Origin of the sequence: Streptomyces sp. N35 (assembly GCF_016464295.1) — a bacterium.
Taxonomy (GTDB): Bacteria; Actinomycetota; Actinomycetes; order Streptomycetales; family Streptomycetaceae; genus Streptomyces.
The window spans coordinates 49,357-101,858 of record NZ_JAEIMH010000026.1 but is presented as its reverse complement, the minus strand read 5'-3'; the positions used below and the strand labels follow the sequence as shown (position 1 = coordinate 101,858).

Annotated in this window: 45 protein-coding genes, 1 tRNA gene and 1 pseudogene; 19 read left to right on the top strand and 28 right to left on the bottom strand. The window is 70.3% G+C overall.

Annotation, left to right across the window (positions count from 1 at the left end; genetic code table 11):
* Positions 1-91: 91 nt before the first annotated feature.
* From topA to JAO81_RS16780, 3 genes are all read right to left on the bottom strand, one after another.
* Positions 92-2,929 (bottom strand): type I DNA topoisomerase, encoded by a 2,838-nt coding sequence (topA, locus tag JAO81_RS16790; protein ID WP_199548658.1) that lies wholly within the window; start codon positions 2,927-2,929, stop codon positions 92-94.
* A 317-nt stretch (positions 2,930-3,246) separates the two neighbouring features.
* Positions 3,247-3,444 (bottom strand): hypothetical protein, encoded by a 198-nt coding sequence (locus JAO81_RS16785; RefSeq protein WP_199548657.1) that lies wholly within the window; start codon positions 3,442-3,444, stop codon positions 3,247-3,249.
* Between the two features lie 264 nt (positions 3,445-3,708).
* Positions 3,709-5,160 carry an MFS transporter gene (locus tag JAO81_RS16780; RefSeq protein WP_199548656.1) on the bottom strand — a complete coding sequence of 484 codons (1,452 nt, stop codon included), beginning with the start codon at positions 5,158-5,160 and terminating at the stop codon, positions 3,709-3,711.
* Between the two features lie 154 nt (positions 5,161-5,314).
* Here JAO81_RS16780 and JAO81_RS16775 point away from each other — a divergent pair, with 154 nt between their 5' ends.
* The gene (locus JAO81_RS16775; RefSeq protein ID WP_199548655.1) at positions 5,315-5,764 is read left to right on the top strand and encodes a MarR family winged helix-turn-helix transcriptional regulator; all 450 of its coding nucleotides are present in this window, start codon (positions 5,315-5,317) and stop codon (positions 5,762-5,764) included.
* 42 nt (positions 5,765-5,806) lie between these two features.
* Here the strand turns inward: JAO81_RS16775 and JAO81_RS16770 are convergent, their stop codons facing one another.
* The 5 genes from JAO81_RS16770 to bldG all read right to left on the bottom strand — a co-directional run bounded on the left by JAO81_RS16770 (position 5,807) and on the right by bldG (position 11,900).
* Complete coding sequence (locus JAO81_RS16770) at positions 5,807-7,321, bottom strand: methyltransferase (RefSeq protein WP_199548654.1); 1,515 nt, start codon at positions 7,319-7,321, stop codon at positions 5,807-5,809.
* 135 nt (positions 7,322-7,456) lie between these two features.
* Positions 7,457-8,032, bottom strand: coding sequence for a small secreted protein (locus JAO81_RS16765; protein ID WP_307813425.1), 576 nt, complete (start codon positions 8,030-8,032; stop codon positions 7,457-7,459).
* 197 nt (positions 8,033-8,229) lie between these two features.
* Complete coding sequence (locus JAO81_RS16760) at positions 8,230-10,632, bottom strand: sodium-translocating pyrophosphatase (protein ID WP_199548652.1); 2,403 nt, start codon at positions 10,630-10,632, stop codon at positions 8,230-8,232.
* A gap of 379 nt (positions 10,633-11,011) precedes the next feature.
* Positions 11,012-11,449, bottom strand: a complete 438-nt coding sequence (locus JAO81_RS16755; RefSeq protein WP_199548651.1) for an ATP-binding protein — start codon at positions 11,447-11,449, stop codon at positions 11,012-11,014.
* Between the two features lie 109 nt (positions 11,450-11,558).
* Positions 11,559-11,900 (bottom strand): anti-sigma factor antagonist BldG, encoded by a 342-nt coding sequence (bldG, locus tag JAO81_RS16750; RefSeq protein ID WP_003975386.1) that lies wholly within the window; start codon positions 11,898-11,900, stop codon positions 11,559-11,561.
* A gap of 79 nt (positions 11,901-11,979) precedes the next feature.
* On the opposite strand from bldG, the gene JAO81_RS16745 reads away from it, so the two are divergent.
* The gene (locus JAO81_RS16745; protein ID WP_199548650.1) at positions 11,980-14,457 is read left to right on the top strand and encodes a DEAD/DEAH box helicase; all 2,478 of its coding nucleotides are present in this window, start codon (positions 11,980-11,982) and stop codon (positions 14,455-14,457) included.
* Between the two features lie 497 nt (positions 14,458-14,954).
* On the opposite strand, the gene JAO81_RS42515 is transcribed toward JAO81_RS16745, so the two are convergent.
* The 7 genes and pseudogenes from JAO81_RS42515 to ssd form a co-directional block, all read right to left on the bottom strand.
* The gene (locus JAO81_RS42515) at positions 14,955-15,338 is read right to left on the bottom strand and encodes an Rv3654c family TadE-like protein (protein ID WP_307813427.1); all 384 of its coding nucleotides are present in this window, start codon (positions 15,336-15,338) and stop codon (positions 14,955-14,957) included.
* Between the two features lie 479 nt (positions 15,339-15,817).
* Complete coding sequence (locus tag JAO81_RS16735; protein ID WP_307813424.1) at positions 15,818-16,273, bottom strand: TadE family type IV pilus minor pilin; 456 nt, start codon at positions 16,271-16,273, stop codon at positions 15,818-15,820.
* A 282-nt stretch (positions 16,274-16,555) separates the two neighbouring features.
* The gene (locus tag JAO81_RS16730; protein ID WP_199548670.1) at positions 16,556-16,714 is read right to left on the bottom strand and encodes a DUF4244 domain-containing protein; all 159 of its coding nucleotides are present in this window, start codon (positions 16,712-16,714) and stop codon (positions 16,556-16,558) included.
* Between the two features lie 293 nt (positions 16,715-17,007).
* A complete protein-coding gene (locus JAO81_RS16725) occupies positions 17,008-17,787 on the bottom strand; it encodes a type II secretion system F family protein (protein ID WP_199548647.1) in 780 nt (259 codons plus the stop codon).
* Between the two features lie 161 nt (positions 17,788-17,948).
* Positions 17,949-18,797, bottom strand: a pseudogene (locus tag JAO81_RS16720) (type II secretion system F family protein); the annotation flags it as partial.
* 17 nt (positions 18,798-18,814) lie between these two features.
* Entirely contained in the window at positions 18,815-19,960 is a 1,146-nt protein-coding gene (locus JAO81_RS16715; RefSeq protein ID WP_199548646.1) for a TadA family conjugal transfer-associated ATPase, read from the bottom strand.
* On the bottom strand, positions 19,957-21,042 hold the full coding sequence (gene ssd, locus JAO81_RS16710) for a septum site-determining protein Ssd (RefSeq protein WP_199548645.1): 1,086 nt from the start codon (positions 21,040-21,042) through the stop codon (positions 19,957-19,959). Before ssd ends, JAO81_RS16715 begins: the two co-directional genes overlap by 4 nt.
* 574 nt (positions 21,043-21,616) lie before the next feature.
* Here ssd and JAO81_RS16705 point away from each other — a divergent pair.
* Positions 21,617-22,450, top strand: coding sequence for an HAD family phosphatase (locus tag JAO81_RS16705; protein WP_199548644.1), 834 nt, complete (start codon positions 21,617-21,619; stop codon positions 22,448-22,450).
* A gap of 509 nt (positions 22,451-22,959) precedes the next feature.
* On the opposite strand, the gene JAO81_RS16700 is transcribed toward JAO81_RS16705, so the two are convergent.
* The gene (locus JAO81_RS16700; protein WP_199548643.1) at positions 22,960-23,772 is read right to left on the bottom strand and encodes a Fic family protein; all 813 of its coding nucleotides are present in this window, start codon (positions 23,770-23,772) and stop codon (positions 22,960-22,962) included.
* Positions 23,773-23,873: 101 nt separating this feature from the next.
* Here JAO81_RS16700 and JAO81_RS16695 point away from each other — a divergent pair, with 101 nt between their 5' ends.
* Positions 23,874-24,857, top strand: a complete 984-nt coding sequence (locus tag JAO81_RS16695) for an ATP-binding protein (protein ID WP_199548642.1) — start codon at positions 23,874-23,876, stop codon at positions 24,855-24,857.
* Positions 24,858-24,901: 44 nt separating this feature from the next.
* Here JAO81_RS16695 and JAO81_RS16690 read toward each other — a convergent pair whose 3' ends face one another.
* A complete protein-coding gene (locus tag JAO81_RS16690; RefSeq protein ID WP_199548641.1) occupies positions 24,902-26,209 on the bottom strand; it encodes a hypothetical protein in 1,308 nt (435 codons plus the stop codon).
* Between the two features lie 301 nt (positions 26,210-26,510).
* Here JAO81_RS16690 and JAO81_RS16685 point away from each other — a divergent pair, with 301 nt between their 5' ends.
* From JAO81_RS16685 to JAO81_RS42510, 6 genes are all read left to right on the top strand, one after another.
* The gene (locus JAO81_RS16685) at positions 26,511-28,844 is read left to right on the top strand and encodes a SulP family inorganic anion transporter (protein WP_199548640.1); all 2,334 of its coding nucleotides are present in this window, start codon (positions 26,511-26,513) and stop codon (positions 28,842-28,844) included.
* Positions 28,845-29,052: 208 nt separating this feature from the next.
* Entirely contained in the window at positions 29,053-31,011 is a 1,959-nt protein-coding gene (gene acs / locus JAO81_RS16680) for an acetate--CoA ligase (protein WP_199548639.1), read from the top strand.
* Positions 31,012-31,238: 227 nt separating this feature from the next.
* Positions 31,239-32,660, top strand: coding sequence for a Na+/H+ antiporter NhaA (gene nhaA, locus JAO81_RS16675; protein WP_199548638.1), 1,422 nt, complete (start codon positions 31,239-31,241; stop codon positions 32,658-32,660).
* 42 nt (positions 32,661-32,702) lie between these two features.
* Positions 32,703-33,215, top strand: a complete 513-nt coding sequence (locus tag JAO81_RS16670) for a phage holin family protein (RefSeq protein WP_165333013.1) — start codon at positions 32,703-32,705, stop codon at positions 33,213-33,215.
* Positions 33,212-34,135 carry an alpha/beta fold hydrolase gene (locus JAO81_RS16665; RefSeq protein WP_199548637.1) on the top strand — a complete coding sequence of 308 codons (924 nt, stop codon included), beginning with the start codon at positions 33,212-33,214 and terminating at the stop codon, positions 34,133-34,135. Before JAO81_RS16670 ends, JAO81_RS16665 begins: the two co-directional genes overlap by 4 nt.
* Positions 34,136-34,241: 106 nt before the next feature.
* Positions 34,242-34,442, top strand: coding sequence for a hypothetical protein (locus JAO81_RS42510; RefSeq protein WP_233415464.1), 201 nt, complete (start codon positions 34,242-34,244; stop codon positions 34,440-34,442).
* A gap of 66 nt (positions 34,443-34,508) precedes the next feature.
* Here the strand turns inward: JAO81_RS42510 and JAO81_RS16660 are convergent, their stop codons facing one another.
* From JAO81_RS16660 to nth, 3 genes are all read right to left on the bottom strand, one after another.
* Entirely contained in the window at positions 34,509-35,705 is a 1,197-nt protein-coding gene (locus JAO81_RS16660; protein ID WP_199548636.1) for a MarP family serine protease, read from the bottom strand.
* A 204-nt stretch (positions 35,706-35,909) separates the two neighbouring features.
* Positions 35,910-36,551 (bottom strand): CoA pyrophosphatase, encoded by a 642-nt coding sequence (locus JAO81_RS16655; RefSeq protein WP_233415471.1) that lies wholly within the window; start codon positions 36,549-36,551, stop codon positions 35,910-35,912.
* 139 nt (positions 36,552-36,690) lie between these two features.
* Positions 36,691-37,518 (bottom strand): endonuclease III, encoded by an 828-nt coding sequence (gene nth / locus JAO81_RS16650; protein WP_199548634.1) that lies wholly within the window; start codon positions 37,516-37,518, stop codon positions 36,691-36,693.
* Between the two features lie 162 nt (positions 37,519-37,680).
* Between nth and JAO81_RS16645 the strand changes: the two genes are divergently transcribed.
* Positions 37,681-38,931, top strand: coding sequence for a sensor histidine kinase (locus JAO81_RS16645; RefSeq protein ID WP_374194305.1), 1,251 nt, complete (start codon positions 37,681-37,683; stop codon positions 38,929-38,931).
* A 363-nt stretch (positions 38,932-39,294) separates the two neighbouring features.
* Positions 39,295-39,969 (top strand): Crp/Fnr family transcriptional regulator, encoded by a 675-nt coding sequence (locus JAO81_RS16640; RefSeq protein WP_016642758.1) that lies wholly within the window; start codon positions 39,295-39,297, stop codon positions 39,967-39,969.
* 146 nt (positions 39,970-40,115) lie between these two features.
* Here the strand turns inward: JAO81_RS16640 and JAO81_RS16635 are convergent, their stop codons facing one another.
* The 5 genes from JAO81_RS16635 to JAO81_RS16615 form a co-directional block, all read right to left on the bottom strand.
* Positions 40,116-40,946 carry an MBL fold metallo-hydrolase gene (locus JAO81_RS16635; protein ID WP_199548633.1) on the bottom strand — a complete coding sequence of 277 codons (831 nt, stop codon included), beginning with the start codon at positions 40,944-40,946 and terminating at the stop codon, positions 40,116-40,118.
* Positions 40,943-41,815: an NUDIX domain-containing protein gene (locus JAO81_RS16630; protein WP_199548632.1), complete on the bottom strand. Its 873-nt coding sequence runs from the start codon at positions 41,813-41,815 to the stop codon at positions 40,943-40,945. The genes JAO81_RS16635 and JAO81_RS16630 overlap by 4 nt, the downstream gene beginning before the upstream one ends.
* Positions 41,816-41,930: 115 nt before the next feature.
* A complete protein-coding gene (locus JAO81_RS16625; RefSeq protein ID WP_199548631.1) occupies positions 41,931-42,704 on the bottom strand; it encodes an HAD family hydrolase in 774 nt (257 codons plus the stop codon).
* Between the two features lie 99 nt (positions 42,705-42,803).
* Complete coding sequence (locus tag JAO81_RS16620) at positions 42,804-43,274, bottom strand: RidA family protein (protein ID WP_199548630.1); 471 nt, start codon at positions 43,272-43,274, stop codon at positions 42,804-42,806.
* Positions 43,271-43,432, bottom strand: coding sequence for a DUF4177 domain-containing protein (locus JAO81_RS16615; protein WP_018386146.1), 162 nt, complete (start codon positions 43,430-43,432; stop codon positions 43,271-43,273). Before JAO81_RS16615 ends, JAO81_RS16620 begins: the two co-directional genes overlap by 4 nt.
* Positions 43,433-43,558: 126 nt before the next feature.
* Here JAO81_RS16615 and JAO81_RS16610 point away from each other — a divergent pair, with 126 nt between their 5' ends.
* Positions 43,559-44,527 (top strand): ArsA-related P-loop ATPase, encoded by a 969-nt coding sequence (locus JAO81_RS16610; protein WP_199548629.1) that lies wholly within the window; start codon positions 43,559-43,561, stop codon positions 44,525-44,527.
* A complete protein-coding gene (locus tag JAO81_RS16605; protein WP_199548628.1) occupies positions 44,524-45,846 on the top strand; it encodes an ArsA family ATPase in 1,323 nt (440 codons plus the stop codon). Before JAO81_RS16610 ends, JAO81_RS16605 begins: the two co-directional genes overlap by 4 nt.
* A gap of 46 nt (positions 45,847-45,892) precedes the next feature.
* Here JAO81_RS16605 and JAO81_RS16600 read toward each other — a convergent pair whose 3' ends face one another.
* The gene (locus JAO81_RS16600) at positions 45,893-46,237 is read right to left on the bottom strand and encodes a WhiB family transcriptional regulator (protein ID WP_187815053.1); all 345 of its coding nucleotides are present in this window, start codon (positions 46,235-46,237) and stop codon (positions 45,893-45,895) included.
* A 503-nt stretch (positions 46,238-46,740) separates the two neighbouring features.
* Between JAO81_RS16600 and JAO81_RS16595 the strand changes: the two genes are divergently transcribed.
* A complete protein-coding gene (locus JAO81_RS16595; protein WP_199548627.1) occupies positions 46,741-48,999 on the top strand; it encodes a transglycosylase domain-containing protein in 2,259 nt (752 codons plus the stop codon).
* A 94-nt stretch (positions 49,000-49,093) separates the two neighbouring features.
* On the opposite strand, the gene JAO81_RS16590 is transcribed toward JAO81_RS16595, so the two are convergent.
* A complete protein-coding gene (locus JAO81_RS16590) occupies positions 49,094-49,558 on the bottom strand; it encodes a GatB/YqeY domain-containing protein (protein WP_199548626.1) in 465 nt (154 codons plus the stop codon).
* Positions 49,559-49,668: 110 nt separating this feature from the next.
* Between JAO81_RS16590 and JAO81_RS16585 the strand changes: the two genes are divergently transcribed.
* The 4 genes from JAO81_RS16585 (at position 49,669) to JAO81_RS16570 (ending at position 52,062) form a co-directional block, all read left to right on the top strand.
* Positions 49,669-50,598: a metallophosphoesterase gene (locus JAO81_RS16585; RefSeq protein ID WP_199548625.1), complete on the top strand. Its 930-nt coding sequence runs from the start codon at positions 49,669-49,671 to the stop codon at positions 50,596-50,598.
* A 91-nt stretch (positions 50,599-50,689) separates the two neighbouring features.
* Complete coding sequence (locus JAO81_RS16580; RefSeq protein ID WP_199548624.1) at positions 50,690-51,424, top strand: Pr6Pr family membrane protein; 735 nt, start codon at positions 50,690-50,692, stop codon at positions 51,422-51,424.
* A gap of 47 nt (positions 51,425-51,471) precedes the next feature.
* Positions 51,472-51,545, top strand: a tRNA-Pro gene (locus tag JAO81_RS16575).
* 157 nt (positions 51,546-51,702) lie between these two features.
* A complete protein-coding gene (locus JAO81_RS16570) occupies positions 51,703-52,062 on the top strand; it encodes a hypothetical protein (protein ID WP_199548623.1) in 360 nt (119 codons plus the stop codon).
* 47 nt (positions 52,063-52,109) lie between these two features.
* Here the strand turns inward: JAO81_RS16570 and JAO81_RS16565 are convergent, their stop codons facing one another.
* Entirely contained in the window at positions 52,110-52,448 is a 339-nt protein-coding gene (locus JAO81_RS16565) for a MerR family transcriptional regulator (RefSeq protein WP_199548622.1), read from the bottom strand.
* Positions 52,449-52,502: the final 54 nt, after the last annotated feature.

Below are 52,502 nucleotides of genomic sequence, written 5' to 3'. Positions count from 1 at the left end.
GAGGCCCAGACCCCCGGTCCCCCCCCCCGACCAAGGGTCCCCCCCCCCACCGTGGTAGGGGAGGGGAGGGACCGCTGTCGCGTACCGGAACTCAGTCCTCGGCCGGAGCCGAAGCAGCGGCCTTCTTCGCCGCCGCGGCCGTCTTCTTCGCCGGGGCCTTCTTGGCGGCCGTCTTCTTCGTGGCGGAAGCCGCGGTCTTCTTGGCCGCGGTCTTCTTCGCGGCCGTCTTCTTCGCCGGAGCCTTCTTCGCCGCCTTCTTGGCGACCTTCTTCGCCGGCCCCTTCGCCCGCTTCTCGGCAAGGAGCTCGAACCCGCGCTCCGGCGTGATCTCCTCCACGGAGTCCGCCGCCCGCAGCGTCGCGTTCGTCTCGCCGTCCGTCACGTACGCACCGAAGCGCCCGTCCTTGACGACCACCGGCTTGCCCGACACCGGGTCCTCACCCAGCTCCTTGAGCGGCGGCTTCGCGGCGGCGCGTCCGCGCAGCTTCGGCTGGGCGTAGATCGCGAGCGCCTCGTCGAGCGTGATCGAGAAGAGCTGCTCCTCGTTCTCCAGGGACCTGGAGTCCGTGCCCTTCTTCAGATACGGGCCGTAGCGCCCGTTCTGCGCGGTGATCTCCACACCTTCGGCGTCCGCACCGACCACCCGCGGCAGCGACATCAGCGCGAGCGCGTCGTCGAGCGTCACGGTGTCTAGGGACATCGTCTTGAACAGCGAGGCCGTCCGCGGCTTCACCGCGTTCTTGCCGGTCTTGGGCGTGCCCTCGGGCAGGATCTCGGTGACGTACGGGCCGTAACGCCCGTCCTTCGCCACGATCTCGTGGCCGCTCACCGGGTCCGTACCGAGCGCGAAGTCACCGCTCGGCTTGGCGAGCAGTTCCTCGGCGAGCTCGACGGTCAGCTCGTCGGGCGCGAGGTCGTCGGGGACGTCCGCACGCTGGTGGCCCTCGGAGTCCTTCTCGCCGCGCTCCACGTACGGGCCGTAGCGCCCGACGCGCAGCTTGATGTCGTTGCCGACGGAGAAGGACGAGATCTCCCGGGCGTCGATCGCACCCAGGTCGGTCACGAGCTCCTTCAGACCACCGAGGTGGTCACCGTCACCGTTGCCCGCGTCCGAAGCCGCACCCGCCGCGTCGCCCTCACCGAAGTAGAAGCGCCGCAGCCACGGCACGGCCTGTGCCTCGCCGCGCGCGATCCGGTCGAGGTCGTCCTCCATCTTGGCCGTGAAGCTGTAGTCCACGAGCCGCCCGAAGTGCTTCTCGAGCAGGTTGACCACGGCGAAGCTCAGGAAGGACGGCACGAGGGCCGTGCCCTTCTTGAACACATAGCCGCGGTCGAGGATCGTGCCGATGATCGAGGCGTACGTCGACGGGCGGCCGATCTCGCGCTCTTCGAGCTCCTTGACCAGCGAGGCCTCGGTGTAGCGGGCCGGCGGCTTGGTCGCGTGGCCGTCCACGGACATGTCGTCGGCGGTCAGCGGGTCGCCCTGGGCCACCTGCGGAAGCCGGCGCTCACGGTCGTCGAGCTCGGCGTTCGGGTCGTCCGCGCCCTCCACGTACGCCTTCAGGAAGCCGTGGAAGGTGATCGTCTTGCCGGACGCGCTGAACTCGGCGTCGCGGCCGTCGGCCGCGGTGCCACCGATCTTGACGGTGACGGAGTTGCCGACCGCATCCTTCATCTGGGAGGCGACGGTGCGCTTCCAGATCAGCTCGTACAGGCGGAACTGGTCACCGGTCAGGCCGGTCTCGGCCGGGGTGCGGAAGCGGTCGCCCGAGGGACGGATCGCCTCGTGCGCCTCCTGCGCGTTCTTGACCTTGCCGGCGTACGTGCGCGGCTTGTCCGGCAGGTAGTCGGCGCCGTACAGCTGCGTGACCTGGGTACGGGCGGCCGTGATCGCCGTGTCGGACAGCGTCGTGGAGTCCGTACGCATATAGGTGATGAAGCCGTTCTCGTACAGCTTCTGCGCGACCTGCATCGTGGCCTTCGCACCGAAGCCCAGCTTGCGCGAGGCCTCCTGCTGAAGGGTCGTGGTGCGGAACGGCGCGTACGGCGAGCGGCGGTACGGCTTGGACTCGACCGAGCGGACCGAGAACTGGGCGTTCTCCAGGGCCGCGGCGAGCGCCCGGGCGTTCTGCTCGTCGAGGTGAAGGGTGTTGGCGCCCTTGATCTGGCCGAGCGAGTCGAAGTCACGGCCCTGCGCGACGCGCTTGCCGTCGACCGTGGTCAGCCGCGCGATCAGCTGCGCGGGGTCGGAGGCGTCGCCGGTGCGGCCCGTGCCGAAGGTGCCGGTCAGGTCCCAGTACTCGGCGGAGCGGAACGCGATGCGCTCGCGCTCACGCTCGACGACGAGCCGGGTCGCCACCGACTGCACACGGCCCGCCGAAAGCCGCGGCATGACCTTCTTCCACAGGACCGGCGAGACCTCGTAGCCGTAGAGGCGGTCGAGGATGCGGCGGGTCTCCTGGGCGTCGACCATCCGCTTGTTGAGGTCGCGGGGGCTGGCGACGGCCGCCTGGATCGCGGCCTTGGTGATCTCGTGGAACACCATGCGCTTGACCGGGACCTTGGGCTTCAGGACCTCGAGGAGGTGCCACGCGATGGCTTCGCCCTCGCGGTCCTCATCGGTGGCGAGGAAGAGCTCGTCGGAATCCTTCAGGAGGTCCTTGAGCTTCTTGACCTGGGCCTTCTTGTCGGCGTTGACGACATAGATCGGCTGGAAGTCGTTGTTCACATCCACACCGAGGCGGCGCACCTCGCCGGTGTACTTCTCCGGCACCTCGGCGGCGCCGTTCGGCAGGTCGCGGATGTGCCCGACGCTCGCCTCGACGACGTACCCCGGGCCGAGGTAGCCCTTGATGGTCTTCGCCTTGGCAGGGGACTCGACGATGACGAGTCGGCGGCCGCCCTGTGCGGCTTCGCTGGTCGGGGACAACGTGGCTCTTCTCTCCGGTCGACGCTCGGTGGCTGACACGTGCTGCGGTCCGTATGCCTTCATACGGCGTTGCCGCTGACATTCCCACGGCGCCGCCCTATGCGTTTATACGGTGACGCTGCGGAGTGTGACGGTACAGCCCGCCCCCGTGTCAAACGGGGAAAGCCCGCAGCAGCCACTCGAACGGTAACCCGACTCCCGCCCTTCCTGCCGCCCGGACTCCCGACCTGGCCTTTCCCGGGTACCGGAGCCTTCTCTCCCGGATTGGCCAGTTTCCTTCCCGTACGAGGACCGGCCGCGCATCCCCGAGGCGTGGCTCAGCCGCGCAGGAAGCACCACGCGCCGAGCGCCAGCGCACCGGCCGCGACAAGGGTGGTGAGCGTGGCCGACATCACCGGGCGTGCGCCCTCGGCGACGGGCCGGCCATGGGCGACGCGGGCCACGGTCCACGTCAGCAGGCCCGCTCCGAACAGCGCGAACACCGCGCCCGCGAAGATCGCCGGTCCACTCTCCATGGCTGCGTTCCTCCCCACCGTTTCCCCTTGGTGCGGCAGGCTGGCAGGCGTCGGCCACGTGCGGGCATCGTCCGCACGAACCCCGGGTGAACGCCCGGCGCGGCGTGGTGGATTCCGGGGCGGCGCGATGGATTCCGGCCTGACGGAGGCGGTTCGGGTCCGGCGGAGGCGGTTCGGGTCCGGCGGAGGCGGTTCGGGTCCGGCGAAAGCAGTTGCGGTCCGGCGAAGGCGGCTCCGTACGGCAAAGGCACGTCGGACTCGGGTTCAGGCGCGCGCCGGAGACTTCTCCGCCATGCCCTGCTCGTCCTGCGCACCCTCGCCGGCCGGGCGGATCGCGGGGATCGTGAGGGCCACGAGCGCGGACAGCAGGGCCACGGCGCAGCCGATCAGCAGGCCCACACGGAAGCCGTCCCCCGAGGCGAGGGTCCGGCCGCCGACGGTGATCGTCATCTGCGCGAGGACCACACCGGTCACGGCGGAGCCGATGGTGGTGCCGAGCGAGCGCATCAGCGCGTTGAACCCGTTGGCGGCCGCGGTCTCGGAGAGTGGCACGGCGCTCATGATCAGGGCGGGCATCGCCCCGTACGCGAGGGCCACCCCGCTGCTGACCACGATGCCGACGACCATCAGACCCCAGGCCGAACCCATCAGCGGCAGCGCGAGACCGTACCCCGCGAAAATCACCAACGCACCGCAGATCAGCGCGGACTTGGGTCCGCGGGCATTGATCAGCTTCCCGCCGAGCGGCGAGATCAGCATCATCATCACGCCGCCGGGCGCCAGATACAGACCGGCCGCCAGCATCGACTGCCCGAGCCCGTAGCCGGTGGCCTCGGGAAACTGCAGCAGCTGCGGCGCGATCAGCATGAACGAGTACATGCCGACGCCCACCAGGATCGAGGCCACGTTGGTGAGCAGGACGCGGGGCCGGGCCGTGGTGCGCAGGTCGATCAGCGGGTCACGGGTGCGCAGTTCCCACCAGCCCCAGGTGAGCAGCGCCACGACGGCGAGCGCGAACAGGCCGAGCGTGGTGCCCGAACTCCAGCCCCAGTCGGCCCCCTTGGAGACCGCGAGCAGCAGGGAGACCAGACCGACGGCGAGACCGAACGCCCCGGGGAGGTCGAAGCGCTGCCCCCGCGCACCGGCCGGCGCGTCCGGCACGACCACGTAGATCAGTACGCCGATGAGCAGGGCGAGCACGGCCGAACCCCAGAACAGCGCACGCCAGTCGGCGTACTGGGCGACGGCCGCGGCGATCGGCAGACCGATCGCGCCGCCGATCCCCATGGACGCGCTGACCAGCGCGATGGAGCCGCTGAGCTTCTCCGCCGGCACGACGTCGCGCAGCAGCGCGATCCCGAGCGGCACCATGCCCATCCCCATGCCCTGCAGTCCCCGGCCGACGACCATCGGCAGCACCGAGGACGACAGCGCGCACACCACCGAGCCCGCGATCAGCGGTACGGAGCAGACGAGGAGCATCCGGCGCTTGCCCACGAGGTCGCCGAGCCGGCCCGAGATCGGCACGCACACGGCGGCCACGAGCAGCGTCACCGTGACCACCCAGGCCGCGTTCGACGGGGTCGTGTCCAGGAGCTGGGGCATCTCCGCGATCAGCGGCGTGACCAGGGTCTGCATGACCGCCGCCACGGTTCCGGCGAGCGCGAGCGTGGCGACTATGCCGCCCGGCCGTGCGCTGGGCTGGGGGGTGTCCACGGGCGCTCCTCGGTGCGTTCTTCACTGCGACGCTGCGGCCTCGACGGCCCACGGATGGGTTCCCTGGGCAACGATGTGCATCGTACACATGATGTGCATGATGCACATCGATGCCCGGTGTGCGATACGGTCGCCCCCAGGAGGACGTACGTACATGGACAAGCCGTCGCATCTGGTCGAGTTCGAGCACATGGTGCTCGGGCGGCATCAGCTGAGCAGCGCCAAGCTGCGCAAGGAGCAGGGCCGCCTGGAGCGCAGCGCGTACGTCATGCTCAGCCGGATCCGGATCCAGGGGCCGATGTCGATCGGCGAGCTGAGCGAGGCGTTCCAGCTCGACGCCTCCACGGTCAACCGGCAGACCGCGCACGCCGTACGGGCCGGGCTGCTGCGGCGGATCCCGGACCCGGAGGGCGGGATGGCGCGCAAGTTCCAGCTCACCCCCGAGGGTGAGCTGGAGGTGGACGGCGAGCGCGACACCCGCGTGGGGGAGCTCGACCAGGTCTTCGAGGACTGGTCGGCGAACGACGTGGAGACCTTCGCGCGCTATCTGCAGCGGTTCAACACGAGCGTGGAGCGGCTCAGCGGCCAGCCCTGGCCGCGCTGAACCGCTCCCCCGCGGTCAGGCCGGCTTCAGGAACGCCTGCCCCTACGCCGGCTCCAGGAACCCCTGCTCCACGAGCATCCGGATCTGCGCCGGCGTACGGTCGCGCAGCAACACCGGGTCCTCGCCCACCAGTTGGGCGATCGCGTCCAGGATCCGGCCCGCGCTCATCGAGCCGTCACAGACCCCGGCGAAGCCCGCGCCGATGGTGTCGACCTTCGTGGCCCGGCGCATCCCGCGGTGCTGGCGCAGGACGACATGCTCGGGGTCCTCGGCGCCGGGCAGCCCGACCTGCTCCTGCACCACGCCTTCCGCCAGCCGGAAGTGCCCGGCGAGCAGCGCCGCGTCGTCATGTGCGCGCAGATGGTCGAGCCGCGCGAAGTGCGCCGCGACGACCTCGCCGAGCGGCTGCTCGACGGGGTGCGGCCACTCCTCGACGGTGATCGAGGGCTCCGCGGCGGCTGCGTTCTCGCCGTGCTTGCGCAGCGTGATCCACCCGAAGCCGACGGCCTTGGTCTTACGGGCCTCGAACTCGTCCAGCCACGCGTCATAGCGCGCCGCGTACGCGGCCGGATCGGCGCGGTGATCCCCGGCGTCGCGCAGCCACAGCTCCGCGTACTGCGTGATGTCCTGCACCTCGCGCTGCACGATCCACGCATCGCAGCCGCGCGGCACCCAGGAGCGCAGGCGCTCGGTCCAGTCCTCCCCCTCCACGTGCTGCCAGTTGGCGAGGAACTGCGCGTACCCGCCCTCGTTCAGCCGCTCCCCCGCCTCCTGGACGAGCGTGCGGCACAGATCGTCCCCGCCCATCCCGCCGTCGCGGTACGTCAGCCTCGCACCGGGCGAGATGACGAACGGCGGGTTGGAGACGATCAGGTCGTACGTCCCGTCCGCGACCGGTGCGAAGAGCGAGCCCTCGCGCAGGTCGGCCTCGGGGGCGTCCGAGAGCGCGAGCGTGAGCGCGGTGATGCGCAGCGCACGGGGGTTGAGGTCGGTGGCGGTGACCCGGGTGGCGTGCTGGGCGGCATGCAGCGCCTGGATTCCGGAGCCGGTGCCGAGGTCCAGCGCGCTGTCCACCGGGCGGCGCACGGTGATGCCGGCGAGCGTGGTGGACGCGCCGCCGACACCGAGCACGACCCCCTCGTCCTTGCTGCCGATCCCGCCCGCGCCGCCGACCGCGCACCCGAGGTCGGACACGATGAACCAGTCCTCGCCGTCGGGTCCGCCGTAGGGCCGTACGTCGACGGTGGCCCGCACCTGCGTGCCGTCGTCGGTCAACCAGCCCTGCGCGACGGCCTGTTCGAGGGGCAGCGCCTTCGCCACCCGGTCGTGCGGCAGGGCGTCCTGGAGCAGGAAGAGGCGTACGAGCGTCTCCAGGGCGCCGTCCCCGCGCGTCGCGCGCACCGCGGGCACGGTCTCGCTGCGGGCCAGCGCGGCGTACGCGGGGGCACCGAGCAGCTCGAGGAGGCCGTCGGCCGTGAAGTCGGCGGCGAGGAGCGCTGCGCGCAGCTGGGCTGCGCCCGCGCGGTCGGTCGAGGGCAAGGGCTTCGTCGTACTCACCCGTCCATTGTCCCCGCCGCGGCGGTGTGGCGCCGCACAGCGAAACGGCCCGGCACGCGTCGCGTACCGGGCCGCTTGCGTGCGGCATGCGTCAGCCGGAGCGCCTTCGCGCCGACCGGACGGGAAACCTTCGCGTCAGCTGGACGGGGAGGCCGACTCCACCTTGCAGTCGGGCTGCTTGGCGATGGCCTCGCCGACCTCGCCCTCCGTCAGGGACTCCAGCGCGTCCGCGCCCTCGTCCTGGATCTTGCCGAGCTCGTCCGCGATCGTCTTGAGGTCGTCGGAGAACTTCTTCACGCCCTCCGGCGAATCGTCCTTGGCGTCCATCTTGTCGCTCTGCTTCTTGAGGTCCTCGTACGCCTTCGAGGCCTTCTCGAGCTCCTTGACGGTGTCCGCCTGGATCTTCTTGCCGTCGTCGACCGGCGGCGGGCCCGCCTTCTCGAGCGCCGCGGCAATCGCGGTGTACGCGTCCGCGCTGGCCTGGAAGGAGGCCGAGTCGACCTTCTTGATCTCTTCCCGGTTGCCGTCCGCGGCCGTGGCGATGATGGCCTGCTGGGCCTTCACGCTCTTCTCGAGCTGCGGCTTGATCTGGCCGCACAGCGACTTGGCCCAGTTGTCGAGCTCCTTGTTGCCGTCGTCACTGCTGCATCCCGACAGCGCCATTACGAGTACCGCACCGCCGGACAGCGCGGCTGCGAGCTTCTTGTTCACCGGATTGGTCCCTTCCATGGCTCTCGGCCCCGGAACTTACACGCCAACCGGGCGGTATACCCGCGCCATGGGTCCCGTATATCCGCTATTGCAGCCATTTGCACCAAGGGAGATGAGAGTCACGGAAACAAAAAAGGGGCGGACGGCGCATCAAAGTGCGCCGCCCGCCCACCTGTTGAGCAGGTACGACCCGGAGGCTAGGAAACGACCGCCGGGTCGGCCGACTTGGCGACCCGGCCGGAGTTGTCTTCGTCACCCACGGCGATACCGCGCCGCTTGGAGATGTACACCGCCGTGACGATGACCAGGATCGCGGCCACCGCGATGCCCGCCCGGATGCCCGGACTGGCGTCGTCCCCGTAACTGAACTGGATGACCGCGGGCGCGATGAGCAGCGCGACGAGGTTCATCACCTTCAGGAGCGGGTTGATCGCCGGACCCGCGGTGTCCTTGAACGGGTCGCCCACGGTGTCGCCGATGACGGTGGCGGCATGGGCCTCGGAGCCCTTGCCGCCGTGGTGGCCGTCCTCGACGAGCTTCTTGGCGTTGTCCCACGCACCACCGGAGTTGGCGAGGAAGACCGCCATCAGGGTGCCGGTGCCGATCGCACCCGCGAGGAACGAGCCGAGAGCGCCGACCCCGAGCGTGAACCCGACCGCGATCGGGGTCAGCACGGCGAGCAGACCGGGCGTGGTGAGCTCGCGCAGGGCGTCCTTGGTGCAGATGTCGACGACCTTGCCGTACTCCGGCTCCTCCGAGTAGTCCATGATCCCGGGGTGCTCGCGGAACTGCCGCCGCACCTCGTAGACCACCGCGCCGGCCGAGCGCGACACCGCGTTGATCGCGAGCCCCGAGAAGAGGAACACGACCGCGGCGCCGAGGATCAGGCCCACCAGGTTGTTGGGCTGCGAGATGTCCATGACCAGGTTCATCGGAGCGCCGTCGCCGAGTTTCTCGCCGACGTCCGCGGCCGCGGTCGCGATGGCGTCGCGATACGAGCCGAAGAGCGCGGCCGCCGCGAGTACGGCGGTGGCGATGGCGATGCCCTTGGTGATGGCCTTGGTGGTGTTGCCCACCGCGTCCAGGTCGGTGAGGACCTGGGCGCCCGCGCCCTCGACGTCACCGGACATCTCGGCGATGCCCTGCGCGTTGTCGGAGACCGGACCGAAGGTGTCCATGGCCACGATCACGCCGACCGTGGTGAGCAGACCGGTACCGGCCAGAGCCACCGCGAACAGCGCGAGCATGATCGACGCACCGCCGAGCAGGAACGCCCCGTACACACCGAGCCCGATCAACAGCGCGGTGTAGACGGCCGATTCGAGCCCGATGGAGATACCGGCCAGGACGACGGTGGCCGGGCCGGTCAGCGAGGTCTTGCCGATGTCCTGGACGGGACGCCGGGTGGTCTCGGTGAAGTAGCCGGTCAGCTGCTGGATGAGTGCGGCCAGCAGGATGCCGATCGCGACCGCGACCACCGCGAGGATCCGCGGATCGCCGCTCTTGGCGCTGATCGCCGCGTCGGTGACGCCCTTCAACTCCGCGTACGTGGCGGGCAGATAGATGTAGACGGCCGCCGCCACCAGAGCGAGGGAGATCACCGCGGAGATGAAGAAGCCGCGGTTGATGGCCGACATCCCGCTGCGGTCGGTGCGCCGGGGCGCCACCGCGAAGATGCCGATCATCGCCGTGACCACACCGATCGCCGGAACGATCAGCGGGAAGGCCAGACCCGCGTCACCGAAGGCCGCCTTGCCGAGGATCAGCGCGGCGACCAGCGTCACGGCGTACGACTCGAAGAGGTCGGCCGCCATGCCGGCGCAGTCGCCGACGTTGTCACCCACGTTGTCCGCGATGGTCGCGGCGTTACGGGGGTCGTCCTCGGGGATGCCCTGCTCGACCTTGCCGACCAGGTCGGCACCGACGTCGGCGGCCTTGGTGAAGATGCCGCCGCCGACACGCATGAACATCGCGATCAGCGCGGCACCCAGGCCGAAGCCTTCGAGCACCTTGGGCGCGTCCGCCGCATAGACGAGAACCACACATGCTGCGCCGAGGAGTCCGAGCCCCACAGTGAACATGCCGACGACGCCGCCCGTACGGAAAGCGATCTTCATGGCCTTGTGCTTGACGGCCGTCAGATCCTTGGCCGGTTCGCCTTCCCCGGAGGTCGCCTCGCGGGCGGCCGCGGCCACACGCACATTGGCGCGTACGGCCAGCCACATGCCGATATAGCCCGTGGCGGCGGAGAAGAGCGCACCGATCAGGAAGAACACGGAACGGCCGGCGCGCTGATTCCAGTCGTCCGCGGGCAGCAGCATGAGCAGAAAGAAGACGATCACGGCGAAAAGACCGAGCGTCCGCAACTGCCGTGCCAGATAGGCGTTCGCGCCTTCCTGGATCGCCTTTGCGATCTTCTTCATGCTGTCGGTGCCCTCGCCGGCGGCGAGGACTTGGCGTACGAGTACGCCGGCTACGACGAGCGCGGCAAGCGCGACGATCCCGATGACCATGACGATCAGTCGGTTGTCGTCGGTCAGTACTGCGGCTGCGAAGGTTGTGGGTTGGTCAAACTGATGAGGGGTAGAAAGCCCCGCCATTCGTCCTCCTTGACGCCTGTGCTGAGCTCAAGATGTGGACGGATTGTAGGGAGCCGATCCTGATCAAAACAGTGCGCGACAAACGTAATTGGCCTTCACTTGCTCCTCAGCAAATGATCGCGTCACAGGATTGAGCTCGAAAGAGGTAATGGATCAAAAGCGTTGACTCTTGATCGTCGGGGCGGAAAAGAGATCGATGATGATCGGCGACGATCGGGAATTCGATCAACGGGGATCAAGGAATGGCTCGGGAATCGAGGCGGACCAGGTGGGGATCGGGGAGGGGATCGGGGAGGGGATCGGGCCCGGTATCCGCTCGGGACATGCTGAAGGGCCCTGCTCAGCAGGGCCCTTCAGGGTTCTACGGGGTCGGGTTCGCTCAGCCGAGCACCGGGGCCACGCTCACCGGCCAGCTCATCCTGATCTGACCGCCGGACTCGCCGGTGGTCACCTCGACGTCGTCGACGAGGCCGCTGATGACCGCGAGGCCCATCTCGTCCTCGTCGGCATCGGCGTCCGGATCCGCCGCGACCGCTTCCGGCGACGAGTCCTCGACCGTCACCGCGTGCGGTGCTTCGTCGCCCACCTCGATGGAGAACTGCTTCTCCTCCTCGATGAGCACCACCTTCACCGGCGCCGTGACCTCATGACTTTGATGCAGCCCCACGGCACGGGTGCAGGCCTCGCCGACCGCGAGGCGCACCTCGTCGAGCACGGCCTCGTCCACCCCGGCCCTGCGCGCGACCGCGGCCGCCACCAGACGGGCGGTCCTGACGTGCTCGGGCAGCGCGCTGAAGCGGAGTTCAACGGTGGCCATCAATCCCCCTCCGTTACGTTCTTCTCCGTGCTGTCGGGGGGCCGGGCCTGGGCGGCCCGGTGCCCCCGGCTCCCTCCGCACCGGGCCTGTGCGGCCCGGGATGCAGCCGTCAGTCGGTGGCCGCCACCGCCTCCTCGACCGAGGTGTGAATCGGGAACACCTTGGTCAGACCGGTGATACGGAAGATCTTCAGGATGCGCTCCTGGTTGCACACCAGGCGCAGCGAACCCTCATGGGCGCGCACTCGCTTCAGACCACCCACCAACACGCCGAGACCGGTGGAGTCGAGGAAGTCCACGCCCTCCATGTCGACGACAAGGTGGAAACTGCCGTCGTTCACCAGCTCGACCAGCTGCTCGCGCAGCTTGGGCGCGGTATACACATCGATTTCGCCACCGACCTCGACGACCGTACGATCGCCGACGGTACGGGTCGACAGGGACAGGTCCACGGATCCTCCAGCACCTTGCTATCGGGCAGTCGCCCCCTGGTCTCCTGGCTTGCAGGACTGGGGCGGAACGCCAGCCGCGATGGCATTCAATCACTTACGGGCGGGCGAGCACGACGCCTTGGGAGCATTGTCCGTCACGCCAGTGACACACTCGGTGCCGATGGCCACGAATCACCGCCCCGACCGGCGCAGCGACGACCGCCAGGATGCGCCCGCTACGGGGCCCTCCGGGCGGCCTTCTCCGCGCACGGTCCTCGACCGGCTCGCCTCGGGGGAGAGCCGGTCCGCGCGCCTCACTCATACGGAGCACTTGCCCCCGCGTGCGGGTCGCCATGCTCTTTGGCCGGACCGTATCCGGCCGGAAGTGATCGCCGCACTGAACTCGGCCGGAATCGATCACCCCTGGGCCCACCAGGCACTCGCCGCCGAACACGCTCTGGACGGCGAATCCGTGGTCGTCGCCACCGGTACGGCCTCGGGCAAGTCCCTGGCCTATCTGATGCCGGTCCTGTCCGCGCTCCTCGACGGCTCCGAGGCACCCAACGGCCGCGGCGCGACGGCTCTGTACCTCGCCCCGACGAAGGCACTCGCGGCCGACCAGTGCCGCGCGGTCAAGGAACTGGCCGCTCCCCTCGGCCACGCCGTCCGGCCCGCGGTCTACGACGGGGACACCCCCGTCGAGGAACGCGAATGGGTACGTCAGTACGCCAACTACGCCCTGACCAATCCGGACATGCTGCACCGCGGGATACTCCCCTCCCACCCCCGCTGGTCCTCCTTCCTGCGCGCCCTGCGCTATGTCGTCATCGACGAGTGCCACACCTACCGAGGCGTCTTCGGCTCCCATGTCGCCCAAGTCCTGCGGCGCCTGCGCCGCTTGTGCGCCCGCTACGGCTCGGACCCCGTCTTCCTGCTCGCCTCCGCCACCGCGGCCGACCCGTCCATAGCGGCCGAACGTCTGACCGGCCTCCCGGTCAAGGAGGTCGCCGACGACGCCTCGCCCCGCGGCGAGCTGGTCTTCGCCCTGTGGGAGCCGCCGCTCACCGAGCTCCACGGCGAGAAGGGCGCACCCGTCCGCCGCACGGCCACGGCCGAGACCGCCGACCTGCTGACCGATCTGACGCTCCAGGGCCGGCGCTCGATCGCCTTCGTACGGTCCCGGCGCGGCGCCGAACTGGTCTCCGTGATCGCCCAGGAACGCCTGGCCGAGATCGACCGCTCGCTCGTCGGGCGCGTCGCCGCGTACCGCGGCGGCTACCTGCCGCACGAACGCCGCGCGCTGGAACGCGCCCTGCACTCCGGCGAGCTCCTCGGCCTCGCCGCGACCACGGCGCTGGAGCTCGGTGTCGACATCTCGGGCCTGGACGCGGTGGTGATCGCCGGCTATCCGGGCACCCGCGCCTCGCTGTGGCAGCAGGCAGGGCGGGCCGGGCGCGCGGGGCAGGGTGCGCTGGCCGTCCTGGTCGCCAGGGACGACCCCTTGGACACCTTTCTCGTGCACCACCCCGAGGCGCTCTTCCATCAGCCGGTCGAATCGACGGTCCTGGACCCCGACAACCCGTATGTGCTCGCTCCTCACTTGTGCGCGGCAGCTTCCGAACTGCCGTTGACCGAGGGGGATTTCCCCTTGTTCGGGCCGACCGTGCCCGAGCTGCTGCCGCAGCTGGAGTCGGCCGGCCTGCTGCGGCGCCGTACGAAGGCATGGCACTGGACCCGCCGCGAGCGCGCCGCCGACCTCACCGACATCCGGGGCGAGGGGGGCAGCCCCGTCCAGGTCGTCGAGGCGGGCACCGGGCGGCTGCTCGGCACCGTCGACGCCTCGGCCGCCCACACCGCGGTCCACGAGGGTGCGGTCCACCTCCACCAGGGCCGCACCTATCTGGTGAAGGAACTCGACCTGGAGGACTCGGTCGCCCTCGTGCAGGAGGCCAACCCGCCCTACTCCACGACGGCCCGGGACACCACGGCCATCTCCGTCCTGGACACCGACGTCTCGGTGCCCTGGGGGGACGGCCGCCTCTGCTACGGCTCCGTCGAAGTCACCAACCAGGTCGTCTCCTTCCTCCGCCGCCGGCTCATCACCGGCGAGGTACTCGGTGAGCAGAAGCTGGACCTTCCGCCGCGCACCCTGCGTACGCGGGCCGTGTGGTGGACGGTCACCGAGGACCAGCTCGATGCCGCCCGGATCAACCCCGAGATCCTCGGCGGCGCCCTGCACGCAGCCGAGCACGCCTCGATCGGGATGCTCCCGCTGTTCGCCACCTGCGACCGCTGGGACATCGGCGGTGTCTCGGTGCCGCTGCACCCGGACACGCTCCTTCCGACCGTCTTCGTCTACGACGGTCACCCGGGCGGCGCGGGCTTCGCGGAACGCGCCTTCCACACCGCCCGCTCCTGGCTGACGGCCACGCGAGCCGCGATCGCCTCCTGCGAGTGCGAGGCCGGCTGCCCGTCATGCGTCCAGTCCCCCAAGTGCGGCAACGGCAACGATCCGCTGCACAAGCGGGGCGCGGTGCGGTTGCTCACGGAGCTGTTGCGGGGGGCGCCGGAGGAGTAGCGGGGGGGCTGTTGCGAGGGGCTCCCGAGGAGTAGCGGGGGGGCTGTTGCGAGGGCTCCGGAGGAGTAGCGGGGAGCTGTTGCGAGGGACTCCCGAGAAGTAGCGGGGCTGCTGCGAGAGGCTCCCGAGAAGTAGCGGGGAGCTCCGGAGGAGTAGCAAGCCGGGCCACGCCCGGAGCGGTCACCGCAGACTCCGCAGGAGGAACGGGCCAGGCCTCCACCGGAACGGTCACCCGAGGCCCGTAGCAGCTATGGGCCATGCCTCGACCGGAACGGTCTCCCAAGGCTCCGCATGCGCAACGGGAAGACTCCGGCCTCGCGCGCAGGCGCTGAACCGCGGCCTCGGCGCCCGGGTTCCGCACCCACCCAGCTCAGCGCCCGGCTGCCGCCTCAGCACCCAACTTGCGCACCCGGACCAGCCCAGCGTCTGGGTTCGCACCCCGCCGGCCTCCTCGCCCGGCTGCCCACTTCAGCGCCAGCCTTCCGCACCCGCCCGCCTCAGGGCACAGGCCCTGAACTCCCGACGTTCGCCCCCACCTCAGGGCCCGGCGGCCCCGCCCGCGAGCGCACCGCCGACGACATGGGTCCCGACCGTGCTCGTACCGTCACGTCCGCGATCTCGCCCCGCACCGCGCACCGCACCACGTCCGTGCCCTGCGCCCGTGCCACCCGTCCTGCACCAGCACACGCGTCCGCCTGCCCCCGCAGGGCGTGGTCCGCGGCCGCGAGCGCCGCCAAGTCCGCAGCCGCGCCCGCCCGATGGCGCGCGACCATGGCCTGGGCCACGAGCAGCAGGCCGGCAAGGATGAGACACAGCGCACCGATCAGCCCGACCACCCACACGGTCGCCGAACCCCGATCGTCCCGCGCACGTGCCTCGATCCGCGCACGTGCCTCGATCCGCCCACGGACACCCGACGCGGTACGGCGCAGGCGGGCACCCGCTCCGAACCTGTGGCCACGGACACCCGTTCCGAACCTCTGGCCACGGACACCCTGCTCCTGGCCACGAGCACCTGACCCGGTCCACCGGCGTCGGGCACCCGGTCCCGACCCCCAGCCATGGGCCGGCCCCAGGCTTGTCTCCCGACCACGGGCACCCGAACCGAGAATCTGGCCACGGACCTCAGACTCGAACCCTCCGCCGCAGGGCCCGGAGCTCGCCTCCTGGCCCCCGCCTCTCGGCCCGAAGCCTCCACCCCGGGAGCGCGGCCCCAACTCCCAGGCACAGGGCCCCGAGCCGACCTCCCGGCCACGCTCCTCCGGCCCCAACTCCCGTATCTGCGCAGGCCCTCCAGTCCGCGCAGGCGCTCCAGCACCCATCTGCCGGAGCAGTCCACCTCCCCGCTCCCGGACTCCCGTCATCCCTCGGCCCCCACCGTCTCCTCGGCCAACGCCACCGCGGACGTCCGCAACGACAGGGCGAGCGCGTCGGGTCCCGGCGACGTGGCGGAGACCGTGACGCGCACCAGGTCGCCCTCGCGGCTCACATCGACCTGCGCCCCGTCCGGCGCGGCCTGCTGCGCCGCCCGTACCGTCGCGGACGCCGACTCCTGACGGGCCGCCGCCCTGGCTCCGGCTCTGGCGGCGTCCACGCACTGGAGTTGAGCGGCCGCGGTCATCAGCGCCCACACCAGCGCGACCCCGACGAGCAGCAGCGCAGGCATGGCGCACGCCGCTTCGGCACTGACGAACCCGGCGTCTCGGCGCGGGGCCGCCTCGCCTCCGTCTCCCCCGGCACGACTCGAAGCACCACGTAAGCGCCCTGCCTCAGGAGCGCCGCACCTCCCTCCAGCAGCTCCACCTAGCCCTCGCACCCGCGCCAACCCCCTTCCAGCAGCACCGCTCTCAGAAGCACCGCTCCTCCGCCTCCGCCCAGCAGTTCCGCCTCTGTTCCCTGCACCCACCCCGGCCCCCCTTCCAGCAGCACCACTCCCGGCCCCTCCCAGCGGAGCCACCTCGTCCCCACACGCACCCTGGCCCCCGCGCCCGATCCGACCCCTCACGGCAGAGCCGCTCTCAGAAGCGCCGCTCCTCCGTCCAGCAACTCCACCCGGCCCCTCCCAGCAGAGCGCCTCACCGCACGCCCCCGCCCCCACTCAGAACTGGCCACCGAGCGCCTTCCCGATCGCCCCTTCAAGCAGCTGCTTCACCGTGCCCGAGGTCACCACCCGGTAGAGCAGCGCCGCGAACGCACAGGCCGCAACGGTGCCCAGCGCATACTCCGACGTGATCATCCCGGCGTCGGCGCCCCGCATCCGGGCCGAGCGCGCACGCCACGCCCGGCGCGCAGCGCCCCACGCCAGTCCTCCGGCGCCGGCCACCTGTCGCGCCACACCCACGACGAGGACGTCCCCGTCACCCTGTTCAGACCTGCACCACCGCATGACAACTCCCCGTTGGAAGCAGCCCTTTTCGGGCCGCTGGTATGGATTCCTCTGCTCTCGCAGCCGAAGCGCACGCCTGGGCCTCACACGGGACCCCAGCGCCCGACCGCCTCGTACGAACACGAGCACGAACACGAGCACGAACCTCGTACGAGCCCGCCCCCTCACACCCCCCGCAAGATCTCCCCCGCCAGCCCCACCACCACAGGCACCACCCCGAGCACCAGAAACGCGGGCAGAAAGCACAGCCCCACCGGCGCCGTGACCATGACCGACGCCCGATGCGCCCTGGTGAGGGCGGACCGCGCCGCACGTTCCCGGCAGTCGGACGCCACCCGCGCCACCTGCTCGGCGGCGGGCGCGCCGGAGCTCGTGGCCCGCTGCAGACAGCGGGCCAGCGCCGTCGCCTCGGGGATCGAGGCCAACCGCCCCCAGCACTGCTCGGGTTCACCCCCGAGCCGCAACTCGGTGGCCACCCCGACCAGCCGCTCCCCCACCGGCCCGCCCAGCGACTCCCCCACGGCCGACGCGGCCTCGGCCGGCCCGGCGCCCGCGGCGATGCACGCCGCCAGCAGATCGGCGGCCAGGGGCAGTTGACGCCCCGCCTGCTCGGTCCGGTCGGCGTCGGGACGCGGCGCCTTGCGCGACCACCAGCGCCACACACCCAGCCCTGCGACCCCTGCGAGCACCAGCCCGGCCACCCCGCCGACGACGGCGTAAGCCAAGCACGCGACGCTCACCGCCGGGGACCATCGCCGGATCGCCGCCCTTCGCTCCACGGCTCGTACGGCACGACGGTTCGCGCACGGTTCGACCCCCAACAACCGCTCCACCCGCCGCCGCAGCGCCCGCTCACGCCGGTCGGCCACCACCTCACCGACCACCAAGGCCACGAGCGCAAGACACAGCACCACCCCCAGCCTGTGGACAACTTCCCCGCTCACCGGAGCTCGCTCCGCTCCGGCTCCCCGGCCCGCCGCGCCGCACCACGCACCGGTCCCGCCCCCTCCCGTACCGGATTCACCGGATTCCCCGAACTCACCGAACTCACCGAACTCACCGACCAGCGCGCCCGAACCACACTCCCCGCATCACGCCCCACCCCTTCAGCCCGCCGCACGATCCGCCCCGTCCACCACAGCCCGGCCCCTTCCAGCGCCCCGCCCACCACCAGGCACCCGATCCCGGCCGGCGTGTGCAGCAGAACGCCCAAAGGGTCCGCGCCCAACGCCGTCCCCATGAGCAGTCCCACCACCGGCAGCACGGCGAGCATCAGCGCGGTCGCCCGCGCGGGCGCCAACTTGGTCCCCAGATCGGCCTGTTGATCCCGCTCGGCCCGCAGCGCCGCTTCCAGCCGGTCCAGCCCTTCGGCGAGCCCCGCACCGCTGTCCACAGCGACCTGCCAGCACGCCGCCAGACCGGCAAGCCCCTCCGCGCCAGGCCCGCACGCCGCCTCCCGCAGGGCAGCCGGAACATCACCACCGAACCGGGCGGCTGCCAGGGCCGCCGCATCGGCTCCACCCGCCCCGAGCCCACCGGTGTCCCGCGCCGCGAGGGACAGGGCCGCCGAAGGCTGCCGCCCAGCGCGCACCTCCGAGGCCAGTGCCGCGCACAGCGCGATCACCTGCTCCGCCCTCTTCTCCCGGACCCGCCGCTCCTCACGCCGGCGCAGCACCCGCCCCGCGAGCGGCACCGCCAACCCGCCCAGAATCAGCGGCAGTACGGACCTTCCGACCAGCCCCACCAGCGCACCCGCGGCCAGGCACCACCACTCGGGCCGCGCCCGCACCCGTACCCACGCCACCCACCGCACCCACAGCGGGACCGCCTCCGGCTCGCCCACACCGGCCACGACCAGCCCCCGCGCCCGCCGCATCCCCCTGTCCTGAGCCGCCGCCAACCACACCGCGGCCCCCGCGCAGAACGCGGCCGCATAGGCCGGCATCCCCCACATCACCGGAACCACCCCGCTCACAGCCCACCCCCGAGAATCCCCCGCAGCCGCTCCCATCCCTGGTCGTAGACGAACGCCCGCTCGCCCCACCGCAGCGCCGGCACCGTCCGCACCAGACCCGCCGCATCCCGCTCCAGGACATGCACCTGTGCGATCCGGCGCCGCCCGCCCCGGTCCCGTACGAGATGCAGCACCACCGAGACTGCCGCCGCCAACTGGCTGTGCAGCGCCGCCCGGTCGAGCCCCGCAGCCGTCCCGAGCGCTTCGAGGCGCGCGGGTACATCGGCTGCCGCATTGGCATGGACCGTCCCGCAGCCCGCATGCCCAGTGTTGAGCGCGGCGAGCAGGTGCACGACCTCCGCCCCGCGCACCTCGCCCACCACGAGCCGGTCCGGCCGCATCCTCAGCGCCTGGCGCACAAGGTCCTCGAGCGAGACCCGGCCCGCGCCCTCCTGGTTCGCCACCCGGCATTCCAGACGTACGACATGAGGGTGCTCGGGCCGCAACTCCGCCGAATCCTCGGCCAGTACGATCCGCTCCCCCGGGCCGGACAGACCCAGCAGCGCACTGAGCAGCGTGGTCTTTCCGGAGCCGGTCCCGCCGCTGATCAGGAACGACGCCCGTGCCTCGATCAGCGCCCGCAGCACCCGGTCACCGCCCGGCGGCACCGTCCCCGCGGCGGCCAGCTCGCCCAGCGAGAAGGCCTTGGACCGCGCCACCCGCAGCGAGAGGCAGGTCGATCCGACGGCGACCGGCGGCAGTACGGCATGCAGCCGAGTGCCGTCCGGCAGCCGGGCGTCCACCCAGGGCCTGGCGTCATCGAGCCGCCGCCCCGCGACCGCGGCGAGCCGCTGGGCGAGCTGTCGCACGGCCGACGCGTCGGCGAAAGCCACGGGTGTGAGCTCGAGTCCACCGCCCCGGTCCACCCACACCCGGTCGGGCGCCGAAACCAGCACATCCGTCACCCGTGGATCCGCGAGCAACGGCTCCAGAGGTCCGGCGCCCACCAACTCGGAGCGCAATTCCCCTACGACACCCAGCAGTTCACTGTCTCCGAGCACCTTCCCCTGGGCCCGCAGCGCCTGAGCGACCCGCGCGGGCGTCGCCTCGGCCCCGGACTCGGCAAGCCACTGCCGCACCCCGTCGAGCAGCGCCCCGCTCATGACGCACCGCCCGCCGCGGGAACGCGCTCCCAGAAGGCCTCACAGAACCGCGCAAGCGGCTCCCGCACATCCGCGGCAGGGATCCGGCCGCTCAACACGCCCGCATCCACCGGAAGTTCACCGGCCAGCGGCAGATCGAGCATCCCTGCCGTCTCCTCGGCGCCGAGGCCCGCGGTGAACGGCCCGCGGACCACCGTCCGCAGATCCCGCAGCACCATGCGTACGGCCGAAGACACCCGCTCCGCCGCGGCAAGGGCGCGCAGCTCGGCAGGCACCACCAGGAGGCCGAGATCCAACTGCCCCAGCGCCTCGGCCACGCCCTCGTCCACCCGCCGCGGCAGATCCACGACGACCACGCCACCGCGCCTGCGCGCCGCCGCGAGCACCGCACGCATCGCCTCGGGCGGGATCGTGAGCACGTCGCCGCGGTCCCAGCTGAGCACGCGCAACGAACTGAGCTCCGGCAGCGACTCCTCGAGCGCCGCGCTCCCGAGCCGCCCCCGCGACTGTGCGAACGCGGGCCAGCGCAGCCCTTGCGCCGACTCGCCGCCGAGCAGCACATCGAGGCCGCCGCCCAGCGGATCACCGTCGATCAGCATGGTGCGCCGCCCCGCCCGCGCCGCCGACACGGCCAACGCGCAGGCCAGGGTGGAGGCACCGGCCCCACCCCGGCCGCCGATCACCCCGACGGTCAGCGCGGGACGCCCCACGCCTTCGACCGCGTCGGCGATCCGGTCGACGATCCACTGCTCGGCATCGGGCAGCCGCAGCACATGGTCGGCGCCGATCTCCACGGCCCGCTGCCACACCCCCGGATCGTCCTGGTCCCTGCCGACCAGGCACACCCCGCGCCTGCGCACGGCGCCGCGCACCCGCGCGGCCGCGTCATCCCCCACCAGTACAAGCGGAGCGCCCTCCCAGCTGTCTCTTCGCTCAGGCACCCCGTGATGCACCTCCGCCCTGGCCCCCGCCGCGGCGCACAGCCGCAGCAGATCGTCGAGCAGCTGCGCGTCCTCCGTCACGATCAGCGGCCCGCGCCGCTTCCGCTCGGCCGGCCGGTCGTCGGCCATGGCTCCCGTCATGCTCCCGCCCCTCTCGTTGAACGTCTCGAGCGTTCTCACGCACCGCCGCCGGCCCTCAGGACCGACGCCGGACGCCCGTGAACGCCGCGAACGATGCGAATGCGGCATCACCGACGCAGCCGTGAAGGCGCAAGCGCCCGACTGCGAAGTCCGCAAGCAGGAATCACGATGAGCGGAGCCGGGAAATGGTGGGGATCTTGGTCGAAATCTGTGGACAACCGAAGCAATGTGAATAACTTCGTCACCCGAACCGGTGAGTTCTCCACGACTTCCGGAGTGCAGTGCAACCGCTACGCACCGTGACGGGTCTCAACGGGCGGAGGAAGGCGCCGGCTGGCGCAGGAAGGGGTGCACTGAGCCAAAAGGGGCAAGAAAAAAGGGCCCGAACCGGGCCCGGACATGCGACGACCCCCGCCGGGGGGGAGAGCGGGGGTCGTCCCCACGGTCCGACTCGGGGGGGGAGGAGCCAGACCGGGTTAGCACGGTCGCGAACGATCCGTGACTTCCATGGTGTACCCGAAGGCCTTCTCAGGCAAACCCACGCGCCCCAGCTTACGCCGAATGGTGGGCGCCTATGCTCGACCACGTGGAAAACCACTCGTTGCCCCGCACAGCCGCCTTCTTCGACCTGGACAAGACGGTCATTGCGAAGTCGAGCACGCTCACGTTCAGCAAGTCGTTCTACCAGGGCGGCCTGATCAACCGCCGAGCGGTGCTGAGGACGGCGTACACCCAGTTCATCTTTCTCGCGGGCGGCGCCGACCACGATCAGATGGAGCGCATGCGCGAGTACCTCTCCGCGCTGTGCAAAGGCTGGAACCAGCAGCAGGTCAAGGAGATCGTCGCCGAGACGCTGCACGATCTCATCGACCCGATCATCTACGACGAGGCCGCCTCGCTCATCGAGGAGCACCACCTCGCGGGGCGCGACGTGGTGATCGTGTCCACGTCGGGTGCGGAGGTCGTCGAGCCGATCGGCGAACTGCTCGGCGCGGACCGCGTGGTGGCGACCCGCATGGTGGTCGGCGACGACGGCTGCTTCACCGGAGAGATCGACTACTACGCGTACGGGCCGACGAAGGCCGAAGCCGTACGCGAGCTCGCCGCCTCCGAGGGGTACGACCTCGAGCGCTGTTACGCCTACAGCGACTCGGCCACCGATCTGCCGATGCTCGAATCCGTCGGCCATCCTTACGCGGTCAACCCCGACCGCACGCTGCGCCGCGAAGCGCTCACCCGCGACTGGCCGATTCTCGACTTCCACCGGCGGGCGCCCCCCAGGCGGGGGGCGGGGAGCCTCCCCCCCCCCCCCCGCCCCCCGCCGGCCGGGCCCGCCGCGGTGGGTGCGGCGGCCGCGACCGCGGGGCTTGTCTGGTACGCCAGCAAGCGCCGCGCACTGGCGACTTGAGAGCGGACGCAGCCCTCCCTCCCGGGGGCCACCGGCCCGTCCAACGGTATCGGCGCCCACTGACAACGCCCGCTGACCTGCGCTCTCTCGACACGGCACAGCAGCGCCCGGTTCGCACCTGTTTGAACCTAAAAGTAAAGAAGTGCACTCAGGGGTTCCGCTTCCCCCATGACAGGAGTACAAAGGATTCAACGGCCCGCGAGACCAAGGACATCCGAGAGGATCACCTTTAACGCAACCAAGGCCCCACGGACCGAGCATGGAAGCCGCAGCACCCACGCGACGTCGACCCGTCGATTACGGGCCAGCCGCACCAGGCAACGGGCAAAGTTCCCCGACCTGATGGGCATACATCGAGGACGCTTGGTAACTGGGCGGACATGCCAGCGGCGGTACCTCTTCAGGTACCGCCGCAACCCTTTGCAGGGACTCTCTGCCCCGCGTCGTTGTGCAGGGACTCTCTACCCCGCGTCCGTTGTGCAGGGACTCCCGACTCCTTTGCAGGGACCTCAGGCCGCGCCCCGCTGAAGCGCCTCGCAGACGGCCGTCGACTCCCGCACTCCCAGCTCAACCGCCTTGGCACAGTGCCCGATCCAGGCCGCCATGCCCTCCGGCGTACCCGAGACATACCCCTCAAGGGCCGCCACATAGGCCGCACGCCCGAGCTCCGCATGGCCGACCTCGGCCGGGCAGATCGACTTGGGGTCGAGGCCGCTGCCGACGAGAACGATCCGCTCGGCAGCCCGCGCGACCAGGCCGTTGTGTGCGCCGAAGGGCCGCAGCGCCAGCAGTTCGCCGTGCACCACGGCGGCCGTGACGATCGCCGGCGCCGCGCTGCCCGCGATGACCAGCTGCGCGAGCCCGTCGAGACGGCCGGCCACCTCGTCCGCGTCCGGCAGCTCGAGTTCGATCAGCGGCTCGTCGACCGGTTCACCCTTCTGGCGCGGGCGTCCCACCGTGTCGTCCTGGGTGCCCGCCGCCACGAGATGCAGCCTGGCCAGGACCCGCAGCGGCGACTGGCGCCAGATGGACAGGAGTTGACCCGCCTCGGCCGTCAGGCGCAGCGCCGCGCCGACCGCGCGCGCCTCGTCGTCGCCGCTGAAGTCGCTGCGCCGCCGCACCTCCTCCAGGGCCCAGTCCGCACCGGCCAGCGCGGCCGAACCGCGCGCACCGCGCAGCGCCGCCTCGGACGTGACCGCATGGCTGCGCCGCCGCATGACCCGGTGCCCGTAGACCCGGTCCACGGCCTTGCGTACGGAGTCCACGGAATCGGCCACGGTGGGCAGCGCGCCGAGAGTGGCGAGCGGGTCGGCAGTACTCATGAGTAAGACCCTACGCAGCAAAGCCGCCCGCCCCACGAAGGAGTGGTCTTCTTCACGCGAACCGGATGCGCAGTGCACTCACTCCACTACGCTTGGTGAACATGAAAATTGCTTTCGTCGGGAAGGGCGGCAGCGGCAAGACCACGTTGTCCTCCCTCTTCATCCGCCACCTCGCCACCACGGGCGCCCCGGTCATCGCCGTCGACGCGGACATCAACCAGCACCTCGGTGCCGCACTCGGGCTCGACGAGGAGGAAGCCTCGTCGCTGCCCGCGATGGGTGCGCGGCTGCCGCTCATCAAGGACTATCTGCGCGGCAGCAACCCGCGGATCGCCTCGGCCGAGACGATGATCAAGACGACGCCGCCCGGCGAGGGTTCGCGTCTGCTGCGGATCCGGGAGGACAACCCGGTCTACGAAAGCTGCGCCCGCGAGCTGCAACTCGACGGCGGCAGCGTCCGTTTGATGGTCACAGGGCCTTTCACCGAATCCGATCTCGGGGTCGCCTGCTACCACTCGAAGGTCGGGGCGGTGGAGCTCTGCCTCAACCATCTCGTCGACGCCCGCGACGAGTTCCTGGTCGTCGACATGACGGCCGGCTCCGACTCCTTCGCCTCCGGCATGTTCACCCGCTTCGACATGACGTTCCTGATCGCGGAGCCCACCCGCAAGGGCATCTCGGTCTACCGGCAGTACAAGGAGTACGCCCGCGACTTCGACGTCGCCCTCAAGGTCGTGGGCAACAAGGTGCAGGGGCAGGACGACATCGACTTCCTGCGCGAGGAAGTCGGCGACGACCTGCTCGTGACCGTGGGGCACTCGGACTGGGTGCGCGCGATGGAGAAGGGCCGGCCGCCCCGGTTCGAGCTCCTCGAAGCGCCCAACCGGGCCGCCCTCGAGACGATGCGTACGGTCGCCGACGCCGCGTACGAGCGCCGCGACTGGGAGCGGTACACCCGGCAGATGGTGCACTTCCACCGTAAGAACGCGGCGAGTTGGGGCAACGCGAAAGCCGGGGCCGACCTGGCGGACCAGATCGACCCCGGCTTCGTACTCGACGAGCGTGCCGCGTTCTCAGTGAGCTGACGAGCGTGCCGCGTTCTCAGTGAGCTGACGAGCGTGTGGCGTTGTCAGTGAGCTGAACCGTGCTCGCGCGCCGGCTTCGCGGCCGGCGCGCCCGGTACACCCTTGGGGGCCGGGGCGGGCTGCTGACCGGACAGGAAGGCCGCCCAGCCTTCCTTCGGTGTCTGGCCCACCTTCAGCGTGGTCATCTTCTCGAGGACCTGCGGGTCCTGGGCGTCCAGCCAGTCCACCAGCTGACGGAAGGAGACACAGCGGACGTCGCGCTTGGTGCAGACGCGCTCGATCGTCTCCTGGATGGCACGCATGTACGTGCCGCCGTTCCAGGACTCGAAGTGGTTGCCGATGATCAGCGGTGCGCGGTTGCCGTTGTACGCGCGGTCGAAGCCCGCGAGCAGGCCGTCGCGCATCTGGTTGCCCCAGTACTCATGCATGGACGGGTCGCCCTGGGTCGTGGAGCCCGACTGGTTGACCATGAAGTTGTAGTCCATGGTCAGCGTCTCGAACTTGCGGCCGGGGACCGGCACCAGCTGCATCGACAGATCCCACAGGCCCTGCTTCTTCTTGGGCCAGATCTGGTCGTTGACGCCGCTGGTGTCGTAGCGGAAGCCGAGCTCGCGGGCGGCGCGCGTGAAGTTCTTCTGCCCCTCCAGGCAGGGGGTACGGGCGCCGATCAGCTCCTTGTCGTAGTCGAACGGGAGCGCAGCGGCCTTCACCGCACCGGAGTTGGTCTTCCAGCCCTTCACGAAGGACTTGGCCTCCGCGATCTCGTGCTTCCACTCCTCGACCGACCACTCGCCGACTCCGCCGCCCTTGCCGCAGAAGTGACCGTTGAAGTGGGTGCCGATCTCGTTGCCCTCGAGCCAGGCGCCGCGCAGCTGCTCCACGGTGTCCTTGATCCCCTGGGCGTCGCCGAAGCCGATGTCCGAGCGGCCCGGTGAGTGCTGCGGGGGCTCGTACAGCTCCTTCTTGTCCTCCGGCAGCAGATACACGCCGCTGAGGAAGTACGTCATGGTGGCGTTGTTGGCCTTGGCGACCTTGCGGAAGTGCGAGAAGAGCTTCTGGCTGTCCTCGCCGGCGCCGTCCCAGGAGAAGACCACGAACTGCGGGGGCTTCTGGCCCGGCTTGAGGCGCTCGGGCTCGGCCAGGTTCGGCTGGCTTCCGGTGTACGCGGTCGAGCCGTCACCGATCGGGCGCATCACGCTGCCCGGCGCGGGGACCTTCGGGGCGTTCTGCGCACCGGCGGCGCCCTTCTTCTTGACGCCTTCGCCGGACTCTCCGCTCGAGCAGCCGGCCAGCGCCACGGCAAGTGCCGTGCTCGCGGCCAGGCACGCGGCGAGCCTCTTGGTGGCGGCCATGCGCCCACCTACTTCCTTCGGATCTCGGGTGGTCGGGGGTTGGGGCGCGGCCAAGGTCGCATGCAAAAGACGGTGAATTGGTACGACAAGCCGATGAATCTACCCATTCACTCGTGGAGGTGAATGATTACCCCATTTGCCCCGATAATCCGGCTGAGCTCTTTACTCTCCATTACGATCCGTTTACCGACAGTTGAGAAAGTCCCGCCGCTGTACGCCGTGACCCACGGCCGCGCCCACCCCGATCCATGGCATCGGGGGACCCCTAGCGACCGCGTAGCCCCGGAGGAGACGGGAACCTATGTCCGCCTGCGTCCCCACCCGTACCGACAGCTCTTCGTCCGGCCCCCCTCGAAGCGGACCGCCCAAGGCGGGTCGCCGCCGGTTCCATCTGGCGGGCGCCGATGTGTCCGCCTCGATTGCCGTCTTTCGGACGGCGCTGCCGCTGCCCCGCGCCCCCGCCCGGCCCCCCGGCCCCCCCCGCCGGGCGGGTGTGGTGGCCGCCGCCGTCGGAGGTCTGGTGGCGGGCCGCTTCGGCGGCTCACCGCTCCAGGTGTCCGGCCCCGCGGCCGGACTCACCGTGGTCACCGCCGACTTGATCCAGCAGTACGGCTGGCGCACCACCTGCGCGATCACCGTGCTTGCCGGGCTCGCCCAGCTGGGCCTGGCGTATCTGCGCGTGGCCCGTTCCGCGCTCGCCGTGAGCCCCGCGATCGTGCACGGCATGCTGGCCGGTATCGGCATCACCATCGCCGTCGCCCAGCTGCACATCGTGCTCGGCGGCTCGCCGCACAGCTCTGTGGTCGACAACGTCCGTGAACTGCCGAGCCAGTTGGCGGACATCCACCCCGCCGCGCTGTCGATGAGCGCGCTCACCCTCCTCGTGCTGCTGGCCTGGCCCCGTATCCCCGGAACGCCGGGACGGATGCTGCGGAAGATCCCCGCCGCGCTCGCGGCCGTCGCTGCCGCCACCGCCGTGGCCGCGTTCGCCGGCCTGAACCTGCCGCGGGTGGACCTGCCGTCGTGGAGCAATCACGCGCTCGTCGGGCTGCCCGACGGGCCCGTACTCGGCCTGATCGCCGCGGTGTTGACGATCACGCTGGTCGGCAGCGTCGAATCGCTGCTCTCCGCGGTCGCCACCGACAAGCTGGCCTCCGCGCGGCGTGACGCCATGCCGGTGCCGCGTGCGCATCTCGATCGCGAACTGCGCGGGCAGGGGCTGGCGAACATCACCTCCGGCGCGCTCGGCGGGCTGCCGATCACCGGTGTCGCGGTGCGCAGTACGGCGAACGTCCGGGCCGGCGCCGTGAGCCGTAACTCCACGATGCTGCACGGGCTTTGGATCATCATCGCGGCGCTGTTGCTCGTGCCTGTGCTCGACCTGATCCCGCTGGCCTCGCTCGCCGCTCTGGTGATGGCGATCGGCATCCAGATGGTCTCGATCAACCACATCCGCACCGTCACCCGCCATCGCGAGGTCCTCGTGTACGCGGTGACGACGGCCGGTGTCGTCTTCTTCGGCGTGCTCGAGGGCGTGGCCGTCGGGGTCGCGGTCGCCGTCGCCGTCGCGCTGCACCGCCTCGCGCGGACGAGGATCACGTACGAGGAGCGGGAGGGCGTCCACCATGTGCGGGTGCGCGGGCAGTTGACCTTCCTGGCCGTGCCGCGGCTGAGCCGGGCGCTGCACCAGGTGCCGCACGGGTCCGATGCCGTGGTGGAGATCGACGGGTCGTTCATGGACCATGCCGCGTTCGAGACGCTGCAGGACTGGCAGGACGCGCATGCGGCGCGCGGCGGGAAGGCGGAGCTCACCGGGCGTTCCGGCCCGCTGGCCGCGCCCGCGCACGGCAAGGGCCGGCGCGGTGCGGAGGAGGACCACGCGTGCTGCGGGCCCTGGACCCCCTGGCGCAACCACAGCTGTACGCCCGAGCGGACCGAGGCGCACGGGACGCGTCAACTGGCCAGCGGGATCAGCGCGTTCCAGCGCAACACCGCCCCGCTCGTACGCGGCGAGCTCGCACGGCTCGCGCGGGAAGGGCAGCAGCCGCAGCAGCTCTTCTTGACCTGCGCGGATTCGCGGCTCGTCACCTCGATGATCACGTCGAGCGGTCCCGGCGACCTCTTCGTCGTACGCAATGTGGGCAATCTGGTGCCCCTGCCGGGTGCGGAGAGCGGTGACGATTCGGTGGCCGCGGCGATCGAGTACGCCGTGGACGTCCTGCAGGTGCGGTCGATCACCGTGTGCGGGCACTCCGGATGCGGAGCGATGCAGGCGCTGCTCAACACCCCGCCGGGCGGGGCCGATTCACCGCTGCGGCGCTGGCTCAGGCACGGGCGGCCGAGCCTGGAGCGGATGGCGGGCAAGGAGCACGCCTCGGCGCGGCTCGCGGGGCGGCAGCCGGCCGATGCGGTCGAGCAGCTGTGCCTGACCAACGTGGTGCAGCAGCTGGAGCATCTGCGGGCCCATCCCGCGGTGGCCCGCGGGCTCGACGAGGGCCGGCTCGAACTGCACGGGATGTACTTCCACGTCGGCGAGGCCCAGGCCTATCTGCTCGCCGAACCCGACCGGCTCTTCGACCGCGTGACGGCCGTCCAGGAGGCGTCGCCGCAGGCAGTGACCACGACGGCCGGCTGAGGCCCGCCGCCGGGCGCGGTTGAACCGAATCCCTCTCCCTTACGTGCCAGGGTGTGGCTCCGGAGCATGGAGCCACACCCTCGCCACACCCTCACACAGGTCTAAACCAATCAGCCGTAGGCCCTTGTCACCAGGAGGGTCCGTCTGATGAGCTGTGGTCTGGGACACAACGGCCGCCCCCCGGGCAGAACTCCGTAAGGGAGATGTCGTGAGCAACGAATCCTTGGCCAACCTGCTCAAGGAAGAGCGCAGGTTCGCGCCGCCCGCCGACCTGGCCGCGAACGCCAACGTCACCGCGGAGGCGTACGAGCGGGCCAAGGCTGACCGGCTGGGCTTCTGGGCCGAGCAGGCCCGCCGCCTCAGCTGGGCCACCGAACCGACCGAGACGCTCGACTGGTCGAACCCGCCCTTCGCGAAGTGGTTCGCCGACGGCAAGCTGAACGTCGCGTACAACTGCGTCGACCGCCATGTCGAGGCCGGCAACGGCGACCGCGTCGCCATCCACTTCGAGGGGGAGCCGGGCGACAGCCGGGCGATCACCTACGCCGAGCTCAAGGACGAGGTCTCCAAGGCGGCCAACGCCCTGACCTCGCTCGGCGTGCAGGCCGGCGACCGGGTCGCGATCTACATGCCGATGATCCCGGAGACCGCGGTCGCGATGCTGGCCTGCGCCCGCGTCGGCGCCGCACACTCGGTGGTCTTCGGCGGCTTCTCGGCCGACGCGCTCGCCACCCGTATCCAGGACGCCGACGCCAAGGTCGTCATCACCTCCGACGGCGGCTACCGCCGGGGCAAGCCCTCCGCGCTCAAGCCCGCCGTGGACGCCGCCGTCGAGAAGGTCGACAACGTCGAGCACGTCCTCGTCGTGCGCCGCACCGGCCAGGAGGACATCGCCTGGAACGCGGAACGCGACGTGTGGTGGCACGAGCTGGTCGACGGCCAGTCCGCCGAGCACACCCCCGAGGCCTTCGACGCCGAGCACCCGCTGTTCATCCTCTACACCTCGGGGACGACGGGTAAGCCGAAGGGCATCCTGCACACCTCCGGCGGCTACCTCACGCAGGCCGCGTACACGCATCACGCCGTCTTCGACCTCAAGCCGGAGACCGATGTCTACTGGTGCACGGCCGACGTCGGCTGGGTGACGGGGCACTCGTACATCGTCTACGGGCCGCTCGCGAACGGCGCCACGCAGGTCATGTACGAGGGCACCCCGGACACCCCGCACCAGGGCCGCTTCTGGGAGATCGTGCAGAAGTACGGCATCACGATCCTCTACACGGCGCCCACCGCGATCCGGACGTTCATGAAGTGGGGGGACGACATCCCCGCGAAGTTCGACCTGAGCTCGCTGCGGGTCCTCGGTTCGGTCGGTGAGCCGATCAACCCCGAGGCCTGGGTCTGGTACCGCAAGAACATCGGCGGCGACCGCACCCCCGTCGTGGACACCTGGTGGCAGACGGAGACCGGCGCGATGATGATCTCGCCGCTGCCGGGCGTCACCGAGGCCAAGCCGGGCTCCGCCCAGCGCGCGCTCCCCGGCATCTCGGCGACGGTCGTCGACGACGAGGCCAACGAGGTGCCGAACGGCGGCGGTGGCTACCTGGTGCTCACCGAGCCGTGGCCGTCGATGCTGCGCACCATCTGGGGTGACGACCAGCGGTTCATCGACACCTACTGGTCGCGCTTCGAGGGCAAGTACTTCGCCGGCGACGGCGCCAAGAAGGACGACGACGGCGACATCTGGCTGCTCGGCCGGGTCGACGACGTGATGCTGGTGTCCGGCCACAACATCTCCACCACCGAGGTCGAGTCCGCGCTCGTCTCGCACCCGTCGGTCGCCGAGGCGGCGGTCGTGGGCGCGGCCGACGAGACCACCGGTCAGGCGATCGTGGCCTTCGTGATCCTGCGCGGTACGGCCTCGGAGACCGCCGACCTCGTGGGCGAGCTGCGAGGCCACGTGGGCGCGACGCTCGGCCCGATCGCCAAGCCGAAGAGGATCCTGCCGGTGGCGGAGCTGCCGAAGACCCGCTCGGGCAAGATCATGCGGCGTCTGCTGCGCGATGTCGCCGAGAACCGGCAGCTCGGTGACGTCACCACACTGACCGACTCCTCGGTGATGGACCTGATCCAGACGAAGCTGCCGTCGGCGGGTTCGGAGGACTGACCTGCCGGCCGGACGACCGGCCTCCGTACGTACGCGAGAGGGCACTCAGCGCCGCGCTGAGTGCCCTTTTCGTGCGTAAAGTGAAGATCGCCAGATTCACCCTTGCGGGCACCCTGTACCGTAGAGGCCGCGTAAAAACCGCGACAAGAACACAGGGTGTGCCGGGAAGTCTGGTCGGCGACTGCATTCAGCGATCCGTCGTTGCCGTACCGACCCGGAGGATTCCCGTGGCCGCGCCCAGCAAGAACAACCGCAAGGTTCTCGGCAGGCTCTCCCTGCCCGAGCGGACCTTCGTCGCGGACGCCCTGCGGACCGAGACCGTCGGCGGTGTGCTGCTCCTCATCGCCGCCGTCGTCGCGCTGGTCTGGGCGAACACCCCGATCAGCGACAGCTACCACTCGGTGAGCAACTTCCACATCGGGCCCTCGGCGCTCGGCCTCGACCTCTCGATCGAGCACTGGGCGGCCGACGGGCTGCTCGCCATCTTCTTCTTCGTCGCCGGTATCGAGCTGAAGCGTGAGCTGGTCGCCGGCGATCTGCGCGACCCCAAGGCCGCGATCCTGCCGGTGGTCGCCGCGCTCTGCGGTATGGCCGTGCCCGCGCTGGTCTACGTCCTGACCAATGTGCTCGGCGACGGCGCGATGGACGGCTGGGCCGTACCCACCGCGACCGACATCGCGTTCGCGCTCGCCGTACTCGCCGTGATCGGCACCTCGCTGCCGTCCGCGCTGCGCGCCTTCCTGCTCACGCTCGCCGTGGTCGACGACCTCTTCGCGATCATGATCATCGCGGTCTTCTTCACGGACTCGCTGAACTTCGCGGCCCTCGGCGGCGCCGTCGTGGGCCTGGCCGTCTTCTGGCTGCTCCTCCGTAAGGGCGTACGAGGCTGGTACATCTACGTTCCGCTCGCCCTGGTGATCTGGGGCCTGATGTACAACAGCGGCGTGCACGCCACCATCGCGGGTGTCGCGATGGGCCTGATGCTGCGCTGCAGCCGCAGGGACGACGAGCGGCACTCCCCCGGCGAGCACATCGAGCACCTCGTACGTCCCCTGTCGGCCGGGCTCGCGGTGCCGCTGTTCGCGCTGTTCTCCGCGGGTGTCTCGGTCTCCGGCAAGGCGATCGGTGATGTGTTCACCCAGCCCGAGACGCTCGGTGTGGTGCTCGGTCTGGTGGTCGGCAAGACGGTCGGCATCTTCGGCGGTACGTGGCTCGCGGCCCGCTTCACCAGGGCGGAGCTGAGCGAGGACCTGTCCTGGCCCGATGTGTTCGCGGTCGCCTCACTGGCCGGTATCGGCTTCACGGTCTCGCTCCTGATCGGCGAACTCGCCTTCAAGGGCGACACGGTGCTGACGGACGAGATCAAGGCCGCGGTCCTGATCGGCTCGTTGATCGCCGCGGTGCTCGCGACGGTCCTGCTGAAGCTGCGGAACGCCAAGTACCGCGCGTTGGTCGAGCACGAGGAGCGCGACGATGACCTGGACGGGATCCCGGACATCTACGAGCAGGACAACCCCGAGTACCACCTCCGCATGGCCGCGATCTACGAGAAGAAGGCCGCCGAGCACCGTCGCCTCGCCGAACTGAGCCCCGTCCCGGGCGGCGAACCGGGCCCCGCGGGAAGCGGTGAGGGCGGCAGTCCGGCATGATCTGACATTGCCGTAACGCCAGATCTGAAGAGGGAGTACGCGATGAGCGCATCCGACGGCGCCGACCGCAGCCTGGGACAGCTGGTCGCCTCGGCGACCAGTGAGATGTCCGCGCTGATCCATGACGAGATCGCGCTGGCCAAGGCCCAGTTGCGGACGGATGTGAAGCGTGGCGCGACCAGCGGCGGAGCGTTCATCGCCGCGCTCGCGGTGCTGATCTTCTCGCTGCCGATGCTGAGTTTCGTCCTGGCCTACGCGATCAACACCTGGACGGGGGGCCACAACGGAAACGGCGGCTGGAACCTCGTCTGGTGCTTCGGGCTCTCCTTCCTGGCGAGCGTGCTGCTCGCCGGGCTGCTCGCGCTGATCGGCGTGATCATGGCCAAGAAGACCGCGAAGGCCAAGGGCCCCCAGAAGGTCGCCGCCTCCGCCAAGGAGACCGCCGCCGTGCTCGGCAACGTCAAGCCGCATCCGCGCTCCGTCACCGCCCCGGCCAGGGGTGAACTGACCCGCGCGGTCGAGGACGCCAAGCCTGTGGCACGCTCGACTTCATGACGGACCCTTCCGCGACTTCGGTTGTGCGCCTGGACGGCCCCTGGACCCACCGAGATGTCGCGGCGAACGGGGCCCGCTTCCATATCGCCGAGATGGGCGACGGACCGCTCGTCCTGCTGCTTCACGGCTTTCCGCAGTACTGGTGGACCTGGCGCCATCAGCTGCCCGCGCTCGCCGAGGCCGGCTTCCGCGCGGTCGCGATGGATCTGCGCGGCGTCGGCGGCAGCGACCGCACACCGCGCGGTTACGACCCGGCGAACCTCGCGCTCGACATCACCGGAGTCGTACGGTCCCTCGGCGAGCCGGACGCCGCGCTCGTCGGTCATGACCTCGGCGGGTATCTCGCGTGGACCGCGGCCGTGATGCGCCCCAAGCTGGTGCGCCGGCTCGCGGTCTCCTCGATGCCGCATCCGCGACGGTGGCGTTCGGCGATGCTCGGGGACATACGGCAGACCAAGGCCGGCTCGTACATCTGGGGCTTTCAGCGGCCGTGGCTGCCGGAGCGGCAACTGGTCGCGGACGACGGCGCGTTGGTCGGCGAGCTGATCCGGGACTGGTCGGGGCCGCGGCTTCCGGACGACGCGGCGGTGGACACGTACCGCAAGGCCATGTGCATTCCGTCGACGGCGCACTGCTCGATCGAGCCGTACCGGTGGATGGTGCGGTCGATGGCGCGGCCGGACGGCATCCAGTTCAACCGGCGGATGAAGCGGCCGGTGCGCGTGCCCACGCTGCATCTGCACGGTTCGCTCGACCCGGTGCTGCGTACGCGCAGCGCGGCGGGCTCGGGCGAGTACGTCGAAGCCCCGTACCGCTGGCGGCTGTTCGACGGTCTGGGGCACTTCCCGCACGAAGAGGACCCGGCGGCCTTCTCCAAGGAGCTCGTCGAGTGGCTGAAGGACCCTGAGCCGGACCGGTGAGGCACGGGCGAACACCTGTGCATCGAACGGCCTTTGCCCCGCGCATAAGCCAATTGAGTGGCGCTCGTGTGGTTACCGACCATGAGGCACGGGCAGACGTCGGGGTATGGGCTGGACGCACGACTACAGTGACGCAGCACGCAACCGCCGCTCGGCTCCCGGGTCTTCGGAGCTGAACCCGTTTCAGGGAGGCGGCCCACAGGGCCAGGGTCACCGGTCCCACCAAGTGGCTATCGGGATCCCCCGTATCCTGCGCCGCCGCGCCCGCTGGGTGTCGGCCAGGCTGCGGCATACGACCAGGGCCTGAAGCCCCCGTACAAGCGCGGCTCGCAGCGCACACCCCTGCGCCGCTCACCGCGCCCACACGCGCGACCTACAGCGCACACCCCTGGCTGTCCACCTGCTGGTTGGCGGTGCGGCCCGCGCTGATGTCGTCGCGGATCTCGTCCACCGTGAGCGCATAGCCGGTGTCCGCGCTGTCCAGGGACTTGGCGAAGATCACGCCGTAGACCTTGCCGTCCGGGGTGAGCAGCGGGCCGCCGGAGTTGCCCTGGCGGACGTTCGCGTACAGCGAGTAGACGTCGCGGCGCACATTGCCGCGGTGGTAGATATCCGGTCCGCTGGCGTCGATCCGGGCGCGGATACGGGCCGAGCGGACGTCATACCCGCCGTTCTCCGGGAAGCCGGCCACGATCGCGCTGTCGCCGGTACCGGCGTCGCGGTCGGTGAACTGCAGCGGGCGTGCGTCCAGCTGCGGTACGTCGAGTACGGCGATATCGCGCTTCCAGTCGTAGAGCACGACCGTGGCGTCATAGCGCTTGCCCTCGCCGCCTATCTGGACGGTGGGCTCGTCGACGCCGCCGACCACATGCGCGTTGGTCATCACGCGGCGGTCGGCGAAGACGAAGCCGCTGCCTTCGAGGACCTTGCTGCAACTGCTCGCGGTGCCGAGCACCTTGACGATGGAACCCTTCGCGCGGGCGGCGACCGGACTGCCGGCGAGCTTGGGGTCGGGCGGGCGGACCTCGGTGATCGGCTCGTTGGCGAACGGGCTGAAGACCTGCGGGAATCCGTTCTGCGCGAGCACCGAGCGGAAGTTGGTGAACCAGGTGTCGGCCTGGCCCGGCAGGGCGCGGTCGATCCCGTTGAGCACCTTGGAGTTACGGACCTCCTTGCCCACCGTCGGCATGGTCGTGCCCGCCAGGAGCGAGCCGATCAGCCAGGAGACGAGGAGCAGCGCGAGCACGTTGACCACGGCGCCGCCCGTGGCGTCCAGGGCTCTCGCGGGTGACCAGGTGATGTAGCGGCGCAGCTTGTTGCCCAGGTGGGTGGTGAAGGCCTGGCCGACGGAGGCGCAGACGATGACGACCACGACCCAGACGACCACGGCCGTCGTGCCCGCCTGCTCCTCGGTGAACTGCTTCCAGATCACCGGCAGTACGTAGAGCGCGACGAGGCCGCCGCCCAGGAAGCCGAGCACCGAGAGGATGCCGACGACGAAGCCCTGGCGGTAGCCCACGATGGCGAACCACACGGCGGCGACCAGGAGCAGGATGTCGAGCACGTTCACCGAATCACGCCTCGCCTCGCGTCACAGTCGCCACTCCTCGGCCGTCGGGGCTGATCTCTGACTCCGGGCTCCGGGCTTCCGGATCTGTGCGTCCGGACCCCTGATCCCTGATCAGCCGTGGAACATCTACTCCGGGGCCCTTTTCGGGGCGTGTCCCGGTGCCTCCCCCGGGTGGGACCCGGACAAGCGCAAGTGCCAAGCCTGTCATGCGCGCCAGTCGAGAGGGACCTGCTTTGTGCGGTCCCAAGGTCTTTCCCAGCCCGCGTAGTGCAGGATCCGGTCGATCACACCGGCCGTAAAACCCCAGACCAGAGCGTCACCGACGAGGAATGCGGGACCTTGGTGACCGCGCGGATGGACCGAGGTCACCCGGTGCTCGGCAGCCGTGAGATGTGCCACGGGAACCGTGAACACCCGGGCCGTCTCGGCCGGATCCACCACACCGACCGGCGTCGGCTCGCGCCACCACCCAAGGACGGGGGTGACGACGAAACCGCTCACCGGGATGTAGAGCTTCGGCAGCACCCCGAAGATCTGGACGCCCGCGGGGTCGAGTCCGGTTTCCTCCTCGGCCTCACGAAGGGCGGCGCGCAGCGGACCGTCACCGGCCGGATCACCGTCCTGCGGGTCGAGGGCGCCGCCGGGGAACGAGGGCTGCCCGGCATGCGAGCGAAGCGAACTGGCCCGCTCCATGAGCAGCAGCTCGGGACCCTGCTCGCCCTCGCCGAACAGGATCAGGACCGCCGACTGCCGTCCCGCTCCGCTCTCGGGCGGCAGAAACCGGCTGAGCTGCTTCGGCTCGACCGTCTCGGCGGCCTTCGCCACGGGGGTCAGCCACTCGGGCAGCCCCTCGCGCGAGACGAGGACCTCCCCGCCGTAGGAACTCCCTGTCTGCGCCCCGCCTGTCTGCGCCCTGCCTGAATGCGTCACGCGTCACCCCCGTACGGACCCCTCAACGGCCGGACCACACCCGATCGTTCCCCTGTCACACAGCTCCCATCGGAGGCGCGGCCCGGCCCGGATAGTCCGGCGGGGGCTTGAGGCGCTGGCCCGGGAAGCCGCCCTTCTCGTACTTGAGCAGCTTCTTCGCCTTCTCCGGATCGATCTCGCCCTCTCCGTACGAAGGACAGAGCGCGGCGATCGGGCAGGCGCCGCAGGCGGGCTTGCGGGCGTGGCAGATACGGCGGCCGTGGAAGATGATCCGGTGCGACAGCATCGTCCAGTCGCTCTTCGGGAAGATCTCGCAGATCAGCGCCTCGATCTTCTCGGGGTCCTCGCTGTCGGTCCACTTCCAGCGCCGTACGAGCCGGCCGAAGTGGGTGTCGACGGTGATGCCCGGGACGCCGAAGGCATTGCCCAGGACGACATTGGCCGTCTTGCGGCCGACGCCCGGCAGCTTGACCAGGTCCTCCAGGCGGCCGGGGACCTCACCGCCGTGCTCGTCGCGCAGGGCCTTGGCCAGGCCCATGATCGAACGGGTCTTGGCGCGAAAGAACCCCGTAGGGCGGATCAGCTCCTCGACCTCCTCCGGGTTGGCCGCGGCCAGGTCCTCGGGGGTCGGGTACTTGGCGAACAGGCCCGGCGTCGTCTGGTTGACCCTCAGGTCCGTGGTCTGCGCCGAAAGCACCGTGGCGACCAGGAGCTGGAAGGGATTCTCGAAGTCCAGCTCCGGGTGGGCATACGGATAGACCTCGGCGAGCGCCCGGTTGATCTTGCGCGCCTGACGCACCAGGCCGGTCCGGGTCTGTGCCGGCTTGGCCTTCCTGATCACCGGGGGGCCCGCGGCACCCGGCTCCTTGTCGCTTTTCGCCATGCCAAGAGCGTACGGGGAGCTGCTGACAGCGGGTGGGTGGTTGAGCGGGACGGCCGGGCTGCTGGTGCGCCGCATACCTCCGTAAATGAGAATGTCCGTGCGGTCCACAGGCGACGGACAGGCGAAGCGGTCCGCAGGCGGCGGACAGCCGGAAGGGGTGCGGTGCACGCGGAACAGGAGGCGTCCACCGCTGCCGGTATGCAGCCGGAGGAGATCGATCCGGACGCGCGCTGGCTGAGCCTCGTCATGCATCTGACGTTCTTCGTGCTGCAGGCGACGGCCCTGATCCGGTTCATCCAGCGTCATCCGGCGACGGTCAACTCCGCGCTGGTCATCATCCTGGCCGCGCTCCTCGCCGTGATCTACGCGGCCGGGGTCGGCCGCGACGCGTACGCGACCACGGACCCGTCGGCGCGGCGCTCGCAGGCCTGGCGGGTCGGGTGGCTGGCCGCGGTGGTCGTGGTGTGGGCCGTCCTGGTGGAGCTCGCGCCGAGCTTCGCGTGGGTGGCCGTGCCGCTCATCTACGCGGCCCTGCGGATCCTGCCGCCGGTGGCCGCGTGTGTGCTCGTCGGGGTGCTCACCGTCTTCGTGATCATCGCGCAGCTGGCGCTCTCGCCCCGGTTCGACCTGGATCTGGTGGTCGGGCCCGCGGCGGTCGCCGGGTTCGCCACCGCCGTGTTCCTGCACATGAAGCGTCTCGCGTCCCGGCAGCGGCGGCTGATCGACGATCTGATCCGTACGCGCCGCGAGCTCGCCGCCACCGAACGCCGGGCCGGCACGCTCGCCGAGCGCCAGCGCCTGTCGATGGAGATCCACGACACCCTCGCGCAGGGGCTGTCCAGCCAGCAGATGCTGCTTCAGGCCGCCGAGCGGACCTGGGACAGGGATCCGGCCAAGGCGCACGGGCACGTACGGGCCGCCACGAAGATCGTCGAGCACAACCTCGCCGAGGCCCGCCGCTTCGTCCATGACCTCGCCCCCGCCGACCTGGCGCTGTCGGGCGGACTCCCGCAGGCGCTGCGGGCGCTGGCCGGGCGCGAGAGCGACGAGCGGCTGCGGGTCCTGGTGCACACGGAGGGGCAGATCGGCTCCGAACTGCCCGAGCGGGTGCAGTCGACGCTCCTTCGGATCGCCCAGGGCGCGCTCGCGAACGTACGGGAACACGCCCGGGCCACGACCGCCGTCCTGACGCTGACCACGCTCGACGACCGCGCGGTGCTCGATGTCGCCGACGACGGGCGCGGCTTCGATCCCGCCGCCCTGCCGGACGCGCCCGAGGGGTCGCGCGGGCACGGACTGCCGGCGATCCGGGCGCGGGTGCGGCAGCTGGGCGGGACGCTGGCGGTGGAGTCGGCGCCCGGGGAGGGGACGGTGCTCACGGCGACGATTCCGCTGGCCGGGCGCGACGAATAGGAGTGCCCGGAAACCACCGGATGCCTCAGCCCAGGGCCCGTAAGTTTTGCCCGTTATGCCCCTTTTCCAGCAATGGTGCCGATCCGTTCTCGCCCCGTTCGCCCACAGCAGAATCACTCCGCACAACCATGGCGCCGTACACCCTTGGCCAGCGCTCTCACCGGCCTGTTGGAGTTCTGCGGAGTAGCACGAAGAGCACCCTGAACATGGCCGGAACTGACCCAACCACCCCCGATTGGGTCCCCAGTCGCACAGGACACCTCATCAGTACGGCAAACTTGTTGTGACTGATCACACTGTTTGCTACGTCCTGCACTATGGGCACCACAGCCCACTGGAGCCGGACGACATAGGAGAGAACTCGTGGACGACGTTCTGCGGCGCGCCCCGCTCTTCGCGGCGCTCGATGACGAGCAGGCGGCTGAGCTGCGCGCCTCCATGAGTGAGGTGACCCTCGCGCGCGGCGACGCGCTGTTCCACGAGGGCGACCCGGGCGACCGCCTGTACGTGGTCACCGAGGGCAAGGTGAAGCTGCACCGCACCTCCCCCGACGGCCGCGAGAACATGCTCGCCGTGCTCGGCCCCGGTGAGCTCATCGGTGAGCTCTCGCTGTTCGACCCGGGCCCGCGTACCGCCACCGCTTCGGCGCTGACCGAGGTCAAGCTGCTCGGCCTCGGCCACGGCGACCTCCAGCCCTGGCTCAACGCCCGCCCCGAGGTGGCCGCCGCGCTGCTGCGCGCCGTCGCCCGGCGCCTGCGCAAGACCAACGACCAGATGTCCGACCTGGTCTTCTCCGACGTGCCGGGCCGTGTGGCCCGCGCGCTCCTCGACCTGTCGCGCCGCTTCGGCGTGCAGTCCGAAGAGGGCATCCACGTCGTGCACGACCTCACGCAGGAGGAGCTCGCCCAGCTGGTGGGCGCCTCGCGCGAGACGGTCAACAAGGCTCTGGCGGACTTCGCCGGCCGCGGCTGGCTCCGCCTGGAGGCCCGCGCGGTGATCCTGCTGGACGTCGAACGTCTGGCGAAGCGCTCGCGCTGAGCGCCTCCGGTTGTACGTGGACGGGGTCTGCCCTTCGGGGCGGGCCCCGTTTCCGTTGGCCGGGACACCCGTTCCCGTTGGCCGGACCACCCGTTCCCGCCCAGGCGGCGGGTTGGCCGGAACACCGGCCGTCGGACCACCCGGACCTAGATCAGCCCGTGCTCCCGCAAATACTCCAACTGCGCCCGCACCGAAAGCTCCGCCGCCGGCCACAGCGAGCGGTCCACGTCCGCGTAGACCGCCGCCACGACCTCCGCCGACGTCAAGTGCCCGTTCTCCACGGCCGTTTCGACCTGGGCCAGGCGGTGCGCGCGGTGGGCGAGGTAGAACTCGACCGCGCCCTGAGCGTCCTCGAGGACCGGCCCGTGGCCCGGCAGGACCGTATGCACGCCGTCGTCCACCGTCAGGGAGCGCAGGCGGCGCAGCGAGTCCAGGTAGTCGCCGAGCCGGCCGTCGGGGTGGGCGACGACCGTGGTGCCGCGGCCGAGGATCGTGTCCCCGGTCAGGACCGCCTGGTCGGCGGGGAGATGGAAGCAGAGCGAGTCGGAGGTGTGCCCGGGCGTGGCAACGACCCTGAGCTCCAGGCCGCCCACCTCCAGGGCCTCGCCGGCCGCAAGCCCCTCGTCCCCGAGGCGCAGCGACGGATCGAGCGCCCGCACCTGCGTGCCCGTGAGGTCCGAGAACCGCGACGCCCCCTCCGCATGATCCGGATGCCCGTGCGTGAGCAGCGTGAGCGCGATGCGCTTGCCGGCCTTCTCGGCCGTGGCGATGACGTGCCGCAGATGCCCCTCGTCCAGCGGCCCGGGGTCCACGACGACGGCGAGCGGCGAGTCCGGCTCCGACAGGAGCCAGGTGTTCGTGCCGTCCAGGGTCATCGCGTTGGCGTTCGGCGCGAGGACGTTGACGGCCCGGGCGGTGGCGGGCCCGGAGAGGACCCCGCCGCGGGGCTGGCCCGGCAGGGCGGCCGCGTCGGTCATGCGTCCGAGCCGCTCTTGAGCACGATGCGCTTGGTGAACTCGTCGTGCCCGGGCCAGCAGAGCACCAACTCCCCGTCCTCCAGGCGCGCCTGGGCCAGTACGGGCGTCAGATCCCGCTTGGCCGATGAGGCCAGGGCGTCGGCCGACGTGGCGTAAGGCTCCAGTTGCCGCAGCGTCGTGATCGTCGGCGGCATCATCGTCAGCTCGCCGCGGTCGTAGCCCGCCGCCGCCTCGGCCGGCCGGGTCCACACCGTGCGGTCCGCCTCGGTGGACGCGTTGCGCGTCCGCTGCCCCTCCGGCAGCGCGGCCACGAAGAACCACGTGTCGTACCGCCGCTGTTCGAACTCGGGCGTGATCCACCGCGCCCAGACGCCGAGCAGATCGGAACGGAGGACGAGCCCGCGCCGCGCCAGGAACTCGGCGAAGGACAGCTCACGCTCCACGAGCGCGACCCGGTCCGCCTCCCAGTCGTCCCCGGTCGTGTCACCGACGACCGAGTCCGCCGTCGGCCCGGCGAGCAGCACGCCCGCCTCCTCGAAGGTCTCCCGCACCGCCGCGCACACGATCGCCTGCGCCTCGGCCTCGGCGACACCGAGCCGCTCGGCCCAGGTGGCGAGCGAGGGCCCTGCCCAGTCGACGTGCCGGTCGTCGTCGCGCGGATCGACCGAGCCGCCGGGATAGGCGTACGCACCGCCGGCGAACGCCATCGAGGTCCGCCGCCGCAGCATGTAGACGTCCGCGCCCTGCTCACCGTCGCGCAGCAGCAGGACGGTGGCGGCCCGACGGGGGGTCGCGGGCGTCAGTTCACCGTTCGCGAGCGCCCTGATCCGGTCGGGCCATTCCGGCGGGTACCACTGGCCATTGGACATGGGCGGAGGCTATCCGCTTGCGCGACGATGTTCGAGAGGCAGGCGATCTCGTACGAGGGCGGGGGTGGCTCAGGGTGGGGGCGGAACCGGAACCAGGGCCGGAGGGCCCCCTGCCTCAGGAGAGGTCCGGACCGTGGGCACACGGAGGGACAACCTCACCGATCACGCTGACGCGCGTCCAGGGCCCGTCGCTGTCGTCCGGGTCGCCGCACAGGTGAACCGCCGGCCATCCTCGGGCCAGCGCCGGGCGGACATCCTTGTCCAGACTGTCGCCCACCACGAGGCACACGGACTGATCGCGGGTGAACGCGTCGCTCACAGCCTGGAAGAACCCCGGATGCGGCTTGGCGTAGCCGACCTCCGAGGAGACGAACACCCTGGCGACGTGTTCTTCCAGACCGCTGAGGCTCAGCTTGAGCCGCTGCAGCCGGGAAGCCCCATTCGTGATCAACCAGACCTCGTGGTCGCGAGCCATCCGCGCCACGAACCCCGCCGCCCCCGGGAAGGGCCGCACCAGCGCCTGCCGGTGCCGCACGAACTGCCGCGCGGCATCCTCGCGATCTGCGTCCACGCCTGCGGTGCGCAGCACCTCGCCCCAGACCTCCGCGCGGTACCGCTGCCCCCACACGGCCGCCTGCGGCACCGAGACGAGCGTCAGATCCGCCCAAAGCGCCTCCCAAGAGCTGATCCCCAGGTCTCTCAGTCGCTCGAAGTACGGCCCTGAGCGCCAACGGGACCGGGCGGCGGCGAACACGCTCCGCACGGCCTCCGAAGGACGCTCCACTCCGACCGAGTGCAGGGTGTCCTCAACAGCCGCCCAGGCGGCGCTCCAGTCCGGGAGCAGTGTGTCGTCCAGGTCCACGAGGACGACGAACCCACCTGTCTCCACACAACCTCCTGCAGACACTGCCCCTGCCCCGGCGCACCAACGCCAAGGTCCCGGTCGAAACCGACCGGGACCGAAGGCTCGTACCAGCGGAAGAGGACCTCAGTCCTGCACGAGCTCCACGATGAACTCGACCTCGACGGGAGCGTCAAGCGGAAGCACCGCCACACCCACCGCGCTGCGCGCGTGCACACCCTTGTCGCCGAAGACCTCGCCGAGCAGCTCGCTCGCACCGTTGATCACGGCGGGCTGGCCGGTGAAGTCCGTGGCGGAGGCGACGAAGCCCGTCACCTTCACGACCCGCGCGACGCGGTCGAGGTCGCCGGCGATGGACTTGATCGCGGCGAGCGCGTTGAGCGCGCAGATGCGGGCCAGGTCCTTGGCCTCCTCGGGCGTCACCTCGCCGCCGACCTTGCCGGTCGTCGGCAGCTTGCCCTCCACCATCGGGAGCTGGCCCGCGGTGTAGACGTAGGCGCCGGACTGAACGGCGGGCTGGTAGGCCGCGAGCGGCGCCACGACGCCAGGCAGCTTCAGGCCGAGCTCGGCCAGCTTGGCCTCGACGGCGCCGCTCATGCCTGCTTCTCCCGCTTGAGGTAGGCCACGAGCTGCTCGGGGTTGTTCGGCCCGGGCACGACCTGGACGAGCTCCCAGCCGTCCTCGCCCCAGGTGTCCAGAATCTGCTTGGTCGCGTGCACGAGGAGCGGCACGGTCGCGTATTCGTACTTGGTCATGGGGCCGAGCGTAATGCCCCGGCGCGGGCCGCGGGTCCGCGGTGGGACCCGTCGGATGTCCTTCGACGCGCGTACGGTGCGGAGCCCCCGGGATTCAACCGCGGCGTACTGGTTACGCTCGAAGGCGTGAGCAGGCTTCAGGTCGTCAGCGGCAAGGGCGGGACCGGTAAGACGACGGTCGCCGCCGCCCTCGCGCTCGCCCTCGCGACCGAGGGCAAACGCACCCTCCTCGTCGAGGTCGAGGGCCGGCAGGGCATCGCCCAGCTCTTCGAGACGGAGGCGCTCCCCTACGAGGAGCGGAAGATCGCGGTCGCCCCGGGCGGCGGTGAGGTGTACGCCCTCGCCATCGACGCCGAGCTGGCGCTGCTGGACTACCTCCAGATGTTCTACCGGCTCGGCGGCGCGGGCCGCGCGCTGCGCAAGCTCGGCGCCATCGACTTCGCCACCACCATCGCGCCCGGTGTCCGCGACGTCCTGCTCACCGGCAAGGCCTGCGAGGCGGTACGCCGCAAGGACAAGCGGGGGCGGTACGCGTACGACTACGTGGTGATGGACGCCCCGCCCACCGGACGTATCACCCGCTTCCTCAATGTGAACGGCGAAGTCGCGGGCCTCGCGAAGATCGGGCCGATACACAACCAGGCGCAGGCCGTGATGCGGGTCCTCAAGTCCGCTGAAACGTCTGTGCACTTGGTGACGCTGCTCGAGGAGATGCCGGTCCAGGAGACCCTCGACGGGGTCGCCGAGCTGCGCGCGGCCGGGCTGCCGGTCGGCCGGATCCTGATGAACATGGTGCGGCCCACGCTGCTCGACGGGCCCGTGCCCGACGGCGTGAAGCGCACCGAGATCGCGCGCGAGCTGTCGCGGGCCGGGCTCGGCGGTGCGCGCAAGGGCGGGCTCGCGGAACAGCTGGTCGAGCCGCTGCTCGCCCAGGCCGCGGAGTACGCCGAGCGGATCGCCCTGGAGCAGGAGCAGCGCGCCGAGCTGGCCGAACCCGGTCTTCCCGTACACGAGTTGGAGTTCCTCAGCGAGGGCATCGATCTGGCCGGGCTCTACCGCCTGGCCTCCACTCTGCGCCGGCAGGGAGTCTCATGACGCTGGACGTTCCCCCCACGCTCGCCGTGGATCCGCTGCTCGACGACCCGAAGACCCGGATCATCGTGTGCTGCGGCGCGGGCGGCGTGGGCAAGACCACGACCGCGGCGGCACTCGGCCTTCGCGCGGCGGAGCGCGGCCGCAAGGTGGTCGTCCTGACCATCGATCCGGCCCGGCGCCTGGCCCAGTCGATGGGCATCGACTCGCTCGACAACACTCCACGCCGGGTGAAGGAGATCGAGGGCGACGGCGAACTGCACGCCATGATGCTCGACATGAAGCGCACCTTCGACGAGATCGTCGAGGCGCACGCGGATGCCGAGCGGGCCCGGGCGATTCTGGAGAACCCCTTCTACCAGTCGCTCTCGGCCGGTTTCGCCGGTACGCAGGAGTACATGGCGATGGAGAAGCTGGGGCAGCTCCGCGCACGCGACGAGTGGGATCTGATCGTCGTCGATACGCCGCCGTCGCGTTCCGCCCTCGATTTCCTGGACGCTCCGAGCCGGCTCGGCTCGTTCCTGGACGGCAAGTTCATCCGGGTGCTCATGGCGCCGGCGAAGGTCGGCGGCCGGGCCGGGATGAAGTTCCTGAACGTCGGAATGTCGATGATGACCGGCACGCTCGGCAAGCTGCTCGGCGGTCCGTTCCTCAAGGACGTGCAGACCTTCGTGGCCGCGATGGACACGATGTTCGGCGGTTTCCGCACCCGGGCCGATGCCACGTACCGGCTGCTTCAGGCGCCGGGGACGGCTTTTCTCGTGGTGGCCGCGCCCGAGCGGGACGCGCTGCGCGAGGCCGCGTACTTCGTGGAGCGGCTCGCGGCGGACCGTATGCCGCTCGCCGGGCTCGTGCTCAACCGTGTGCACGGCAGCGGTGCCGCGCGGCTCTCGGCGGAGCGTGCGCTCGCCGCCGCGGAGGCGCTCGGGGCGCCGGACGGCCCCGTAGAAAATCATGAAACGGGCGGCATTGTGGATCAGGAGGGCGGGAAGGAAGAGGTGCGTACCCCTCCCGAACCCCTTGATTCTCCCGAAACCCCGGCATCCTCAACAGACTCTGCGTCGGACTCCCCGACAGCGGAATCCGACGGCACAGACCTGCCCGCGGCGGCCGAACTCACCGCGGGACTCCTGCGCTTGCACGCCGAGCGGATGCGACTGCTCTCCCGTGAGCAGCGCACGCGTGACCGCTTCACCGCACTCCACCCCGAGGTGGCGGTGGCCGAGGTGGCCGCGCTGCCCGGCGATGTACACGATCTCGCGGGGCTGCGGGACATCGGCCATCGGCTCGCGACCGGTGGTCGACCGGCCGAAGCTGTGTAAAGAAACAGCTGTTTCGATGAACAGCTGCGCCGGCAGCAGTAGGGCGCTAGCCCACCGCGGCGTAGCTCTCGTACGTCTCGCTGTCCTCCGCGTCCACGGGCAACAGTCCCGTGCTGCGCTCATATTCACTGCGGGCCGTCTCGAGCAGCCGGCGCCAGGAGGTGACCGTGGGCCGCCTGCGCAGCAATGCGCGCCGCTCCCGCTCGGTCATTCCACCCCAGACACCGAACTCGACACGGTTGTCCAGGGCGTCTGCCAGGCACTCCGTACGCACCGGACATCCGGTGCACACCGCCTTGGCCCTGTTCTGTGCCGCACCTTGTACGAACAGTTCATCCGGATCAGTAGTGCGGCAGGCTGCCTGCGCACTCCAGTCAACTACCCAGCCCATGCCGGCGCCGTCCTCTCCCGAATCGAGGCTCCCCCACGGCGGCAGCGGCATATTCACCGCCGCCAGTTGAGGACGTTACGGAAGGTGGGCACAGCGCAACACCCCCTTCGGGCCCAATCTTGAATGGCCCGAACGGACTATGCGTAAGCGGCAGATCACCCGACGGAGTGAGCCGCGGACATGCGTGACTATCCCGACAGATCGGGGCAGTTCAGCTGGGTCACAACGGGCGCCGGATGACGCATGAGGCGGAAACGGACAGAGCTCCGGCGTCTTCGGGGGTGCCGGAGGCTTGATACGTGACCGCACTGCTGTGACAGTTGTGAGCAGCTTAGGCCAACGCCTATACGCCTGTCCGGCGAATCGGAACGTTGGCCGCTGCCCGCAGCCGTACCCGGGAACACACTCGTGTCACAGGCCACAGGCATTACGGATCGAGGTCGAACATCCCGATGACGGACCGATCCCTCGGAACGCACAGACCTACGGATTAGGCTGCCCCCATGGGTAAGAAGCTCTCGGGTGGCGGACTGTCGCCGACGCAGCAGGCCGCCAAGTTCCTCGGCGTCAGCGTGCTCTCCGGCGCGGTCCTTGCGGGCATCGCGCTCCCCGCGGCGGGTCTGGTGGGCCTCGCGGCCAAGGGATCGGTCGAGGAATTCGACGAGATCCCCGCCAATCTCAAGCAGCCTCCGCTGATGCAGCGCACCACGATCACCGACGCGAAGGACAACCCGATCGCGACGGTCTTCGCCCGTGACCGCACGCTGGTGGATCTCAAGGAGATCTCCCCGTACATGCAGAAGGCGATCGTCGCGATCGAGGACTCGCGCTTCTACGAGCACGGCGCGGTCGACCTCAAGGGCATCCTGCGCGCGGTGAACGAGAACGCCCGCTCGGGCGGTGTCTCCCAGGGTGCTTCGACCCTCACGCAGCAGTACGTGAAGAACGTCTTCGTCGAAGAGGCGATGGACGACCCGGCCAAGTTCCGCGAGGCCACCGAGCAGACCCTCGGCCGCAAGATCCGCGAGCTGAAGTTCGCGATCCAGGTCGAGGAGAAGCTCGGCAAGAAGAAGATCCTCGAGAACTACCTGAACATCACGTTCTTCGGTCAGCAGGCCTACGGCGTCGAGGCCGCCTCGCAGCGCTACTTCTCCAAGCCCGCCAAGAAGCTGAACCTGCAGGAGGCCGCGCTGCTCGCCGGCATCGTGCAGTCGCCGAGCCGGTACGACCCGGTGAACGACGAGCAGGAGGCCACCAAGCGCCGCAATGTGGTGCTGCAGCGGATGGTCGCCACGGGCGACATCTCGCAGCAGGAGGCGGACAAGGCCAAGGAATCGAAGATCGCGCTGAAGATCTCCAAGCCGCAGAACGGCTGCATCACCGCGACGAAGGGCGCCGGGTTCTTCTGCGACTACGTCAAGACGGCGTTCCTCGACAGCCCGACCTTCGGCGACACCCGCGAGGAGCGTGTCGAGAAGTGGAACCGCGGCGGTCTGCGGATCAAGACCACGCTCGACCCGCAGGCGCAGGAGTCCGTGCAGGCCTCGCTGAAGGACCACGTCTACCAGAAGGACAAGGTGGCCGGCGCGGCCACGATCGTCGAGCCGGGCAGCGGCAAGATCCTCGCGATGGGGCAGTCGCGGCCTTACGGCGGCGAGGACAAGAAGAACGAGACGACGATCAACTACTCGGTCGACCACCGGATGGGCGGGTCCAACTTCGGGTTCCCGACCGGTTCTACGTTCAAGCCCTTCCTGGCCGCGGCGGCCATAGAGCAGAACAAGCCGCTGAACCAGGTGTACCCGGCGCCGTACGAGATGCCGTACCCCAGCCCCATCACCGGCTGCAACACCACGTACAAGAACGTCAAGTCCGAGATGGCCGAGAACGAGAACGAGGCCGAGGTCGGACCGTACGGGCTGAAGGAGGCGATGGAGAAGTCGGTCAACACCTACTTCGTCCAGATGATCGCCGATATCGGCATGTGCCCGATCACCGAGATGACGAACAAGCTGCATGTCGTGCAGGGCGACGGCAAGCAGCTTCCCGAATCTCCCGCGGCGCTGACCCTCGGCTCCAACGGCATGTCGCCGCTCACCATGGCGAGCGCGTACGCGGCGTTCGCCAACCGCGGCACGTACTGCTCGCCGGTCGCCATCGAGTCGATCACGGACGCGAACGGCAAGGCGCTCGAGGTGCCCAAGTCGACCTGCGAGCAGGCGATGTCGGTGCAGACGGCCGACTCCATCAACTCGCTCCTGAGCGGCGTGGTCGACTCCGGTACGGGTGCCAGGGCGGGCCTGAGCGGGCGCGACAACGCCGGAAAGACCGGTACCACCGACTTCCGCAAGAACGCCTGGTTCGTGGGCTACACCCCGAACATGTCGGGCGCTGTCTGGGTCGGCTCCCCGACCCAGACGGTCGAGATGGAGTACATCACCATCGGCGGCCGCTACCACGAGAAGGTCTTCGGCGGTGAGGTCCCCGGTCCGATCTGGCGCGACGCCATGACCGGTGCGCTGGCCGGCAAGGAAGCACCGCAGTTCAACCGGGTGCACATCCCTGACGTCCCGCGCAAGGACAAGGACAAGGACGAGGACGGGGACGACGGCAAGCCCGGCCGTCCCGGTGGCGGCGGCAACGGCGGGGGCGGTGACGATCCCGACCCCGGCATCAGCCTGCCGCCCGGCATCATCGGCGGCAACGACGGCGGCGGTGACAACGGCGGCGGCAACGGCGGCGGGTGGCCCGAGCCGCGCTGATCGTGGCCGATCTCCCTTTGCCTGTACGCGGATGAGGGAGCCCCCTGGGTCAGGGGGCGCCCTCTTCGTCGTACGACCCGGTGGTCGGCCGGACTCAGCCCGCCAGCGCCTGCTTGACCGCCGCGGCGACGCGGCCGCCCTCGGCCTGGCCGGCCACCTTCGCGTTCGCCAGCTTCATGACCTGGCCCATCGCGCGCGGCCCCTCGGCGCCCGCGGCCCTGGCCTCCCCGACCGCCTGGGCCACGATCGCCGTCAGCTCGTCATCGCTCAGCTGCTTCGGCAGGTACTCGGCGAGCACCTCGCCCTCCGCCTTCTCGCGCTCGGCCGACTCGGTGCGCCCGCCCTGCGCGAAGGCCTCCGCGGCCTCGCGGCGCTTCTTCGCCTCGCGGGTGATCACCTTCTGCACCTCGTCGTCGGAGAGCTCGCGCTTCTCCTTGCCCGCGACCTCTTCCTTCTGGACGGCCGCGATGGTCATCCGCAGGGTGGAGGAGCGCAGCTCGTCGCGCGCCTTGATCGCGACATTGAGGTCTGCCTGCAGCTTGGTCTTGAGCGTGGTCATGGGTTCAGTGTCGCAGGTACGACGTGTGGGGTGCCTGCGCATTTCCCCTGCCCCGCAAGGGCCGGCAGGCGGACTGTGGCCCTCCGCCTACGTCTGCGACGATGGGTTCCATGCGCGCGCGATACGGAGTACCTCTGTCAATCACCGCGGCGGCGGCCGCGGGTGTGGTGTACGCGGCCGGGATCGAGGTGCGTTCGTTCCGGTTGCGGCGGGTGACGGTGCCGGTGCTTCCGGCGGGCATGCGGCCACTGCGCGTTCTCCAGGTCTCCGACATCCATATGGTGGGCGGCCAGCGCAAGAAGCGGCACTGGCTGCAGTCGCTCGCGGGGCTGCGCCCCGACTTCGTCATCAACACGGGTGACAACCTGTCCGATCCGGACGGGGTGCCCGAAGTCATGGACGCGCTCGGCCCGTTGATGCAGTTCCCCGGCGCGTACGTCTTCGGCTCGAACGACTACTACGGTCCGCGGCTCCGCAACCCCGGCCGCTATCTGACCGAGCGGATCCGGGGCCAGCACGGTCTCAACGGCAACCCGCCCGTCGTCGGCGCCCTGCACAACCCGTGGGAGGACCTGCGCGACGGGTTCGACGCGGCCGGCTGGGTGGGCCTGACCAACACACGGGGTTCGCTGAAGATCGACGGGTACGAGATCGCCTTCACCGGCCTCGACGACCCGCACATCCGCCGCGACCGCTACGAGCAGGTGGCGGGCGGCCCCGAGTCGGGCGCCGACTTCTCGATCGGCGTCGTGCACGCCCCGTATCTCCGCTGCCTGGACGACTTCGCCCAGGACGGCTATCCGCTGATCCTCGCCGGGCACACGCACGGCGGCCAGCTCTGCATCCCCTTCTACGGGGCGCTGGTCACCAACTGCGATCTGGACACGGACCGCGTGAAGGGCCTTTCCACGCACACGGCCGGCGGCCGCACCTCGTATCTGCACGTCTCCGCGGGCTGCGGCACGAGCCGCTACGCGCCGGTGCGGTTCGCGTGCCCGCCGGAGGCGACGCTGCTGACGCTGGTGGAACGGGAAGGCTGAGGTTCGGCTGGGGCGGGCGCGCGGACCGGGAGCGGCGACGTCCGCCCGGTGCGGGCGCGCGGGTGGTGGGGGCGTTGTTTACGGTGATCTCATGACGGCGCCCATTTCCGGATATGTCCTGCCTCAAGCGGTCGCGCCGCCGGAACGCAGACCGTTCGCGGCCGCCTTCCGCGCGCTGATCTCCCTCGCGGCGGTCACCAGCATCATCATCAACCTGTGCCTGAGCGACAGCGCGCTGCGCGTGTTCAGCTACTTCACGATCCAGAGCAACGTGATCGTGGCGGTCGTCCTCGCCCTCTCGGCCTGGCGCGCCTGGAAGGGCCTGCCGCCGCTCCCGGCCTGGCTGACGACGGGCACGGTCGTCTTCATCTCGATCACGGGCCTCGTCTACCACGCGATCCTGGCGAACAGCGCGAGCGCCTTCTCCATGACGGACCAGCCCGGCCTCTCCGGCTGGCACGAGGTGGCCAACCAACTGCTCCACACCGTCACCCCGCTCGCGGCCTTCGCGGACTGGCTGCTCCTGACCCGCCCGGGCGGCCTGCGCCTGCGGCACGCGGGCCTGTGGCTGCTCTACCCGCTGGCCTACCTGGCGTTCTGCCTGCTGCGCGGCGCGGTCATGTCCCCGGGCTCGACGGCCCGCTACCCGTACCCCTTCGTGGACGTCGACCAGCACGGCTACGCCGGCGTCCTGGGCAACGCGGTCGTCCTCGGCCTCTGCTTCTACGCCCTGGCCCTGGCCTTCGTGGGCCTCGACCGCATCCGCCCCGCGCCGGGCCCCCGCAAAAACCGGATTTCGTCTCCGGGCGCCGGTCCGCTAAAGTAATCGATGTCGCCGCGACCTGCAGCAGTGCGGGGCGTGGAGTACGACATCGGGGTGTAGCGCAGCTTGGCAGCGCGCTTCGTTCGGGACGAAGAGGTCGTGGGTTCAAATCCCGCCACCCCGACAGCTGGAACAGCAGGTCAGGCCCGGTTCTCCTTCTTGGAGAGCCGGGCCTGATCTGTGTTTCGGGGTTGTTGGGGAGTGGACGCGGTCGGTCCTTCCTTTCGCATCCAGGACCGCCGCGCGACCCGACCGGACGACGTTGATTACAATCGCCTGTCATGTCGAAGCCTGACGAACTGCTTGTTGACGTGGCCGCCCTGGTGGAGTCCGGGCGCAGCAATCAGATGTCTCTGACCGTGGTCGCCGGTGGTGCTGTCATCACGGGGCGACTGGCTCCCGAAGCCGTCTGGAGGCAGCGGGTGTCGGAGGTCCTGGCGGACTCGGCCCACCTGAGCGATTTCTCGGCCGTCTTCACCAGTGCCCCGCGCAAGGACGGAGCGCCCACGCATCTGCATTTCCATGTGGCGCGGATTCTGCAGGGCACGGTGGGGATCCCGGAGACGGGCGGGATGTACCGCGTGGCGATCGCTGACGTCAGCGCTTGGACCATGGGTGACTTCAGCTACTCGGAGCACTGACCGCAACGCTGCGCGCACCGAAGGCGAAGCGCCGTGCGCACGCCACCTCAGGCGGCGGTCTTCGGGTTCTCCGATGCGGCGGCGTGGCGGTATTCGGCGTTGAGGCGCTGCGCTTCTTCGAGCTGGTCCTCGAGGATGATGATGCGGCAGGCGGCCTCGATGGGGGTGCCCTGGTCGACGAGCTCGCGGGCCCGGGCAGCGATGCGCAACTGGTAGCGGGAGTAGCGCCGGTGGCCGCCGGCGGAGCGCAGCGGGGTGATCAGGCGGGCTTCGCCGATGGCGCGGAGGAAGCCTTGCGTGGTGCCGAGCAGCTCGGCGGCGCGGCCCATGGTGTAGGCGGGGTAATCGTCGTCATCGAGACGACCGAACGAGTCATCTGCCGTCATCTGCACCTCTTTTGTCGGAACGCGTGGAGGGGCCCGGGTGCCGTACTGGCACCC

What these genes read in the sequence shown, in the direction of transcription:
- JAO81_RS16785 (WP_199548657.1), bottom strand. Translation starts at nt 3,444, where the DNA reads ATGGAGAGTGGACCGGCGATCTTCGCGGGCGCGGTGTTCGCGCTGTTC.
- JAO81_RS16775 (WP_199548655.1), top strand. Translation starts at nt 5,315, where the DNA reads ATGGACAAGCCGTCGCATCTGGTCGAGTTCGAGCACATGGTGCTCGGG.
- JAO81_RS16760 (WP_199548652.1), bottom strand. Translation starts at nt 10,632, where the DNA reads ATGGCGGGGCTTTCTACCCCTCATCAGTTTGACCAACCCACAACCTTC.
- JAO81_RS16755 (WP_199548651.1), bottom strand. Translation starts at nt 11,449, where the DNA reads ATGGCCACCGTTGAACTCCGCTTCAGCGCGCTGCCCGAGCACGTCAGG.
- JAO81_RS16745 (WP_199548650.1), top strand. Translation starts at nt 11,980, where the DNA reads ATGGCATTCAATCACTTACGGGCGGGCGAGCACGACGCCTTGGGAGCA.
- JAO81_RS16730 (WP_199548670.1), bottom strand. Translation starts at nt 16,714, where the DNA reads ATGCGGGGCGCCGACGCCGGGATGATCACGTCGGAGTATGCGCTGGGC.
- JAO81_RS16715 (WP_199548646.1), bottom strand. Translation starts at nt 19,960, where the DNA reads ATGAGCGGGGCGCTGCTCGACGGGGTGCGGCAGTGGCTTGCCGAGTCC.
- ssd (WP_199548645.1), bottom strand. Translation starts at nt 21,042, where the DNA reads ATGACGGGAGCCATGGCCGACGACCGGCCGGCCGAGCGGAAGCGGCGC.
- JAO81_RS16705 (WP_199548644.1), top strand. Translation starts at nt 21,617, where the DNA reads ATGCTCGACCACGTGGAAAACCACTCGTTGCCCCGCACAGCCGCCTTC.
- JAO81_RS16700 (WP_199548643.1), bottom strand. Translation starts at nt 23,772, where the DNA reads ATGAGTACTGCCGACCCGCTCGCCACTCTCGGCGCGCTGCCCACCGTG.
- JAO81_RS16695 (WP_199548642.1), top strand. Translation starts at nt 23,874, where the DNA reads ATGAAAATTGCTTTCGTCGGGAAGGGCGGCAGCGGCAAGACCACGTTG.
- JAO81_RS16690 (WP_199548641.1), bottom strand. Translation starts at nt 26,209, where the DNA reads ATGGCCGCCACCAAGAGGCTCGCCGCGTGCCTGGCCGCGAGCACGGCA.
- JAO81_RS16685 (WP_199548640.1), top strand. Translation starts at nt 26,511, where the DNA reads ATGTCCGCCTGCGTCCCCACCCGTACCGACAGCTCTTCGTCCGGCCCC.
- JAO81_RS16670 (WP_165333013.1), top strand. Translation starts at nt 32,703, where the DNA reads ATGAGCGCATCCGACGGCGCCGACCGCAGCCTGGGACAGCTGGTCGCC.
- JAO81_RS16665 (WP_199548637.1), top strand. Translation starts at nt 33,212, where the DNA reads ATGACGGACCCTTCCGCGACTTCGGTTGTGCGCCTGGACGGCCCCTGG.
- JAO81_RS42510 (WP_233415464.1), top strand. Translation starts at nt 34,242, where the DNA reads ATGGGCTGGACGCACGACTACAGTGACGCAGCACGCAACCGCCGCTCG.
- nth (WP_199548634.1), bottom strand. Translation starts at nt 37,518, where the DNA reads ATGGCGAAAAGCGACAAGGAGCCGGGTGCCGCGGGCCCCCCGGTGATC.
- JAO81_RS16635 (WP_199548633.1), bottom strand. Translation starts at nt 40,946, where the DNA reads ATGACCGACGCGGCCGCCCTGCCGGGCCAGCCCCGCGGCGGGGTCCTC.
- JAO81_RS16630 (WP_199548632.1), bottom strand. Translation starts at nt 41,815, where the DNA reads ATGTCCAATGGCCAGTGGTACCCGCCGGAATGGCCCGACCGGATCAGG.
- JAO81_RS16620 (WP_199548630.1), bottom strand. Translation starts at nt 43,274, where the DNA reads ATGAGCGGCGCCGTCGAGGCCAAGCTGGCCGAGCTCGGCCTGAAGCTG.
- JAO81_RS16615 (WP_018386146.1), bottom strand. Translation starts at nt 43,432, where the DNA reads ATGACCAAGTACGAATACGCGACCGTGCCGCTCCTCGTGCACGCGACC.
- JAO81_RS16605 (WP_199548628.1), top strand. Translation starts at nt 44,524, where the DNA reads ATGACGCTGGACGTTCCCCCCACGCTCGCCGTGGATCCGCTGCTCGAC.
- JAO81_RS16600 (WP_187815053.1), bottom strand. Translation starts at nt 46,237, where the DNA reads ATGGGCTGGGTAGTTGACTGGAGTGCGCAGGCAGCCTGCCGCACTACT.
- JAO81_RS16595 (WP_199548627.1), top strand. Translation starts at nt 46,741, where the DNA reads ATGGGTAAGAAGCTCTCGGGTGGCGGACTGTCGCCGACGCAGCAGGCC.
- JAO81_RS16590 (WP_199548626.1), bottom strand. Translation starts at nt 49,558, where the DNA reads ATGACCACGCTCAAGACCAAGCTGCAGGCAGACCTCAATGTCGCGATC.
- JAO81_RS16585 (WP_199548625.1), top strand. Translation starts at nt 49,669, where the DNA reads ATGCGCGCGCGATACGGAGTACCTCTGTCAATCACCGCGGCGGCGGCC.
- JAO81_RS16580 (WP_199548624.1), top strand. Translation starts at nt 50,690, where the DNA reads ATGACGGCGCCCATTTCCGGATATGTCCTGCCTCAAGCGGTCGCGCCG.
- JAO81_RS16570 (WP_199548623.1), top strand. Translation starts at nt 51,703, where the DNA reads ATGTCGAAGCCTGACGAACTGCTTGTTGACGTGGCCGCCCTGGTGGAG.
- JAO81_RS16565 (WP_199548622.1), bottom strand. Translation starts at nt 52,448, where the DNA reads ATGACGGCAGATGACTCGTTCGGTCGTCTCGATGACGACGATTACCCC.